The 57,224-nt window shown below is 63.8% G+C and carries 51 protein-coding genes and 1 pseudogene (2 of these 52 only partly in view); 26 read left to right on the top strand and 26 right to left on the bottom strand.

Annotated features, from left to right (window positions below; all coding sequences use genetic code 11):
- From C5L14_RS02605 to C5L14_RS02625, 5 genes are all read right to left on the bottom strand, one after another.
- Positions 1–915, bottom strand: partial view of an alpha-mannosidase gene (locus C5L14_RS02605; RefSeq protein WP_105860445.1) — the start only. 2,106 nt of this gene lie to the left of the window's left edge; 915 of the gene's 3,021 nt are visible here — the first part of the coding sequence; its start codon is at positions 913–915; its stop codon lies off the left edge, out of view.
- A 33-nt stretch (positions 916–948) separates the two neighbouring features.
- On the bottom strand, positions 949–1,791 hold the full coding sequence (locus tag C5L14_RS02610; RefSeq protein WP_105860446.1) for a carbohydrate ABC transporter permease: 843 nt from the start codon (positions 1,789–1,791) through the stop codon (positions 949–951).
- Positions 1,788–2,699 (bottom strand): carbohydrate ABC transporter permease, encoded by a 912-nt coding sequence (locus tag C5L14_RS02615; RefSeq protein WP_245443230.1) that lies wholly within the window; start codon positions 2,697–2,699, stop codon positions 1,788–1,790. The genes C5L14_RS02610 and C5L14_RS02615 overlap by 4 nt, the downstream gene beginning before the upstream one ends.
- Positions 2,700–2,937: 238 nt before the next feature.
- Entirely contained in the window at positions 2,938–4,239 is a 1,302-nt protein-coding gene (locus tag C5L14_RS02620; RefSeq protein WP_105860448.1) for an extracellular solute-binding protein, read from the bottom strand.
- Positions 4,240–4,467: 228 nt separating this feature from the next.
- Positions 4,468–5,268, bottom strand: coding sequence for a DUF3313 domain-containing protein (locus C5L14_RS02625; protein WP_245443232.1), 801 nt, complete (start codon positions 5,266–5,268; stop codon positions 4,468–4,470).
- 258 nt (positions 5,269–5,526) lie between these two features.
- Between C5L14_RS02625 and C5L14_RS02630 the strand changes: the two genes are divergently transcribed.
- A complete protein-coding gene (locus tag C5L14_RS02630) occupies positions 5,527–6,105 on the top strand; it encodes a TetR/AcrR family transcriptional regulator (protein WP_210203196.1) in 579 nt (192 codons plus the stop codon).
- Positions 6,106–6,277: 172 nt separating this feature from the next.
- Complete coding sequence (locus tag C5L14_RS02635; RefSeq protein ID WP_105860451.1) at positions 6,278–8,602, top strand: Tex family protein; 2,325 nt, start codon at positions 6,278–6,280, stop codon at positions 8,600–8,602.
- A gap of 47 nt (positions 8,603–8,649) precedes the next feature.
- Here the strand turns inward: C5L14_RS02635 and C5L14_RS02640 are convergent, their stop codons facing one another.
- Complete coding sequence (locus tag C5L14_RS02640) at positions 8,650–9,555, bottom strand: LysR substrate-binding domain-containing protein (RefSeq protein WP_105860452.1); 906 nt, start codon at positions 9,553–9,555, stop codon at positions 8,650–8,652.
- 202 nt (positions 9,556–9,757) lie between these two features.
- Between C5L14_RS02640 and gcvT the strand changes: the two genes are divergently transcribed.
- From gcvT to C5L14_RS02660, 4 genes are all read left to right on the top strand, one after another.
- Positions 9,758–10,915: a glycine cleavage system aminomethyltransferase GcvT gene (gene gcvT / locus C5L14_RS02645; protein WP_105860453.1), complete on the top strand. Its 1,158-nt coding sequence runs from the start codon at positions 9,758–9,760 to the stop codon at positions 10,913–10,915.
- Positions 10,916–10,925: 10 nt separating this feature from the next.
- A complete protein-coding gene (gene gcvH, locus C5L14_RS02650) occupies positions 10,926–11,288 on the top strand; it encodes a glycine cleavage system protein GcvH (RefSeq protein ID WP_105860454.1) in 363 nt (120 codons plus the stop codon).
- Between the two features lie 110 nt (positions 11,289–11,398).
- Positions 11,399–14,245, top strand: coding sequence for an aminomethyl-transferring glycine dehydrogenase (gene gcvP / locus C5L14_RS02655; protein WP_105860455.1), 2,847 nt, complete (start codon positions 11,399–11,401; stop codon positions 14,243–14,245).
- A gap of 64 nt (positions 14,246–14,309) precedes the next feature.
- Complete coding sequence (locus C5L14_RS02660; protein ID WP_105860456.1) at positions 14,310–15,716, top strand: L-serine ammonia-lyase; 1,407 nt, start codon at positions 14,310–14,312, stop codon at positions 15,714–15,716.
- 116 nt (positions 15,717–15,832) lie between these two features.
- Here C5L14_RS02660 and C5L14_RS02665 read toward each other — a convergent pair whose 3' ends face one another.
- Entirely contained in the window at positions 15,833–16,213 is a 381-nt protein-coding gene (locus C5L14_RS02665) for a tautomerase family protein (protein WP_105860457.1), read from the bottom strand.
- A gap of 92 nt (positions 16,214–16,305) precedes the next feature.
- On the opposite strand from C5L14_RS02665, the gene C5L14_RS02670 reads away from it, so the two are divergent.
- The 3 genes from C5L14_RS02670 to C5L14_RS02680 all read left to right on the top strand — a co-directional run bounded on the left by C5L14_RS02670 (position 16,306) and on the right by C5L14_RS02680 (position 19,251).
- Entirely contained in the window at positions 16,306–17,163 is an 858-nt protein-coding gene (locus C5L14_RS02670) for a LysR family transcriptional regulator (protein ID WP_105860670.1), read from the top strand.
- A gap of 194 nt (positions 17,164–17,357) precedes the next feature.
- Entirely contained in the window at positions 17,358–18,065 is a 708-nt protein-coding gene (locus C5L14_RS02675) for a GntR family transcriptional regulator (protein WP_105860458.1), read from the top strand.
- 223 nt (positions 18,066–18,288) lie between these two features.
- Positions 18,289–19,251, top strand: coding sequence for a dihydrodipicolinate synthase family protein (locus C5L14_RS02680; protein ID WP_105860459.1), 963 nt, complete (start codon positions 18,289–18,291; stop codon positions 19,249–19,251).
- A 198-nt stretch (positions 19,252–19,449) separates the two neighbouring features.
- On the opposite strand, the gene C5L14_RS02685 is transcribed toward C5L14_RS02680, so the two are convergent.
- The gene (locus C5L14_RS02685) at positions 19,450–20,487 is read right to left on the bottom strand and encodes an Ldh family oxidoreductase (RefSeq protein ID WP_105860460.1); all 1,038 of its coding nucleotides are present in this window, start codon (positions 20,485–20,487) and stop codon (positions 19,450–19,452) included.
- A gap of 204 nt (positions 20,488–20,691) precedes the next feature.
- Here C5L14_RS02685 and glnQ point away from each other — a divergent pair.
- From glnQ to chrA, 6 genes and pseudogenes are all read left to right on the top strand, one after another.
- Positions 20,692–20,999: pseudogene (glnQ, locus tag C5L14_RS02690) on the top strand (glutamine ABC transporter ATP-binding protein GlnQ); the annotation flags it as partial.
- Positions 20,996–22,240: an NAD(P)/FAD-dependent oxidoreductase gene (locus C5L14_RS02695; RefSeq protein WP_105860461.1), complete on the top strand. Its 1,245-nt coding sequence runs from the start codon at positions 20,996–20,998 to the stop codon at positions 22,238–22,240. The pseudogene glnQ and the gene C5L14_RS02695, both read left to right, overlap by 4 nt.
- A gap of 15 nt (positions 22,241–22,255) precedes the next feature.
- The gene (locus C5L14_RS02700) at positions 22,256–23,257 is read left to right on the top strand and encodes a 4-hydroxyproline epimerase (RefSeq protein WP_105860462.1); all 1,002 of its coding nucleotides are present in this window, start codon (positions 22,256–22,258) and stop codon (positions 23,255–23,257) included.
- Positions 23,258–23,274: 17 nt separating this feature from the next.
- Entirely contained in the window at positions 23,275–24,966 is a 1,692-nt protein-coding gene (locus C5L14_RS02705; protein ID WP_105860463.1) for an aconitase X, read from the top strand.
- Positions 24,967–24,977: 11 nt separating this feature from the next.
- Positions 24,978–26,006 (top strand): trans-3-hydroxy-L-proline dehydratase, encoded by a 1,029-nt coding sequence (locus C5L14_RS02710; RefSeq protein WP_105860464.1) that lies wholly within the window; start codon positions 24,978–24,980, stop codon positions 26,004–26,006.
- Between the two features lie 103 nt (positions 26,007–26,109).
- Complete coding sequence (gene chrA / locus C5L14_RS02715) at positions 26,110–27,417, top strand: chromate efflux transporter (RefSeq protein ID WP_105860465.1); 1,308 nt, start codon at positions 26,110–26,112, stop codon at positions 27,415–27,417.
- Positions 27,418–27,533: 116 nt separating this feature from the next.
- On the opposite strand, the gene C5L14_RS02720 is transcribed toward chrA, so the two are convergent.
- The 7 genes from C5L14_RS02720 to C5L14_RS02750 form a co-directional block, all read right to left on the bottom strand.
- Positions 27,534–27,779: a hypothetical protein gene (locus C5L14_RS02720; RefSeq protein WP_146126814.1), complete on the bottom strand. Its 246-nt coding sequence runs from the start codon at positions 27,777–27,779 to the stop codon at positions 27,534–27,536.
- 597 nt (positions 27,780–28,376) lie between these two features.
- Positions 28,377–28,838: a MucR family transcriptional regulator gene (locus C5L14_RS02725; RefSeq protein ID WP_105860467.1), complete on the bottom strand. Its 462-nt coding sequence runs from the start codon at positions 28,836–28,838 to the stop codon at positions 28,377–28,379.
- Between the two features lie 388 nt (positions 28,839–29,226).
- Positions 29,227–29,697: a hypothetical protein gene (locus C5L14_RS02730; RefSeq protein ID WP_105860468.1), complete on the bottom strand. Its 471-nt coding sequence runs from the start codon at positions 29,695–29,697 to the stop codon at positions 29,227–29,229.
- Positions 29,698–30,058: 361 nt separating this feature from the next.
- Entirely contained in the window at positions 30,059–31,075 is a 1,017-nt protein-coding gene (locus C5L14_RS02735) for a hypothetical protein (protein WP_105860469.1), read from the bottom strand.
- A gap of 311 nt (positions 31,076–31,386) precedes the next feature.
- A complete protein-coding gene (locus tag C5L14_RS02740; RefSeq protein ID WP_105860470.1) occupies positions 31,387–31,596 on the bottom strand; it encodes a cold-shock protein in 210 nt (69 codons plus the stop codon).
- Positions 31,597–31,892: 296 nt separating this feature from the next.
- Positions 31,893–32,966 (bottom strand): tartrate dehydrogenase, encoded by a 1,074-nt coding sequence (locus C5L14_RS02745; protein ID WP_105860471.1) that lies wholly within the window; start codon positions 32,964–32,966, stop codon positions 31,893–31,895.
- A gap of 245 nt (positions 32,967–33,211) precedes the next feature.
- Positions 33,212–34,114 (bottom strand): LysR family transcriptional regulator, encoded by a 903-nt coding sequence (locus tag C5L14_RS02750; RefSeq protein ID WP_105860472.1) that lies wholly within the window; start codon positions 34,112–34,114, stop codon positions 33,212–33,214.
- A 155-nt stretch (positions 34,115–34,269) separates the two neighbouring features.
- Between C5L14_RS02750 and C5L14_RS02755 the strand changes: the two genes are divergently transcribed.
- Positions 34,270–35,118, top strand: coding sequence for an alpha/beta fold hydrolase (locus C5L14_RS02755; RefSeq protein ID WP_105860671.1), 849 nt, complete (start codon positions 34,270–34,272; stop codon positions 35,116–35,118).
- A gap of 201 nt (positions 35,119–35,319) precedes the next feature.
- Entirely contained in the window at positions 35,320–35,778 is a 459-nt protein-coding gene (locus tag C5L14_RS29885; protein WP_146126815.1) for a hypothetical protein, read from the top strand.
- 148 nt (positions 35,779–35,926) lie between these two features.
- On the opposite strand, the gene C5L14_RS02760 is transcribed toward C5L14_RS29885, so the two are convergent.
- The 4 genes from C5L14_RS02760 to C5L14_RS02775 form a co-directional block, all read right to left on the bottom strand.
- Positions 35,927–36,649, bottom strand: coding sequence for a metallophosphoesterase family protein (locus C5L14_RS02760; RefSeq protein WP_105860473.1), 723 nt, complete (start codon positions 36,647–36,649; stop codon positions 35,927–35,929).
- Entirely contained in the window at positions 36,642–37,475 is an 834-nt protein-coding gene (locus tag C5L14_RS02765) for a hypothetical protein (protein ID WP_428832593.1), read from the bottom strand. The genes C5L14_RS02760 and C5L14_RS02765 overlap by 8 nt, the downstream gene beginning before the upstream one ends.
- Positions 37,476–37,757: 282 nt before the next feature.
- Positions 37,758–38,231 carry a VOC family protein gene (locus C5L14_RS02770; RefSeq protein WP_105860673.1) on the bottom strand — a complete coding sequence of 158 codons (474 nt, stop codon included), beginning with the start codon at positions 38,229–38,231 and terminating at the stop codon, positions 37,758–37,760.
- A 239-nt stretch (positions 38,232–38,470) separates the two neighbouring features.
- Positions 38,471–39,388 carry a LysR substrate-binding domain-containing protein gene (locus C5L14_RS02775; RefSeq protein WP_105860474.1) on the bottom strand — a complete coding sequence of 306 codons (918 nt, stop codon included), beginning with the start codon at positions 39,386–39,388 and terminating at the stop codon, positions 38,471–38,473.
- 154 nt (positions 39,389–39,542) lie between these two features.
- Between C5L14_RS02775 and C5L14_RS02780 the strand changes: the two genes are divergently transcribed.
- The 3 genes from C5L14_RS02780 to C5L14_RS02790 all read left to right on the top strand — a co-directional run bounded on the left by C5L14_RS02780 (position 39,543) and on the right by C5L14_RS02790 (position 42,872).
- Positions 39,543–40,796, top strand: coding sequence for an aromatic ring-hydroxylating oxygenase subunit alpha (locus C5L14_RS02780; RefSeq protein ID WP_105860475.1), 1,254 nt, complete (start codon positions 39,543–39,545; stop codon positions 40,794–40,796).
- Entirely contained in the window at positions 40,786–41,865 is a 1,080-nt protein-coding gene (locus tag C5L14_RS02785) for a hybrid-cluster NAD(P)-dependent oxidoreductase (protein WP_105860476.1), read from the top strand. Before C5L14_RS02780 ends, C5L14_RS02785 begins: the two co-directional genes overlap by 11 nt.
- Positions 41,866–42,245: 380 nt before the next feature.
- Positions 42,246–42,872 carry a TetR/AcrR family transcriptional regulator gene (locus tag C5L14_RS02790; RefSeq protein WP_105860477.1) on the top strand — a complete coding sequence of 209 codons (627 nt, stop codon included), beginning with the start codon at positions 42,246–42,248 and terminating at the stop codon, positions 42,870–42,872.
- Between the two features lie 31 nt (positions 42,873–42,903).
- Here C5L14_RS02790 and C5L14_RS02795 read toward each other — a convergent pair whose 3' ends face one another.
- On the bottom strand, positions 42,904–43,506 hold the full coding sequence (locus C5L14_RS02795; RefSeq protein ID WP_105860478.1) for a dimethylsulfoniopropionate lyase: 603 nt from the start codon (positions 43,504–43,506) through the stop codon (positions 42,904–42,906).
- 14 nt (positions 43,507–43,520) lie between these two features.
- The gene (locus C5L14_RS02800; RefSeq protein WP_105860479.1) at positions 43,521–45,557 is read right to left on the bottom strand and encodes an NADH:flavin oxidoreductase; all 2,037 of its coding nucleotides are present in this window, start codon (positions 45,555–45,557) and stop codon (positions 43,521–43,523) included.
- Between the two features lie 238 nt (positions 45,558–45,795).
- Between C5L14_RS02800 and C5L14_RS02805 the strand changes: the two genes are divergently transcribed.
- From C5L14_RS02805 to C5L14_RS02830, 6 genes are all read left to right on the top strand, one after another.
- Complete coding sequence (locus C5L14_RS02805) at positions 45,796–46,590, top strand: pyrroline-5-carboxylate reductase family protein (RefSeq protein WP_105860480.1); 795 nt, start codon at positions 45,796–45,798, stop codon at positions 46,588–46,590.
- A 70-nt stretch (positions 46,591–46,660) separates the two neighbouring features.
- Positions 46,661–47,662 carry an ABC transporter substrate-binding protein gene (locus C5L14_RS02810; RefSeq protein ID WP_105860674.1) on the top strand — a complete coding sequence of 334 codons (1,002 nt, stop codon included), beginning with the start codon at positions 46,661–46,663 and terminating at the stop codon, positions 47,660–47,662.
- Positions 47,663–47,753: 91 nt separating this feature from the next.
- Positions 47,754–48,641, top strand: coding sequence for an ABC transporter permease (locus C5L14_RS02815; RefSeq protein WP_105860481.1), 888 nt, complete (start codon positions 47,754–47,756; stop codon positions 48,639–48,641).
- Entirely contained in the window at positions 48,634–49,674 is a 1,041-nt protein-coding gene (locus C5L14_RS02820; protein ID WP_105860482.1) for a quaternary amine ABC transporter ATP-binding protein, read from the top strand. The genes C5L14_RS02815 and C5L14_RS02820 overlap by 8 nt, the downstream gene beginning before the upstream one ends.
- 85 nt (positions 49,675–49,759) lie before the next feature.
- The gene (locus C5L14_RS02825) at positions 49,760–51,745 is read left to right on the top strand and encodes an FAD-dependent oxidoreductase (RefSeq protein ID WP_105860675.1); all 1,986 of its coding nucleotides are present in this window, start codon (positions 49,760–49,762) and stop codon (positions 51,743–51,745) included.
- 256 nt (positions 51,746–52,001) lie between these two features.
- The gene (locus C5L14_RS02830) at positions 52,002–52,838 is read left to right on the top strand and encodes an aspartyl/asparaginyl beta-hydroxylase domain-containing protein (RefSeq protein ID WP_105860483.1); all 837 of its coding nucleotides are present in this window, start codon (positions 52,002–52,004) and stop codon (positions 52,836–52,838) included.
- 54 nt (positions 52,839–52,892) lie between these two features.
- Here the strand turns inward: C5L14_RS02830 and C5L14_RS02835 are convergent, their stop codons facing one another.
- The 5 genes from C5L14_RS02835 to C5L14_RS02855 form a co-directional block, all read right to left on the bottom strand.
- Complete coding sequence (locus C5L14_RS02835) at positions 52,893–54,017, bottom strand: mandelate racemase/muconate lactonizing enzyme family protein (protein ID WP_105860676.1); 1,125 nt, start codon at positions 54,015–54,017, stop codon at positions 52,893–52,895.
- Positions 54,018–54,068: 51 nt separating this feature from the next.
- Positions 54,069–55,010, bottom strand: coding sequence for an alpha/beta hydrolase (locus C5L14_RS02840; RefSeq protein WP_105860677.1), 942 nt, complete (start codon positions 55,008–55,010; stop codon positions 54,069–54,071).
- 135 nt (positions 55,011–55,145) lie between these two features.
- A complete protein-coding gene (locus C5L14_RS02845) occupies positions 55,146–56,042 on the bottom strand; it encodes a glycine betaine ABC transporter substrate-binding protein (RefSeq protein ID WP_105860484.1) in 897 nt (298 codons plus the stop codon).
- A gap of 87 nt (positions 56,043–56,129) precedes the next feature.
- The gene (locus C5L14_RS02850; protein WP_245443197.1) at positions 56,130–57,035 is read right to left on the bottom strand and encodes a glycine betaine ABC transporter substrate-binding protein; all 906 of its coding nucleotides are present in this window, start codon (positions 57,033–57,035) and stop codon (positions 56,130–56,132) included.
- A 31-nt stretch (positions 57,036–57,066) separates the two neighbouring features.
- Positions 57,067–57,224 carry the end of an ABC transporter permease gene (locus tag C5L14_RS02855; RefSeq protein WP_281062556.1) on the bottom strand. It continues 607 nt past the right edge of the window, so only the last 158 of its 765 coding nucleotides appear in the window; the start codon falls outside the window, past its right edge; its stop codon occupies positions 57,067–57,069.

Below are 57,224 nucleotides of genomic sequence, written 5' to 3' on the forward strand. Positions count from 1 at the left end.
CGCCGGATCGTCCTCCTCGATCTGGGCGTAATAGGCGGCCGTGGACTGGTTGAAGACGAAGCTCGGGAATTGTTCCATCAGGCGCAGGGCGGTGTGGAAGGTGCGCCGGGCCTTGCGGCGGGTCTCGTCATAGGGCCAGAGCCAGGCGAGATCGATATGGGCGTGGCCGGTGATGCCGAGCTTGCCCTGCTGGGGGAAGCGGGCCTTGAGCGCGCGCAATTCGGCGACGAGGGCATCGTGGGCCGCGGCCACGCTGGCGCGGTGGTCCTGCCGCAGCCCGTCGGGGTTCGATTTCAGCGCCGGCAACTGCCAGATCGAGCGCTGCTGGGTATAGTCGCCCATGCGCGCAACATAGTCTGACGTGGCTGAGGGCCAGTCGAGGGCGGCGAAGCTGCGCTCCGCGGCGCCGACGAGATGAGGCACCACCTCATGTTCGCCCAGCAGCCGCGCCACTTCCGCCACCTGCTTGAGCAGCAGGCGCAGCCGGTGCACGGATGGCTCGATACGCGCCAGGCGCGCCGCGACCAGGCGGGGCTCGGGCACCGGCTCGCCGAAGGGCAGCCGCGCGACGCTGTCCGTCTCGATCGAGAAATGCCGCTCCGTCACCGGATATTCCTGGTGATAGGGATCGTGGCCGTAGCTCTTCTGACCCGCTTCGCCCTTCAAGGTGACCAAGCTCTCGCCGCCGAGATCGAGGATCAGACGGGTCTCCTCCAGCGGCCAGGATGGGGGCACTTCGGCCTTGGCGGCGAAATGCACGACACCTTCGCGGCGAGGCCAGTCGGCGCCGAGGGCGATCGGTTCGCCATTGAAGGTCCAGCCGTCAATGGCAACCTTCTCGCGCTCGCGCCAGAAGCCGAGTTCGAGCACGCGGACATTGAGGCGATCGATCCGCTGCTGGATCGTGAGTGACATCTTAAACTCCCAGGTAAAACAATATGTTACGGACTATCCTTTAACCGCCCCTGCCGTGAGCGCCCCCACCACCATGCGCTGCAGCGCCACGAAAGCGATGATGGCGGGAACCACCGCCACCAGGCAGGCTGCCGCCAGGACCTGGGTGGTGGAGGCATTGGACGTGCCGGCGAAATTGAAGATCGCAACCGAGATCGGCAGTTGCGGATCCTTGTTGAGCAGCAGGAAGGGGATAAGGAATTGCGACCAGTTGAGGATCATGATCAGGATGAAGGCCGAGGCGATGCCGGGCGTGATCAGCGGCAGGGTGATACGCCAGAAGATGCCGAACCGGCTGCAGCCATCGATGGCGGCCGCCTCCTCCAATTCCCGCGGAATGGCGTCGATGGCGCTCTTGAGCAGCCACGTGCACATGGGAATGCCAACGGCGATATAGACCATGATCACGCCGAAATGGCTGTTGAGCAGCCCGAGATCGCTCATATAGCGATAGAGCGGCACCAGGATGACCAGAGGCGAGACCATCTGGAAGGCGAGGATCGCCATCATCAGGGCCGAGCGGCCAGCGAACCAGAAGCGCGAAAAGGCATAGGCGGCAGGCGCCGCCACCGCGAGGCAGCCGAGCCCTCCGAGCGCCGAGAGCTTCAGACCGTTCCACAGGTAAACCAGGAAGGTGGGATCGCTCAGCACCTGCGCGAAGTTCGCGAGCGTCGGGCGCTTGGGGATGAAGCGGGCGGCGCCGAGAAAGACTTCCTGGCGCGAGCGCAGCGCCAGCGACAGCAGCCAGAGCAGCGGCGTCAGGAAGAAGGCGGCGATCAGCACGGCCAGTATATAGGTGGCGACATCGCCCCATTTCTCGCGGCGCTCGCCCCTCATGTGCGATCCTCCCAGCGCGGCAGGAAGGCGGCGTAGAAGAGAGCCAGCGCCAGGCTGATCGCCAGCATCAGCACGGACAGCATGCTGCCGCCGGCGAGGTCGTAATTGCGGAAGACGGTGTTGTAGGTGAAGAGCGAGAGCACTTCCGTCGCCCGGCCCGGCCCGCCGCCGGTGAGCGAGATGATGGCGTCGAAGGTGTTCAGCGTCTGGATGGTGATCAGGATCGAATTGACCAGGATGGCGCTGCGCATCATCGGCAGGGTGACGAAGCGGAATTTCTGCCAGGCATTGGCGCCGTCGACATTGGCCGCTTCATAGAGCGTGGGATCGATGCCCTTGAGCGCGGCATAGAACACGATCATCGAAAAGGCCGTGCCGCGCCAGACATTGGAGATGATGGCCGAGATCATGGCGGTGGCGGGATCCGACAGCCAGGCGACCGGTGCGACATGCATCAGGCGCAGCACGCTGTTGACGGCGCCGAAAGGCGCCTCCGAGAACAGCATCTGCCAGATCAGCCCGTTGGCGATGCCGGGAATGACCCAGGCGATCAGCACGATGGTGCGGATCACGGTCATGCCGGGAAGGCGCCGGCGCTCGCCGCGCACCACCACCAGCGCGATGCCGAAGCCGACCGCCTGCTGGCCGATCACGCTCGCCGCGCAGAAGACGAAGGTGGTGAGGAGGATATCGCCGAGCGCGGCATTGCCGAGCATGGCGTAGAGGGTATCGAGCGTGTAGCGCTCCTCGGCACTGAGCAGCGTCGCATTGGTCAGGGACAGGCGGAAGACGTCGATGATCGGGTAGAGATAGAAAGCGGCCAGCAGCAGCACGGCAGGCGCCAGCCAGGCGAAGGGATTGGTGTCGATGCGCCCGGCCAGGCCGAGCCCGCGCTGGCGGCGTGGCATGGCGGCGATGACTGCCCTGGTCGTCGACATGGCGTCTCTCTCTTGCGTTTACGGCGGCAGATTGCTTCAGAAGCCATCCTGAAGAAGCGCGATCTCCCTTCTCCCCCTATGGGAGAAGGTGCCCCGAAGGGGCGGATGAGGGGTTTCGGTGAGATCCTCAAAGTTGGGGATCTCACCTCATCCCCCTGCCGGGACCTTCTCCCGCGAGGGGAGAAGGTACGCGGAAGGCAGACGCGCCTCATTTCTGCCGGGCGTAGGCCGCCTGCACGGCGGCATTGGCGGCATCGAGAGCGGCCTCCGGAGTCTTGGTGCCGGCCAGCACATCGCCCATCATCACCTGGATCTGGTTGGAGATTTCGGCGTAGATCGGCACGCCGGGCCGGGCCTGGCCGTGGGCGAGCGCGGCCGCAAAGGCCTTGTTCGTCTCGGTCTTGAAGACCTCGAACTTGTCATATTGGGCCTTCGAGGTCGGCAATTGCTGCTGCAGAGCATTGCCGGGCCCCGAATAGACCTCCTTGGCGATCGCCGCGCACATGGCGATCTTGTCAGGATCGTCGGAGAAGGCTCCCACCGTCCAGCCGCCGGTACCGGTGGAGTTCTGGTCCGCCGTCGGCCCCGGTATCGGCGAGAAGGTCCACTGCGCGAAGGTCTCGGGCTCGAGGATGGATTTGAGCTGGCCATATTGCCAATTGCCGCCGATGAACAGGGCTGTCGTCCCGGCCGCTGCCGCGGCGTTCAGCTCGTCATAATTCATGATGGTGGTAACGCGCTTGGGCGCGGCGCCGGAATCAACAAGATCCTTGAAGTATTTGACGGCCTTCAGGAATTTCTCGCGGTTCTCGCCCTCGGCGAAGATCGGCTTGCCCTGATCGTCGACGAGCTTCCCGCCCTGGCTCCAGAAATTGGCGAGCCAGTCGAAGGTCGTGGCTTCCCAGCGCCCGGCGTTGAAGAGCAGACCTTCCATGCCCTTCTCCTTGGAGGCGAGCGCAGCCGCCTTCAGTTCATCCCAGGTCTTCGGAGCTTCCGGCACGATATCCTTGTTGCGGTAGAGCACGCGCAGATCGGTGTCCCACCACCAGGCATAGATCTTGCCGTCCTTGCCGGTGATGCCCTGCCGTACGAAGGGGAAGAGATCGTTGATCTCGTCCTTGGTGAAATAGGCATCGAGCGGCTTGAGCACGCCGGCGCCGATGAACAGAGCCAGCACGAAGGAATCCACCGCGGCGCAATCGGGGCCGCGGCCGGCCTTGGCCTGCTCGAGCATGCGGGCCTGCTCCTGCCCGATATTGTCGGACATGCGCTCAAGCTCGATCTTCCAGCCGGGATGGCGCTGGATGAATTCGCCGAACAGCTTCTTGTAGCCCTCCGCCCATTCGGGATGGGTGCTGTCGGGCCCGTCGCCCGTCAGGCGGAAAGTCAGGGATTTCGGCGCATCGGCCGGACCGATCCGGCTCTTGGTGACGAGGTCTTCGGCCTGTGACGAAGCGGCCGCGAAGGCAACGGCCGAGGCGAGCAGCGCGGTGACCAGACGCTTGCGCATCTTGTTTCTCCCTGGGGATGTTTCCTCGATCAGGCGGTGCGGTTCCGCCTCGTGATGGGCGCATTGACGCCGCCCGAATAAATCACATCGATTTTATTGAGGCAAGCTTCTTGGGTATGGAGAGAAAAGACGAAGGCAGCGACGCCGGCGCTATTCGGACGGCATGCCGGCCGGCGGACGGCCTGCCGAGGCAAGACCTTCCTATCCACGATACAAGCAGTAACCGATCTACCGCTGGGGGGCGGCTTGGTGGCGCTTGTCGGTCCATTCCGGCGGCGCCCCGAATTTTTCTGCGACGACGCCCAGGAGACCTGGCGCCCGGCCGAAGCCGTCGCAGGCCGGGTATTTCGGCTTGCCGCCCAGCCAAGACCGTATCCGCTGTCCGGATGGCAGCCGGATATCCAACGTGCGTGGCTCCTTTCCGGTAACGAGCATGCGAGAGAACTCGCTCCCGAACGTCGTCGCCAAGCCATAGGCATCACCGACTTCGGACATGCGCGGCTTGTTCGAGATCGAGTTGGCGCCGCGGGCCCAGAGCATCGCGGCGCGCTGGTTGCCCTTGCTGTCGACGGCCTCTGCCTCGACCGCCAGACCACCCAGGCCGAAGGGAAGCCGGGGAACGCTGACCGGCAGGGCAAAGCCACTGCCCAATGTCACGGCGGTTGCGAGCACCGCCACCGCCCTGTTGGTCGGTACGATGTCGGTGATCACAGTTCGAACCATCAGGTCAGCAGGAGCGCCCGGTGTAACGACCTGAAACTTGTCGCTCAGGGCGACGCAGATCTCGCGATCAAGCGCATTGGCAACCATCGCCCGATCGCTCTCCGTTTTCACCCGCGCGGAGGCCGACTGAGCCAGCGTGGTCGGCACGATGCCGACAGTCTTCACGGAAGCCAAAGCACTGGCATCGACATAATTCCTCGACCTCGACAGCAGTCCTTTTGGTTCGCTGAGCTTGTCATAGCTCGTCAACGTACCGGCAGATTTGAGAGGAACCGAAGCACATCCGGTGGACAGCACAGGCAGCATCAAACAGGCCGTCGTTACCCGTACTTGTATCAGGACATCGCGCAGACAGGCCGTCATAGCCGCGTGTGGATCGGTCGCCTTTTCGTCCGCCTTAGCGAATGTCACAAGGCCCATGCGGATTCGAAACACGGCCAGCCGCCGTGAAAGAGGAAAACTCGTCACGCCCAGCTCCAAATATAAGATACACTGGTGTATCTAGTTGTGGCATTATGGTGGAATTAAGATGCGAACATGCATCTTAATCAGACAGGGAACCTCATGCAGCAGCGACGTCGGGGAGCAGATCTCGAACGGGCAATTTTGGAAGCAGCGTGGTTCGAACTTGTCGAACGCGGCTATGCCGGGCTGACGATGGAGGCCGTGGCCGAAAGGGCCGGCACCAGCCGCCCGGTGCTCGGGCGCCGCTGGAACGGCAAAGCGCCGCTCGTCGTCGCGGCCATTCGGCAGCAAATGGCGAAAAACCCGATCATCGTACCCGATCGAGGCGATCTACGCACGGAGCTACTGGAATTCCTGGACAGGGCCTCGGAACGCACCTCCGCGATCGTCGCCACTTTCTCGCTGCTCTCGAGCGCATATTTCACCGAAACCACTTCCACGCCAAAGGAGCTGCGCGCTTCGCTCATCAAGGGTGGGCATGGGCAAATGCTTCCAACGATCCTCGAGCGTGCCGTGACGCGCGGCGAGGTCGATCGGGAAAAACTCGTCCCGCCCCTCGATTCCCTGCTGAGCGATCTTTTCGGGGGGCATATCCTCATGACCTTTTCGGCGCCGCCGCCCACCTTGTGGCAAGCTTGGGTCGACAGCGTGTTTCTCCCGCTCGTTCGAGCCAAGTAGAGCCGTCGTGCCATCGTTCATACAGCCTCTGGACGGTGCCCGGTGGAATTGAGGCCCCTTCCAACAGCAAGCGAAAGACAGGCTGTGGAGAAGCAAGGGCCTGTGCCCAGAGGCATGGCGGTCGCTCCCCGCCTTGCCTATGGTGCGCGACTCATCTTCGAACGAGGAGCGCATGAACGGCAAACAACACGCCACGGGCGCCAGTGCACGCCTGGCCTCGATCATCGCAGCCGAGATCAATGCCAAGCCACAGCAGGTGACGGCAGCCATCACCCTGCTCGACGAGGGTGCGACGGTGCCCTTCGTGGCCCGTTACCGCAAGGAAGTGACAGGCGGCCTCGATGACACGCAATTGCGCGATCTTGCCGAGCGCCTGGCCTATCTGCGCGAGCTCGAGGCCCGGCGCGAGACCATCCTCACCTCCATCCATGAGCAGGGCAAGCTCGACGACGATCTCGCGGCCAAGATCGCAGCCGCGGCCACCAAGGCGGAGCTGGAAGACATTTACCTGCCCTACAAGCCCAAGCGGCGAACCAAGGCCGAGATCGCCCGCGAACGCGGTCTGGGACCGCTTGCCGAAGCGATCCTCGCCGACAGGGCGGCGGTGCCGGCGGAGCTGGCGACGGCCTATCTCGGCGACGAGGTCCCCGACGCCAAGGCGGCCTTGGAAGGCGCGCGCGACATCCTGGTCGAGCGTTTCAGCGAAAATGCCGAGCTGGTAGGCCGGCTGCGCACCTATATGAAGCAGCATGCCTTCCTGCGCGCCCGTGTCATCGACGGCAAGCAGGCGGCCGGTGCGAAATTCTCCGATTATTTCGACCATGTCGAGCGCTGGTCGGGCGTGCCCAGCCATCGGGCGCTTGCCATGCTGCGCGGCCGCAACGAGGAGGTATTGTCGCTCGACATCGAGGTCGACGCCGACAACGCCTCCGCGGTCAAGCCGGTGGAGCATATGATCGCGCAGGCCTATGGGATTGCAGGGAGCCTGCCCGGCGACCGCTGGCTGATGGAGGTCGTCGGCTGGGCCTGGCGGGTCAAGCTCTCCCTGCATCTCTATATCGATCTGATGGGAGACCTGCGCGAACGGGCCGAAGAGGAGGCGATCCGGGTCTTCGCACGCAACCTCAAGGATCTACTGCTCGCAGCTCCTGCCGGTTCGCGTCCTACCATGGGCCTCGATCCCGGCATCCGCACGGGTGTGAAGGTCGCGGTGGTCGATGGCACCGGCAAGCTCCTGGCCACGTCCACCGTCTATCCCTTCCCGCCCAAGAACGATGCGCGTGGGGCCCAGGCGGAACTCTGCGCGCTCATCCGCCGCCACGGTGTCGAACTGATCGCCATCGGCAACGGCACCGGCAGCCGCGAGACGGAAAAGCTGGTGGTCGACATGCTCGCCGCCCTGCCCGCGCCCAAGCCGCTCAAAGTCATCGTCAGCGAGGCGGGCGCTTCGGTCTATTCGGCCTCGGCAACGGCCGCTACGGAATTTCCCGATCTCGACGTCTCGCTGCGCGGGGCGGTGTCGATCGCTCGGCGGCTGCAGGACCCGCTGGCCGAACTCGTCAAGATCGAGCCGAAGTCGATCGGCGTCGGGCAATATCAGCACGATGTCGACCAGTATCGGCTGGCGCGCTCGCTGGATGGCGTGGTGGAGGATGCGGTGAACGCGGTCGGCGTCGACCTCAATACCGCTTCGTCCTCGCTGCTCGCCCGCGTCTCCGGCCTTGGCGCCTCGCTCGCCGAGGGCATCGTGGCGCATCGCAATGCCAACGGCCCCTTCGCCAGCCGCAAGGATCTGCTCAAGGTTTCCCGTCTCGGCCCCCGCGCCTTCGAGCAATGTGCCGGCTTCCTGCGCATTCCCAATGGCGCCGAGCCGCTCGATGCCTCGGCCGTGCATCCCGAAGCCTACGGCGTGGCCAAGAAGATCGTCGCCGCCTGCGGGCGCGACGTGCGCGCGCTGATGGGCGACAGCGCCGCCCTCAGGAAGCTCGATCCGCAGGCTTTCGTGGACGAACGCTTCGGCCTGCCGACCGTGCGCGACATCATCGCGGAGCTCGACAAGCCCGGCCGTGATCCTCGGCCCGAATTCAGGACGGCGACCTTCGCCGACGGCATCGACGACATCAAGGACCTCCGGCCCGGCATGCTCCTGGAAGGCACGGTCACCAACGTCGCCGCCTTCGGCGCCTTCGTCGACATCGGCGTGCATCAGGATGGCCTAGTCCACGTCTCGCAACTGGCCGACCGCTTCGTGAAGGATGCCCATGAGGTGGTGAAGGCCGGCGACGTCGTGAAGGTGCGCGTCGTCGAGGTCGACATTCCCCGCAAGCGCATCGCCCTGTCGATGCGGCGGGACACCAACGCCGGGTCCGAAAAGCCCGCGAGACGTGACGACAAGGCCAGGCCGAACCCGCCTCGCCACAACCAGGCCCGGCCCGACAGGTCGGCCGCGCAGGGCGCCTTCGGAGCGGCCCTCGCCGAGGCGCTGAAGAAGCGTTGAAGCATCCGCTTGGCGGGAACGCCGGCGCGCTGCCCCTCCGGCTGCTCTCATTCCGAGAGGGGCAAGGCTCGTGGCCGGGCGCCGCCCCGCCCAAGTTCGGTATCGGCGAAGCTCTCGGCGATATAGTCCTCGAGGCGGATGATGGCCTCGCTCGAATTGCCGGCGAGCCGGTGCAGCCGCAATTCGAGATGGCCGAGCGGCGGGAAGCCGTCGCGCTCGCCGAGCATGCGCACGCCCGACGGGGCCGCGCTCTCCGCCATCACCGTGACGCCCAGCCCCGCCCGCACGGCGGCGGAAATGCCGTTATAGCTCGAACTCAGATAAGCGATCCGGCAGGGCCTGCCGAGCCCGTTCAGCGTCTGCAGGATGCGGTGCCTGTAGATGCAGGGCGGCGGTGCCACCACCAGGGGTAACGGGCTCTGGGTATGGCGTTCATGGTCGGCGCTCGTCATCCACACGAGCGGCTCGGTGAAGATCTGGCGGCCCTCCGTCAGGTCCGGCTCGTCATGTAGCGCGATCACGAGATCGAGCTCGCCATCGGCCTGCAGGCTGAGCAGGTTCTTGCTCAGGTCGCTCGTCACCTCCAGCATGACATTGGGATGGGACTGGGCGAACTTGCCCAGGAAGTCCGGCAGCAGCGAGGCCGTATATTCGTGGGGAGCGCCCAGCCGGATGCGCCCGGCGACCTTGGGCTGGCGCATGCTGGCGAGCGCCTCGTCGTTCAGCGCCAGGATACGCCGGGCGAACTGGGCGAGCAGCGTTCCTTCAGGAGTGAGCTGCAGCTTGTGCGCATCCCGCTGGAAGAGCTGCGCAGCCACGATCTCCTCGAGCCGGCGGACCTGAAGGCTCACTGCCGACTGGCTGCGGCCGACCAAGGCGCCGGCGCGGGTGAAGCTGCCGGAATCGATGGCCTTCAGGAAAGTCCGCAGGAGTTCCGTAGGAATATTCTGCACGGTTTCATCATGAGAAATTTCAATCCTATCATTTGAACTATGAATTTTTGAAATGTCAAACGATCTGTCATATCCGGCCTGTCCGGAGACGTCGGAACAGCCGCCGGCTCCGGAAGCCGCGCCGACGCATTGGGGTCCGTATTTTTGATATTCGGCCGGTTCGATATTTGGCCTAACAAGAACAACCACCGGGGACATGCCTATGGACGACCGGAATGAACTTGGCGGGACTGAACTTGGGAAAACACCGCTGACGGCGCTCAATACGGCGCTCGGCGGCAAGATGGTGGAATTTGCAGGCTACGAAATGCCCGTGCAGTTTCCCGAGGGCGTGGCCAAGGAGCATCTCCACACCCGCGCCAGGGCGGGGTTGTTCGATGTCGGCCATATGGGCCAGGTCATGCTGCGGGCGAAGTCCGGACGCTATGACGACGCCGCGCTGGCGCTGGAGCGGCTGGTACCTGTCGATGTGCTCGGGCTGAAGCCGGGGCGCCAGCGTTACGGGCTTTTCACCGATGCCGGGGGCGGCATCCTCGACGATCTGATGTTCGCCAACCGTGGCGACCATCTCTTCCTGGTGGTCAACGCGGCCTGCAAGAGCCAGGACATCGCTCATCTGCGCGCCCATCTGTCCGAAGACTGCGAGATCGAGGAAGTGACGGATCGCGGGCTCATTGCTCTCCAGGGGCCGTCCGCGGAGGCGGCGCTGGCCAAGCTCGCGCCGCAGGCGGCTGCCCTGGCCTTCATGGATGTGAAGGAGATGGTCATTCTCGGCGTCTCCTGCCTGGTTTCCCGCTCCGGCTATTCGGGCGAGGATGGCTATGAAATCTCGGTGCCCTCAGCACAGGCGGAAGAACTGACCAAGGCCCTGCTCGCCGACCCGGACGTGCACCCCATCGGTCTCGGCGCACGCGACAGCCTTCGGCTTGAAGCCGGGCTCTGCCTCTATGGCAACGACATCGACACCTCGACGACGCCGGTGGCGGCGGCCCTTGAATGGGCTGTGCAGAAGGTGCGGCGTACCGGCGGGGCCCGCGCGGGGGGCTTTCCGGGAGCCGAAGTGATCCTGCCCGAATTCGAACATGGGGCGTCGCGTCGACGCGTCGGGCTGGCCGCCGAAGGCCGCGCGCCGATCCGGGCCGGCGCGGAACTCTTCACCGACGAAACGGCGCCGGCGCCGATAGGCCGCGTCACGTCCGGCGGCTTCGGTCCCACCCTCGGCGCTCCCGTCGCCATGGGCTATGTTCCCACGGCCAGCGCCAAACCGGGCACGCGGCTTTTCGCCGAGGTGCGCGGCAAGCGCCTGCCGGTCGTCATCGCCACCCTTCCCTTCATCACCCCGCGCTACAAGCGCAGCTGAGAGGCCCACCATGACGAAATTCACCGAAGACCATGAATGGCTCGACATCGCCGACGGCGTCGCCACGGTCGGCATTACCGGCCATGCCGCCGAGCAGCTCGGCGACCTCGTCTTCGTCGAGCTGCCCGGGGTCGGCAAGCGCCTGTCGAAGGGGGATGTCGCGGCAACGGTCGAGTCCGTCAAGGCCGCCTCGGACGTCTATTGCCCGCTCGACGGCGAGATCGTCGAGGTGAACGAGGCCATCGTCAACGACCCGTCCCTCGTCAATTCCGATCCGCAGGCCGGCGGCTGGTTCTTCCGGCTCAAGCTCGCCAATGCCGGTGACGCGGCGGGCCTGATGGACGAGGCCGCCTACAAAGCCCATATCGGCTAAAGCGTTTTGTGATTTGACGCAATCGTCAAGGAACGCAAAGACACGTCGGAACAAGGAGTTAGAGCAAATAAGCGTTCGGTCTCGAACGCGCTTTGCTCTGAGAGGACACGATGTCTCATACCGAAACCACCTACGATCCCTATGATTTTGCCAATCGGCGCCATATCGGTCCCTCCCCGGCCGAAATGACGGAGATGCTGAAGGCCGTCGGCGCCGATAGCCTCGATGCGCTGATCGACGCCATCGTGCCGGCGGGCATCCGCCAGAAGGCGCCGCTTGCCTGGGGTCCGGCGCTGTCCGAGCATGGCGTGCTCAACCGCCTGCGCGAAGTCGCCGACAAGAACCGGATGATGATCTCGCTGATCGGCCAGGGCTATTACGGCACCGTCACGCCACCAGCGATCCAGCGCAACATCTTCGAGAATCCGGCCTGGTATACCGCCTATACGCCCTACCAGCCCGAGATCAGCCAGGGGCGCCTCGAGGCCCTGCTGAACTTCCAGACCATGATCTCGGATCTGACCGCCCTCGACGTCGCCAATGCTTCGCTGCTGGACGAGGGCACGGCCGCGGCCGAGGCGATGGCGCTGTGCCGGCGTTCCGCCAAGTCCAAGGCGAATGCCTTCTTCGTCGACCATCATTGCCATCCCCAGACCATCGCGGTGATCGAGACGCGCGCCGCCGCGCTCGGCTGGGACGTCGTGGTCGGCGATCCCTTCGCCGATCTCGATCCGGCCGGCGTGTTCGGCGCGATCTTCCAATATCCCGGCACCTATGGCCATGTGCATGATTTCACCGGCGTGATCGAGGCGCTGCACGACGCCGAGGCGCTGGCCTGCGTCGCCGCCGACCCGCTCGCCTTGACCATCCTCAAGGCGCCGGGGGAGATGGGCGCCGACATCGCCATCGGCTCGACCCAGCGTTTTGGCGTGCCGATGGGTTATGGCGGCCCGCATGCCGCCTATATGGCGGTGCGCGATGCACTCAAGCGCAGCATGCCAGGCCGCATCGTCGGCGTTTCCATCGATGCGCGCGGCAACCGCGCCTATCGCCTGTCGCTGCAGACCCGCGAACAGCATATCCGCCGCGAGAAGGCGACCTCGAACGTCTGCACCGCCCAGGCGCTGCTGGCGGTGATGGCCTCGATGTATGCGGTGTTCCACGGGCCGACTGGGCTCAGGGCCATCGCCGAGCGCGTCCACCGCAAGATGGTACGGCTGGTCAAGGGTTTGGAAAGCCAGGGCTACAAGATCGAACCAGCGACCTTTTTCGACACGGTGACGGTCGAGGTCGGCGCGGTCCAGGGCGCCATCCTGAAATCGGCAGAGGCCGAGGGCATCAATCTGCGCCGGGTCGGCACCAGCAAGATCGGCATCGCCTATGACGAGCGCACCCGCCGCGGCCATACCGAGGCGATCTGGCGCGCCTTCGGCATCGACCGCAAGGACGACGACCTCACGCATGAATACCGGCTTCCTGATGCCCTGGAGCGGACATCGGCCTATCTGACCCATCCGATCTTCCATTTGAACCGGGCCGAAGCGGAAATGACGCGCTATATGCGCCGTCTCGCCGATCGCGATCTCGCACTCGACCGCTCGATGATCCCGCTCGGCTCCTGCACGATGAAGCTGAACGCCACCGCCGAGATGGCGGCGTTGAGCTGGCCCGAATTTGCCGACGTGCATCCTTTCGCACCCGAAAACCAGACCCGGGGCTATGCCGAGGCAATCGCCGATCTCGAGGCCAAGCTCTGCCAGATCACCGGCTATGACGCCTTCTCGATGCAGCCCAATTCCGGCGCGCAGGGCGAATATGCCGGCCTTTTGACCATCCAGGCCTATCACCGGGCGCGCGGCGACAGTCATCGCGATGTCTGCCTGATCCCGACCTCGGCCCACGGCACCAATCCGGCCTCCGCGCAGATGGCCGGCATGAAGGTGGTGGTGGTCGGCGCGGCTGCCAATGGCGATATCGACCTCGCCGATTTCCGAGCCAAGGCGGAGGCCCATTCGGCCAATCTCGCGGCCTGCATGATCACTTATCCCTCGACCCATGGCGTGTTCGAGGAGACGGTGCGCGAGATCTGCGAGATCACGCATGCCCATGGCGGCCAGGTCTATCTGGACGGCGCCAACATGAATGCCATGGTCGGGCTCGCCCGCCCCGGCGATATCGGCTCCGACGTCAGCCATCTCAACCTGCACAAGACCTTCGCCATCCCGCATGGCGGCGGCGGCCCGGGCATGGGGCCGATCGGCGTCAAGGCCCATCTGGCGCCCTATCTGCCGACACTGCCGCAGTCTGGCGAGAAGGGCGCGGTGTCCTCGGCGCCCTATGGCTCGGCCTCGATCCTGCTGATCTCCTGGGCCTATTGCCTGATGATGGGCGGCGAGGGCCTGACCCAGGCGACCAAGGTGGCCATCCTCAATGCCAACTACATCGCCAGCCGCCTCTCGGCCTCCTATCCGATCCTCTATTCGGCCAAGGGCCGGGTTGCGCATGAGTGTATCCTCGACACCCGTGTCCTGAAGGACCGCGCCGGCGTGAGCGTCGACGACATCGCCAAGCGGCTGATCGACTGCGGCTTCCACGCCCCGACCATGAGCTGGCCGGTGGCGGGCACGCTGATGGTGGAGCCGACGGAGAGCGAACCCAAGGCCGAACTCGACCGCTTCATCGCGGCCATGCTCGGCATCGCGGCGGAAGCCGAGGCGATCGTGGCGGGTGAGCTCGACCCCGAGGACAACCCGCTCAAGCACGCCCCCCACACCGTGGAAGATCTGGTGGGCGAATGGAACCGCTCCTACAGCCGCGAGATCGCCTGCTACCCGGCCGGCGCCTTCCGGGTCGACAAATACTGGTCGCCGGTCAACCGGGTCGACAATGTCTATGGCGACCGCAACCTGGTCTGTTCCTGCCCGCCGCTCGAAAGCTATGTCGAGGCGGCCGAATAAGGGCTAATGACCACGCAGGATGCAGGCGGCCCTCGGGACCGCCTGCTTGAGTAGAGAGCCAGGCATGTTTCTGTCGATTTTCGACATCTTCAAGATCGGGATCGGCCCCTCCTCGTCCCACACCATGGGGCCGATGGTGGCGGCGGCTCGCTTCCTGGACGAATTGAGGACCCTGGCGGGGTGCGAGCCCGCCATGTCGGAGCTGCGGCTCAAGGTCAGCCTGCATGGCTCGCTGGCCTTTACCGGCCATGGCCATGCCACGGACCGTGCCGTCATCCTCGGGCTGATGGGCTTCCTGCCCGCCACCATCGACCCGGACCTGGCGCAGGAAAAGGAGGCCGAACTCCGCCAGGCGGGCATGATCAGGCTCCCTGGCCTGCCGCCGCTCGCCTTTACCCCCGACACCGACCTCGTTTTCGACTATGGCCCGCCGCTGCCCGGCCACGCAAATGGCCTCGTCATGACGGCCATGACTGTGGAGGGCACGGCGCTTCTCAGCCGGACCTATTATTCGATCGGCGGCGGCTTCGTGCTGTCGGCCGAGGAGCTCGAAGCCCAGCGCAGCAGGGATGCATCCCCGTCCGACGAACCGGGTGCGCTCGGCTTTCCCTATCCCTTCAGCACCGCCGCCGAAATGCTGGCGATGGGGGCTTCCTCCAATCTCAGCATCGCCGAGATGAAGCGGGCCAATGAGCATCTCGTCTATGGTGACACGCTCGACGACAGGCTCGATACGATCTGGGCAGCCATGGAGGGCTGCATCGACCGCGGCTTGCGGCAGGACGGCATCCTGCCGGGCGGCCTGTCGGTGCGGCGCCGTGCGCGCATCATTCACCAGCAGCTTCTGGCCGAACAGGGCCGCAATCTCGAACAGCCCCATGTCGTCAACGATTGGATCTCGATCTATGCCATGGCGGTCAACGAGGAGAACGCCGCCGGCGGACGCGTCGTCACCTCGCCCACCAACGGGGCAGCCGGGGTGGTACCGGCCGTGATCCGCTATTATCGCGACCATTGCCGCGGCTCGACCCACGAGGGCATCCGCGATTTCCTGCTGGTCGCCGCCGCCATCGGCGGCATCATTAAATATAACGCCTCGATTTCGGGCGCTGAAGTCGGGTGCCAGGGCGAGGTCGGATCGGCGTCGGCCATGGCGGCGGCCGGGCTTTGCGCCGCACTCGGCGGCTCCAACGAGCAGGTCGAGAACGCGGCCGAAATCGCGCTGGAGCATCACCTGGGCATGACCTGCGATCCGGCCAAGGGCCTGGTGCAGGTCCCCTGCATCGAGCGCAACGGGCTCGGCGCGATCAAGGCGGTGAGCGCCGCCAGCCTCGCCCTGCGCGGTGACGGCAAGCATTTCATGCCGCTCGACAATTGCATCGAGACGATGCGCCAGACCGGCATCGACATGAACCTCAAATACAAGGAGACCTCGACCGGCGGGCTTGCCGTGAACCTTCCGGAATGCTGAGAGCCGACGGGACGAGGTGCGATCGGAACGAGGCGTCGCTCGCCATGCGCCACTCCGCCGCCGTCGTGGGCTTGCGGCTTTCTCCATCCTGACGGCAAGAGCTTTCGCCGGTCGCCTCAGCCATATTGCGCCAGACCGTGGCCGAGGGACCAGTTCACCTTGGGGACCTCGACAAGGCTGACGAAGACGTCTTCGGGCCGGATGCCGGGACTTTCGGCAAGGCGCTCCGCGATCCGGCGGAACAGCGCCCTTTTCTGCGCCTCGCTGCGCGTATTGCTGACGGTGAGCTGGATCAGCACGAGGTCGTCGCTGCGGGCAATGTCGAGATAGCGCGAGCCGTAGCGGAAATTGTCGGCGTCGTGCTCGCTGATGGTCATGAACTGGTCGTCCTCGGGCACATCGAAAGTCTCGCGCATGGCCTGGTAGAGGCCATCGAAGATCGCCTGGCGATAGGCTTGCGGCTTTCCGGCACGCATCGCGATGTGTGTGAGCGGCATGGAGTTTCTCCTCTATGGTCCGAACCGAGCCTAGATGCCGCTCCTTCATTTTGATATTCTATGAATATGGATATCAGTAATAAGCAATGGAAATGATGGAGCGACCGCTCGATCTCGATGCCGTCAGGGCTTTTGTACATATCGCCGACCTCGACAGCTTCACGCGCGCTGCCGAGGCCCTGCAGACGACGCAGGCCGCCGTCAGCCTGAAGTTGAAGCGGCTGGAAGAAAGGCTCGGCTGCCGCCTCGTCGAGCGTACCCCCCGCTATGTGCAGCTTTCGCCCCAGGGCGCTGCCTTTCTCGAACCGGCCAGAGAACTCCTGGCGGGACACGAGCGGGCGCTCGCCGTCTTTGCGACCACGCGCCAGCGCCTTACCATCGGCCTCAGCGATCATGTCGCCGGGCCTGACCTGCCGGCGCTGATCTCCCGCATGAACGCCCAGGATCCGCAACTCCTGATCGAGATCCGCATCGCTTCCTCGGGAGACCTTTTGCAGAGTTTCGACCGGCGCGAGCTCGACACCGTGATCGTGCGCCTGCATGCCGGGCGAAGCGACGGCGAGGTGATCGCCGAGGAAAGATTCGGCTGGTTCGCCGCACCCGACTGGCAGAAGCGTTCGGATGAGCCGCTGCCTTTGGCGACCATGGCCGAGCCCTGCGGCGTACGCGCGATGGCAGGCCGGCTGCTCGATGAAGCCGGCCTGCCATGGCGCGAGAGCTTCGTCGGCGGCGGGGTCGCGGCGGTGACGGCAGCCGTGATGGCCGGGCTCGGTGTCGCTGCCCTGGCACCGCGCATGCTGCCTTTCGGGGCCGTCGAGGTCGGCGCGAGGCTCGGCTTGCCTGAATTGCCGCGCCTGCCGGTGCTGCTGCATAGCCGGGTTAGGCAGGAGCGGCCGCGCCAGGCACTCGCCGCACTCGCGGCCGCTTTCCGCGGAGCGGTGCGAGGATAAGCGCTCAGATCTGATAATTTTGATTAGAAAAGATCTGCAATATATTGAAATTTAATCATTATTATTACTTATTGCGGGGCGCGCCCAACAGCCGCTACCTCTGCCGGCCCAGGCGCGGCATCGCCTTTCACCCCGAAACGGTTGATCGTCTCAACGGCCGCCTTTATCCCTCTTGTCGACAAGAGGATTCTAAAATGAAGAAGAAAGTGGCGGGCAGCTCATCCACGGAGCGCAAACGCGGTTCCGGCGTCAAGATGGTGTATGACCTCCTGCGCGATGAAATCCTCGATCTGGTGCTGCCGCCGGGAAGCCCGATCGACGAGGTCCAGTTGGCGGAACGGTTCAAGATGTCCCGCACGCCGATCCGCGAGGCCCTGGTGCGGCTGGCGGGCGAAGGCCTGATAGACACCCTTCCCAATCGCTCGACCATGGTGTCGAGTATCGACTTCCTCAACATGTCGCCTTTCTTCGACGCCTTGGTGCTGATGTACCGGGTGACGACCCGGCTGGCCGCCGAGCATCACCGCCAGCAGGACCTGGAGGCGATCCATGCCCGCCAGGCTGAATTCGCCGAGGCGGTGCAGGCTCAGGATGCCCTGGCGATGATCGCCACCAATGCCGCCTTTCATTCGGCCATCGCCGAGGCCGGCCGCAATCCCTATTTTGCCGGCCTGTTCAACCGGCTGCTCGACGAGGGCCGGCGCTTCCTGCGCCTCTATTACCAATCCTATGACGACCGCCTGCCCCAGCGCTTCGTCGACGAGCACGAAGACATGATCAACGCGATCGTGGCGCGTGACGCCGATCTCGCCGAACGGCTGGCCAAGGTCCACGCTGAGCAGATTGTCGAACAGATCCGAAAACTTCTGGTACGCGACCGCCGTCTCGACATCACGCTTTGAAACATTTCCGACGATTTCGAGGCTTGCCAGGAAACGGAAATGTCGATTTGAAACAATATGTTATGGCGAGGACCGCTTCCGTCTCGCCATTCCGGTATCACGGCGTGCCTATTTCTTGTCGACAAATAATATACAAACGCGTATGAAGGTGTCGAAGGCACGCTACCGGCGCCCCGTGACAGTGCGATCGAGCCAATCCGACAGACCAACAGAGGAGCCCGAGATGAAGGCCAAGATTTTCTCCGGTGTCATTCCCGCGCTGATGACCCCGTGCAAGGCAGACCGCAGCCCGGATTTCGAGGCTCTCGTGCGCAAGGGCAAGCAACTCATCGGCCAGGGCATGTCGGCCGTGGTCTATTGCGGCTCGATGGGTGACTGGCCGCTTCTGACCGACGCCCAGCGCATGGAAGGCGTCGAGCGCCTGGTCGAGGCCGGCGTTCCGGTGATCGTCGGCACCGGCGCGGTCAACACCGCGTCGGCCGTGGCGCATGCCGCCCATGCCCAGAAGGTCGGCGCCCAGGGCCTGATGGTGATCCCGCGCGTATTGTCACGCGGCCCGGTGGTCGCGGCCCAGAAGGAACATTTCAGGGCCATCCTCACCGCCGCGCCCGACCTGCCGGCCGTGATCTACAACAGCCCCTATTATGGCTTTGCCACCCGCGCCGACCTGTTCTTCGCCCTCCGGGCCGAGCATCCCAACCTGGTCGGCTTCAAGGAATTCGGCGGCCCGGCCGACATGCGCTATGCGGCCGAGAACATCACCAGCCGTGACGACGGCGTCTCGCTGATGATCGGCGTCGACACCGCCGTGTTCCACGGCTTCGTCAATTGCGGCGCCACCGGGGCGATCACCGGTATCGGCAACGTCCTGCCCAAGGAAGTGATCCATCTGTGCAAGCTGTCGCAGGCCGCCGCGGCCGGTGACGTCGATGCTCGCCAGCGCGCCCAGGAATTGGAGCAGGCCCTGGCCGTGCTGTCCTCCTTCGACGAAGGGCCGGACCTCGTCCTCTTCTTCAAGCACCTGATGGTGTTGAAGGGCGACAAGGAATACGCCCTCAACTTCAACGAGACCGATGTGCTGTCCGACAGCCAGCGTGGCTATGCCGAGACCCAGCTCAAGCTGTTCGATACCTGGTATGCCCAATGGAGCCGCCTCCCGGGCGCCGTGCAGCAATGCGCCGCCTGACGGCCTTGTGAGACTGCTTAACTGAAAGGGCCCTCCTGATCCGGAGGGCCTTTGCATTTCTAGGGGTTAGACAGATATGCTGACGCGACTGAAGATGCGTGTTCCTGGGACCGCCAGCATCCTGCTGGCTCTTGGAAACGCCGCGCTTGCCGGGACAAAGAGCCAGCAGGATGCTGGCGGTCCCAGGAAGAATCTGCCTCAATCCACCGCGTCGACACCGAGGGCCAGCAATCGGTCGAGCTGCGCGACCTCGGCGGCGCTGAGCGCAACGCCTTCCGCCTGCGACTTGGCGCGCGCCGCAAAACGGCGCTGGGATGGCAGCCTGGCGCCCTGCCCGACGATGGTCTCGAACAGGATCTCGGCACGGGCGAAAGGGTCGCCCGAACGTCCGGCAGCGAACTTCTCGGGTGAGAAGGCAAGGACCAACTCGCCATGAGCCGGCGCCAGGGTCGTCGTGCCCAGGGCTTCCAGCGCTTCGGGGCTGGTGAGATCCCCGATCATGATGCCGGCCAGGAGTTCGATCATCGTGCCGATCGCCGAACCCTTATGGCCACCGAAGGGCAGCATGGCACCGGCGAGCGCAGCCGAAGGATCCGTCGTCGGCCGTCCATCGGCGTCGATCGCCCAGCCCTCGGGCAACGGCTTGCCGGCCCGTCGGTGCAGTTCGATCTCGCCGCGTGCCGCCACGGAAGTGGCGAAGTCGAACACATAGGGCGGCTTGCCCCGGCGCGGCCAGCCGAAGCCGAAGGGGTTGGTGCCGAGCAAAGGCTTGTTGCCGCCGGTGGGCGCCACGGCCGAATAGCTGGGACACATCACGAGGGCGGCCAGGCCCTGCTCCGTTACGGCTTCCACTTCGGGCCAGAGCGCCGAGAAATGGGTGCAGTCATTGATCACCAGCGCGGCAAGCCCATAAGTGCGGGCGCGTTCGACCAGCAGGGGCAGGCCGAGCTCGAAGGCCGGATTGGCGAAGCCGCCCTTCGCATTGACCTTGACGATGGCCGAGGCATTCTGGGGCGGCACTTCCGGCTCGGCATCGGGGCGGACCTTGCCGGCCTTCACCGTGCGCAACGCACCCTCGATGCGATAGATGCCATGCGATTTGCAGGCGTCGCGCTCACCGGCGACGATCACGCGCGTCACGGCCCCGGCCTGGGCCGCGTTGAAGCCCGCCTTGCGGAAGATCGCCTCTACCCGCTCGCTCAATTCCCCCGTCGTCAAAAGACGGCTGTCTGTCATGGCATGCCCTTCCCGATCATTCGCGTGGCTGTTCAATATCACGGCTTGATGATTAAAATACAATGTGTATACATAAAATCGACAAGCGCATTCCGAAATTAGCGCGCAACCCAGCGACGGTGTTGGAAGGAATGGCATATGGGCTTCACTCCCGCAGGCAAGCATCTTGTCGCAGGTGACTGGGTCGAAGGTGAGGGTTTTCTCGGAGGGCGGCAGCAGCGCGTGGCGATCGCCCCTGCCCTTGCGAAGTCGCGCGAATATATGCTGTTTGACGGGGTGATGTCCGCGCTCGACCCGATGCTCGTCGGCGACGTGCTCGATACGCTCAAGATGCTGGCCAAGAGGGCATGACGATGATCCGCGTCACCCATGAAATGGGGTTCGCCCGCGACGTCTCGAACCGGCCGGCCTTTTTCCACCAGGCCGTGATGGCGGAAATCGGCAGGCCGGACCAGCTCTCCGGCGCGCCGTGCAACCCTGAAACCCCGAAATTCCCGGCGAGCCTGCGATGACCGCCGATCTCGACGTCATCGTCATCGGCGCCGGCGTGGTGGGCCTGTCCTGCGCCATTGCCGCCAAGGAGCGCGGTCTGTCGGTCGCGGTGCTGGACCGGGAAGGCCCGGCCGCCGGCGCTTCGGCCGGCAATGCGGGGGCCTTCGCCTTCACCGATATCCTGCCGCTCGCTTCGCCCGGCATCCTGAAGAAGGCGCCGAAATGGCTGCTGGATCCGCTCGGGCCCCTGACCGTGCCGCCGGCCTATGCGCTGAAGATCGCCCCCTGGATGTTCCGCTTCTGGCGGGCCTGCTCGGCCGCGCGCGTCGCCCATTCGACTGCCGCCCAGACCGCCCTGATGGATCTGTCCAAGGCGGAGCTCGAGCCTTTTCTGGCTCGGACCGGCACGCTGGCGATGCTGCGCAAGGAGGGCAATCTTCAGGTCTATGAGGGCAAGGCGGAACTGGATGCCTCGCTGCCCGGCTGGGCTGCGCGGCAGGCCCACGGCATCGAGTTCCATCATCTCGATGCCGCCGGCATGGCCGAGATCCAGCCCGGGCTGGCACCGCGCTTCACCCATGGCACCTTCACGCCCGGCTGGTACTCCATCGCCGACCCCAGGCTCTATACCCTGGCCTTGGCCGACCATCTGCGCGCCCATGGCGGGCTGGTCGAGCGGATGGAGGTCAAGGCACTGCGGCCCCTCGAAAGCGGCGTCGAGATCATCGGCGCCGACGGCGGCGTGCGGCGGGCCGCCAAGGTGGTGCTCGCGGCGGGCGCCTTCTCGCACCGGATCGCCCGGACCATCGGCGAGGCGATCCCGCTGGAAACCGAGCGCGGCTACAACACCACCCTGCCGCCTGGCGCCTTCGATCTGCGCACGCAGATCACCTTCGGCGGCCATGGCTTCGTGGTCACGCGCCTCTCCACCGGCATCCGCGTCGGCGGTGCCGTGGAACTCGGCGGCCTGGAGCTCAAGCCGAATTTCCGCCGGTCGGAAGCCATGCTGAAGAAGGCGCAGGCCTTCCTGCCCGCCCTCAAGCCGGAAGGCGGCGTGCAGTGGATGGGCTTCCGTCCCTCCCTGCCCGACAGCCTGCCTGCCATCGGCCAGGCGCGCGCCACGCAGCGGGTGATCCATGCCTTCGGCCACGGCCATCTCGGCCTGACCCAGTCGGCCGGGACGGCGCGGATCGTCGCCGATCTCCTGACCGGCCATAAGCCCGCCATCGATATCGCTTCTTTCTCGCCTCAGCGTTTCTGACGAAAAGGTCCTGCCATGGCCAACCATACGTTCTCATGCATTGACGGCCACACTTGCGGCAATCCCGTCCGCCTGGTCTCGGGCGGCGGCCCGCGCCTGGAAGGCGCGACCATGCTGGAAAAGCGCGCCCATTTCCTGCGCGAATTCGACTGGATCCGCACCGGCCTTATGTATGAGCCTCGCGGCCACGACATGATGTCGGGTTCGATCCTCTATCCGCCGACCAGGCCCGATTGCGACGTCGCCGTGCTGTTCATCGAGACCTCAGGCTGCCTGCCGATGTGCGGCCACGGCACCATCGGCACCATCACCATGGGCATCGAGCACGGGCTGATCACGCCGCGCGAACCCGGCAGGCTCTCGATCGACGCCCCCGCCGGCAAGGTCGACATCACCTATCGCCAGGAAGGCCGCTTCGTCGAGGAAGTGCGCCTTACCAACGTGCCCGGTTTCCTCCATGCCGAGGGATTGACGGCCGAGGTCGAGGGCCTGGGTGAGATCGTGGTCGATGTCGCCTATGGCGGCAATTTCTACGCCATCGTCGAGCCGCAGAAGAATTTTCGGGACATGGCCGACCATACCGCCGGCGAACTGGTGGGCTGGAGCCCGAAGCTGCGGGCCGCGCTGAACGCCAAATATGAGTTCGTCCATCCCGAGCACCCGGAGATCCGGGGCCTCAGCCACATCCAGTGGACGGGCAAGCCCACGCAGGAAGGCGCGCATGCCCGCAATGCGGTGTTCTACGGCGAGAAGGCGATTGATCGTTCGCCCTGCGGCACCGGCACTTCCGCCCGCATGGCGCAGCTCGCCGCCAAGGGCAAGCTCAAGGTCGGCGACGAATTCGTGCATGAATCGATCATCGGGTCGCTGTTCAAGGGCCGGGTCGAAGCGGCGACCCGGGTCGCCGGCCGTGACGCGATCATCCCCTCCATCGCGGGCTGGGCACGCATGACCGGCATCAACACCATCTTCATCGACGACCGCGACCCCTTCGCGCATGGTTTCGTGGTCAAGTGAGCCGGCTTCATGGGGAAATGGACGCCTCTTTTTCCGCGCATGCCGTCCTCGCGGGCAGGGCCAGCGGGCCGGTGCTCGCCAGTAACGAAGCCCTGAGCTTCTGGGGCGGAGTCGATCCGGCCAACGGCCGCGTCATCGACGTGCACCATCCGCTGCACGGCGCCTGCCTGACGGGCGCCATCCTGACGATGCCTTCCAGCAGAGGCTCCTGCTCCGGTTCGGGCGTGCTGCTGGATCTGGCCCTGAGCGGACGGGCGCCGGCGGCCCTGATATTCTCGCAGGCAGAGGACGTGCTGACCCTGGGCGCCCTGATCGCCGCCGAACTGTTCGGCAAGCGACTGCCTGTGCTGCGCCTGGCGCCGGACGCTTTCGCGGCCTTGGCACGGGCGAAGTCGGCGCGGATCAGCGAAACAGCCATCGAGGCCGACGGATTCTCGTTGCCTCTGGCGCCTCCCGCCACCGCCCTTCTCGGCCTCACCGGGGCCGACCGCGCCATGCTCGATGGGCGGGATGGACCGGCGGTGCAGCAGGCCATGCGCATCATCTGCGCCATGGCGGCCCAGCAGGGCGCACAAAGGCTGGTTGACATCAGCCAGGGCCATATCGACGGCTGCATCTATGCAGGGCCTGCCAACCTGACCTTCGCCGCGAAAATGGCGGAGATGGGCGCGCGCGTTCGTGTGCCCACCACCATGAACGCCATTTCGATCGACCATGCCCATTGGCGGGAACAGGGCGTGCCGCCCTCTTTCGGCGCCCCCGCCGCACGCCTCGCCGACGCCTATGTCAGCATGGGCTGCCAGCCGACTTTCACCTGTTCGCCCTACCTGCTCGACAGCGCTCCCGCTGCCGGCGCAGCGATCGCCTGGGCCGAGTCCAATGCCGTGATCTTTGCCAATAGCGTGCTCGGCGCGCGGACGGCCAAGCATCCCGACTTCCTCGACCTCTGCATCGCCATAACGGGACGGGCTCCGCTGTCGGGCGTCTATCTCGATCAACACCGCAGGGCCCGTCGCATCATCGACATCGAGCTTCCCGACGAGGTGGACGATGCTTTCTGGCCGCTGATCGGCTATCTCGCCGGCCGCACCGCGCCCCAGCGCATTCCGCTCCTGCGCGGACTCGCCAAGGCCGGGCCCTCGCGTGACGATCTCAAGGCGCTCTGCGCGGCCTTCGGCACCACCTCGGCCGCACCGATGCTGCATGTGGAGGGCGTCACGCCGGAGGCAGGGAATGCCGCAGCCGATGACGCCGATCACGCCGTCATTACCCGCACCGACATGGCGGCGGCCTGGCAGCGCCTCAATGACGGCCCGGAACAAGTGGAGCTTGTCGCTATCGGCAGTCCGCATGCCTCACTCGGCGAATGCCGCACTCTGGCCGACGCACTCGGCGGGCGCCGGCGTCTCGCGGATGTCGCCGTCATCGTCACCGCCGGACAGCAGGTCATCCGCGAAGCACAAGGCGACGGTACCCTCGCCCGCCTGCAGGAAAGCGGCGTGCAGGTGTTGCCGGACCTGTGCTGGTGCTCGATTTCCGAACCGGTCTTCCCCGCCCGGACCCGTGCCGTGATGACCAATTCGGGCAAATACGCTCATTACGGCCCCGGCCTGTCCGGCCGTGTCGTGCGCCTGGGCAGCCTTGCCGATTGCGTGACGGCGGCATTGACCGGGCATGCCCCGCATCGCCTACCGCACTGGCTTTCCTGAGGAACCTTCCCATGCGCAGCACGAAGACCATTCACGTGATTTCGGCCCATGCCGAGGGCGAGGTCGGCGACGTCATCGTCGGCGGCGTCACGCCGCCGCCCGGCGAAACCATCTGGGAACAGAGCCGCTGGATCGCCCGCGACCAGACCCTGCGCAATTTCGTGCTGAACGAGCCGCGCGGCGGCGTGTTCCGCCATGTCAATTTGCTGGTGCCGCCCAAGCATCCCGAGGCGGATGCCGCCTTCATCATCATGGAGCCGGAGGACACCCCGCCGATGTCCGGCTCGAACTCGATCTGCGTTTCCACCGTGCTCCTGGACAGCGGCATCCTGCCGATGCACGAGCCGGTGACGGAGATCACCCTGGAGGCTCCCGGCGGGCTCGTCCGCGTCCGCGCGGAGTGCCGGAACGGCAAAGCCGAGCGTATTTTCGTACGCAATCTCGCGAGCTTCGCAGACAAGCTTGATGCAAAGCTCGAAGTGGAGGGGTTGGGGACGCTCACCGTCGACACCGCCTATGGCGGCGACAGTTTCGTCATCGTCGACGCCGCCGCATTGGGCTTTTCGCTCAAGGCCGACGAGGCCCATGATATCGCCACGCTGGGCGTCAAGATCACCAACGCCGCCAATGCAGCGCTCGGCTTCCATCATCCCGAGAACCCCGACTGGAGGCATTTCTCCTTCTGCCTGTTCGCCGGCACCGTCGAACGCACGGCCGAGGGCTTGCGTGCCGGGGCCGCGGTGGCGATCCAGCCCGGCAAGGTCGACCGTTCGCCGACGGGCACGGCCCTGTCGGCCCGCATGGCCGTGCTGCACGCCCGTGGGCAGATGACGCTGGAAGACAGCCTCACGGCGGTGTCGGTCATCGGTTCGACTTTCACGGGCCGCATCGTCGGCACCACGCAGGTCGGGGGCCGGTCGGCGGTGTTGCCCGAGATCTCGGGTCGGGCCTGGATCACCGGCACCCACCAGCACATGCTCGATCCGTCCGACCCCTGGCCCGGCGGCTACCGGCTGAGCGATACCTGGGGCGCGCGCTGACCGGCGCGCCCACGCAAGCCGTCAGCGCCGTCATTGACCCGAAACCTGCCGCCTCTATCATCGGGAATCGACAGCGGTTTTCGAAGAGGCGGGCATTGTGGCAATGGCGGTCGACGGACGACCAGATCCTCTCGGGCAGCCCCATGCGCTTCCACAGTCCTCCGCAGCCGGCAAGGAGCAAGGCCCGCCAGCCAAGGAAGGAGGTCCAGCCGGCGGTTCGCCGGTCGAGGTCTTCAGCGTCTTCCTCAAGCTCGGCCTGACCTCCTTTGGCGGGCCGATCGCCCATCTCGGCTATTTCCGCGACGAATTGGTGGTGCGGCGCCGGTGGATCAACGAGGCCGGCTATGCCGATCTCGTGGCGCTCTGCCAGTTCCTGCCGGGCCCCGCCTCGAGCCAGGTCGGCTTCTGTCTCGGACTCCTGCGGGGCGGAGGTCTGCTTGGCGGGCTTGCAGCCTGGCTGGCCTTTACCCTGCCGTCGGCCGCCCTCCTGATTGCCTTCGCGCTCGGCGCCTCGACCCTTACCGGCCCCGTGGCGACTGGCGTGCTCCACGGCCTGAAGCTGGTTGCGGTAGCGGTTGTCGCCCAGGCGATCTGGGGCATGGCCAGGACCCTCACGCCCGACAGGGAACGCGCCGCCATTGCCCTGGCGGCCGTCATCCTCACCGCCCTCACGGCAGGCTCGTTCGGCCAGATCGCCGCCATCGCGATCGGGGCGCTCGCCGGGATCTGGCTCTGCCGTATCGAAAAAAGCGCCGCGATCGGCCGCCTCGGCGTTGCGGTATCGCGGCGCAAGGGCGCCATCGCCCTGGCCCTGTTCGCGGCATTTCTCCTCATTCCTGCCGTTCTCGTGGGCGCGACCGGCCCGGATACGGCTCTTTCACGCGCAATCGCTCTGTTCGACGCCTTCTACCGCTCCGGAGCGCTGGTCTTTGGCGGCGGCCATGTCGTCCTGCCGCTGCTACAGGCGGAGGTGGTAGCGCCCGGCTGGGTCGGCAACGAGGCTTTCCTCGCCGGCTATGGCCTGGCCCAGGCTGTGCCGGGGCCGCTTTTCACCTTCGCCGCCTATCTCGGCGCCGTCATGGCGCCCGCGCCCAACGGCATTGCCGGCGCTCTGCTCGCGCTGATCGCCGTCTTCGCGCCGGGCCTCCTGCTGGTCTATGGCATGCTGCCCTTTTGGGACAGGTTGCGGCTGCGCCCCACGGCACAGGCTGCCATGCGTGGCGCCAACGCCGCCGTCGTCGGCATTCTTGCCGCGGCCCTCTATAGCCCCGTCTGGACCAGCGCCGTGCTCTCGCCGCGGGACTTTGCGCTCGCGCTCGCCGGCTTCCTGCTGCTGACGGTGTGGAAAACCCCGCCTTGGATCGTCGTCGCCTTGCTGTCCGGCGCAGGTGCGTTGCTCACCCTGGTCTGATCCAATGACGTGGAGGTCAAACATCGCAGTCGCCGGCATCCGAGCGCACGACATCACGCTCGCTTCCAGCCGCTTCCCCTGAGATCCGTTGTCATTGCATGCGGCGGTGGAGGCGGCTACTCGTCGCCGGCGTCATCGGCCCTGCGGCGGTCGATCACCGCCTGCACCTGGGTGAAGTCGGACGGGGCCATCGACAGCCCTTCGATCTTGTCGCTGCCGAGTTGATTGACGGTCGCACGCAGCTCTCTCACCGGCACGACCTGCACGTCGCCGCCGCGCAGCATGATCGCCACTGTCCCCGGCTCGACCAGATCGCTGGCGACAATGCCGAGGCCGTCCAACAAGATTACTTCACCGGTCACGCATCACTCTCCCCTCGAGCAAAACGCGTTCAGGTGTGAACGCCAATTTACCCTGAGTCTTTGTTTCGACGCGTCTTTGCGATTCCGGGTGCCTCCGTCCAATCGCAAAACGCTCTGGGCAACGCCCCTTATCGAGCCGCCGGCACGAACAGGGGAAGTCCGCAAGATACCAGACATTTACAAGGTTGCCCCGCTCGGCCTCTCCATGCGCCTACCATAAGGGGATCGGGAGAGTGTACCAACCTTTTAAAGACCGTCGCGTCGTGCAAGCCAGTCACGCGACAACGTCATCGCAGGGAGAGCCCTGCTGCAAAACCGGCGGAGGATGGGCGGCCTATCTTGCTCCGGTGCCTCTGCGATTGAAAGAACGCACCGGTGGCGCGCCGAAACAAAGGGCCGGTGCCGAAGTGCTTTTTTACGAGCCACGCCTTGCGCCATCCCCTTGTTTCAACACATTTCTCAATCGAAAAGCCAGCCGGCTTTTCTGGAAAACCCCCTATAGCGCTTTGCGATCGGACGAAGTCACGCTGAATCGCAAAGACGCGTCATAACAATGAGTTAGAGAAATAAAGCGTTCATGCTGGAACGCGCTTTGCTCTAGGCATTGCTCTTCTTGGCCTTGCCGCGCGCAGCGCGGACCGGGGTTTTCTCCTTGGTCTGGCGACCTTGCTGACCCAGACCGAGTTCCTTCGCCAGCCGTGAGCGATGGGCCGAGTAATTCGGGGCCACCATGGGATAATCGGCGGGCAACCCCCATTTTTCCCGGTATTGCTCCGGCGTCATGTCATAGGCGCTGCGCAGATGCCGGCTCAGCGACTTGAACTTGCGACCATCTTCAAGACAGATGATGAAGTCGGGCGTGATGGACTTCTTGATCGGCACCGCCGGCGCTGCCGCGGCGACGGGTTCGACCGGCTTTCCAGTGTTCAGATCGCTCAGTCGTCCATGTACCGATCGTATGAGTTCGGAAAGGGAGGAGGAGGAGACCTGATTATTTGCCACATAGGCAGAGACGATATCGACCGTCAGGTCGACCAGCTTCGTGTCAGCTTCAAGCACGTTGAGCCACTTTCATTGTTGTGTTCATTTCAAGGTGAGTGAAGTTTTCTTAGTGACCGCAGCGTTGTGGACCCTATTGCTACGGTGAGTCCGGAACTCTCAAGCAAATTATGATCCATGTAAAGCCAGCTTTAGAAAGTCTTGAGGCCTATCCTCAGGCAACATCGACAGTTCTGGCAATTCGATGGGCTGGGCTGACGGCCGCCCTAGATAAGACTGTCGATATGCTTAAGAAAGAGGCAGCCGTTCCCTTTGCCGGGCATACGGGCTCTGTCGGCGGCAGTCGGCAGCGATGGCGGATACGAGCTTCGCGATGCGATAACCGTCGGACCTCGGCCTCCGCCTCAGGCGGGGCGCGAATTCTCAGGCACGGCGAGGCAGGCCGGCGTCAGCGCTGGCAGCGCCAATAGCGATGCCCGTCCCTGGTATAGTAGATGCGATGGCACCCGACGGCACTTGTCGGCTTGCGGGCAGCCTGCCGACGGGCTTCGCTGGGCGGCGCCGGAGGCGGCGCGGGCGGCGTTTCGGGGGCTTCCGCCACTTCAGCGGGAGCCGAACCGATCGGCAGCAGTTCCTGCAAAGCCCGCAGACGCACCCCTACGACCTTTGCGATCTGACGGGCATCCTCCTCCTCGCAGGCAAGCTTGGTGAGCTGGGTAAGGGCGGACATCTGACCGATCACCAACGCGGCCTGCGCCGGCGCGACCGGCAGGGCCCCCCGCTCGATGCGCATGAAGTCCATATTCGCAGAGACCAATGCACGCTTGATGTCGCTGCAGTTGGCACCATCGGCCAGGGCCGGCGCGATGCCAAAGCAGGCGATCAGGCCAGCGCAAGACAAGGCGAAAGCAATCCTCATTGGTCAACTCTCCAGATCGGAGAGCGATATTGACGACTTTCTCAGAACCGTTCAATCGGCGGGCCACCATAACGGCAGTATTCCTGGCAATTATGAGCCTGGGCCAAGCCTTCGCTGCGGCAGATCACGCCTGCGCGGCCTCCCCGAGCAAAGCGCTGGTTAGAAAAGCCATGTTTGGCGGAGCGACGGTAGCGGCGCCCGGCTGGAGCAAGGTGCGATTTCGGCGAAATGCACCTCCCTCTCCAAAGCTTGGCTGCGACCCGTTTGTCCAGCCGAGAAGTTCAGTCGGGTTCCTGGAAGCTCGCCGGGCAGCACCGAGTTCCTTGGGTGCTATCGCGCTCGTCTCACGCGACAGCCACACTTATTCGCTGCCCTCGCAGATCGGGGTCGGCCGTGGCGGCGGCGCGGGATGGTCGAGCTTGTATTGCGCCAAGACCGGCTCGAGCGTTTGTCTCGACCAATATTTGGGCGCGCCGATCTCCTTTAGACAGGAAGCGTTCCAATAGAGCCCGACCCTGGCAGGCGACTGGCCGGCCGCCACGGCTCGGGCGACATTGCCGACATCGGCGGCTTCCGGATAGAGATAGAGTGTGGTCGGATCGTCCTTCACCATGGACAGGATCTGCCTCACGTCCCCAAGAGACCAGCTCGTGCAGCCATTGCTGCGCCCGCCGGCATAGTCCACCAGCTTGCCGAACGGAACGTAGCCATCCTGGTTCGCATAGGGGCTGCTCGGAGCTTTGCGCAAGCACACGCCTTTCAGGGCGACGGCGGCATGGCCGCCGATTGCGCGCTGGCGGGCATTGGCTGTCTCGCCTATGCCGTCGAACTGCACGAAGGATCGCAGGAACGCCGCATCCTGGTTCGCCGCCACGCGATAATAGCCCTTGAACGAGGTCTTGGTTTCGGCAGTCACATAGGAACCGCCGGTCGTCAGTTCCGAATCCTGGGCATTGCCGAAATGCCTGGCGCAGCGCCGCCCATTGGCGAAATCCGCCACGCCTCTGAGATTGCGGCCGCCGCCATGCCCGGCCGAGATGGCCCGGAAGGAATGCTGGGATTCGCAGATGATGTAGAAACGTCCACCCGAACTGCCGGGATCGTTGGGGCGCGTCGCATCCATGGCGAAATAGCAAGGATTGCTCACGATTCCCTGGCTCGCTTTCTGGATATAAAGCGCGCGCGCCCTTTGCAGGACCGGCAAGGCGATCTGGCCCGGCCCCTCCCCGACATAGGGCATCAGCCAGGCGGGAATGCCGGCAGCCTGCCCTGCGGCCAAAGCCCCGCCCGAGCCGGCGCCGATCACGGCGACAGCGAGGGACAGGCAGGCGATGCCTACGCCCCTTGCCAGCCCGGATTGCAGCCGTGCCGAGATCATCGTCCTGAAGTGTAACCCGAAAGCCGCTACCGGGTCGTCCATCCTGCGGGTGCGAGGGGTCGCCTGGGCCGTGTGCGCCAATCGAGCCATCGTGAGTTCTTTCCCTCTTCTCGCCGAGCCGGCTCGCGAAGAAGACGCAGCACCAGGTGATGCGAAGACCAGGCAAGCATGGCCGTAATCGGCATGGGCAACGCTAGCGTGCAAGCGTTACGTTTCCTTTACCCGCTTTGCATGTCGGCAGAGGACGGCAAATTGATGGAGAGCCTGCATTGCGGTGCGAGGAAGCAGAACTTCCCTGGTAAGGCCAGGCCTCAGCAAAGCTTCAGCGTGTCCGCCTTCGAACTTCCCGTCCGGTTGTCGACGACCAGTTCGAAGCTCACCTTTTGCCCTTCTCGCAGCTCACCGAGGCCAGCGCGCGTCACGGCGGTAATGTGAACGAAGATATCCCGACTGCCATTGTCCGGTGCGATGAAGCCGTAGCCCTTGATGGGATCGAACCACTTGACAGTACCAGTGCTCATGCCGAGCCTCCTCCCAGAGGCTTCAATCCCGGCTTTCGGAACCGCTTCGTTCGGATCGCCGCGCACAATGTCCCCGGCAAGGTGCCGGCAGACTATTCCCCGTGGTACAGGCAAGCGGCTGTCCGTCTCCGCTCCATTCAGAAAGAGCCCGACGCTTCGAACGCCGGGCAAGGTTGTTTCTTAGGACCGTGTCACCCGCCAGTTCCTCCTAAGGCAGGCACTGGCGGTATCTCCACTGTCGCATAAGCTCGTGATTTCGCCGTGACTGTAAAGAACGGCCGATCGCGGCGGATGGTTCAGACATTGGACGAATGGATCGCATCGACGACCGCCTCGGTGACGTCCCTGGTGGTGGCCGTTCCACCGACATCGGGCGTCAGAATGCCGGCTCCCGTCACCCGCTCCACCGCCCGCATCAGCCTGGCGGAGGCCTCCGCCTCCCCGAGATGGTCGAGCATCTGGGCGGCCGTCCAGAACGTCGCCACGGGATTGGCGATGCCCTTGCCCGCAATGTCGAAAGCCGAGCCGTGGATCGGCTCGAACATCGAGGGAAAGCGCCGCTCCGGATCGATATTGCCCGTCGGCGCCACCCCGAGGCTGCCGGCAAGCGCGCCGGCGAGATCGGAGAGAATATCGGCATGCAGATTGGTGGCGACGATCGTGTCGAGGCTCCGGGGATTGAGCGTCATGCGCACCGTCATGGCGTCGACCAGCATCTTGTCCCAGGTCACGTCCGGAAATTCCCCGGCGACCTCGGCGGCGATCTCGTCCCACATCACCATGCCGTGGCGCTGCGCATTCGACTTGGTAACGACTGTCAGGAACTTGCGCGGACGCGATTGGGCCAGCCTGAAGGCATAGCGCATGATGCGGGTGACGCCGACGCGGGTGAAGATCGCGACCTCCGTGCCGACCTCCTCGGGAAGCCCCCGATGGGCGCGGCCGCCATGCCCGGAATATTCTCCCTCGGAATTTTCGCGTACGATGACCCAGTCGAGATCACCCGGCTCGCAATGGCGCAGGGGCGAGGTGATACCCGGCAGGATCTTGGTCGGCCGGACATTGGCATATTGGTCGAAGCCCTGGCAGATCGGCAGGCGCAGCCCCCAGAGCGTGATGTGGTCGGGGACATCGGGCGCACCGACCGCGCCGAAATAGATCGCATCGAATTTCTTGAGCCGGGACAGCCCGTCGGCCGGCATCATGACGCCGTGCTTCTTGTAATAGTCTGAGCCCCAGTCGAAATTCTCGATATTGAACTTCAGCCCGCCATCCCGCTTGGAGAGCGCCGCCAGCACCGTGGCACCGGCTGCGATGACTTCGGGACCGATGCCGTCGGCAGGAATGGCTGCGATGGAATATTCGCGCATCGTCTGTGCTCCGATAAAAAAAGTGGGTTTCGGATGGGTCGGGCGACATCGGCGGAGCCGTTGGTGTTGACGATGTCCGGGGTTGGGAGCGGAACGGGCGGTGCCAGTGTATCCTGGAGACCCTGAACCGCAATCCGGCGCGGTATGAAGAATCCGCCTGAGGCCCGCAATTTGATGGATCCATCAAGAATTGCCAAGATGCATTGCGAAGACGCTTGGGACCAGGCGTCGGATCGGCGGTGCTCCTAGCCCTTCCACAAGGCAGGGGCATGGACACCGATATGGTCCCAGAGGCGATTGGCGACGGGGCCATGCGGGCGATCGCGTCGCCGGGCGGCGACCAGTTCGGTTTCGACACCCGGAAAAGCATTTCCGGCGATGGAGAGAAGGCGCCCTTCGCGCAATTCCCGTTCGATCATGAAACGCGGCAAGTGTCCCCAGGCCATGCCCCGCATGATGACCTCTTTCTTCATCGCGTGATCCGACACCGTGCATTGCGGTGCGCCTTCCATGACATAGAAGTTCGCCTTCGTCGCCGACCGGGCGGTATCGCGGATGATGCATTGGGTGAGGCCGCGCATTTGGTCCGGCGAGATCCGGCGGGTGAGCGCGAACGGCAAGAAGCCCGGAGCAACCACCGGCACGAACGATACCGTGCCCAGATCGATCCATTCCAAGCGAGGATCGGCCTTCTCGACCCAATGCAGGATCAGGTCGGCCTCATCCTCCAAAAGCCGCTCCGAAGGGCCGCCGATCGTCTCGAAATGGAGGTCCAGCCTTGTCTGCGGGCATTGTGAGAAGAAGCCGCCCAGCAGCTGCAGGCCTTCTTGCAGGGGGCAGGTGTCGCCGAGGATGACGCGCAGATGCGTCTCCTCGCCGATTGCGAGTTGCTGTGCGTGCACGCGCAGCGCCTCCATCTCGCCGAGCAGGGACTGAGCCTTGCGATGGAACGAACGGCCGGCCTCGGTCAGGGATACGCGATAGCCGCTCCGGTCGAACAGGAGAACGCCGAGATTGGCTTCCAGCTTGGCGATCGCCGCAAATATCGCGGCATGCGAGCGGTTGAGCACGGTGGCAGCAGGCTGGAAGCCGCCTTCGCGGACCACGGCATCGAAGCACTGGATTTCCTGAAGCGTGAAAGCATACATTGTCATCTATAATTACAAAGAATTAAAAATCTTTTCAATTTTTGTCGAAATTGATCAGGCCTAGTTTCGCAGCATGCCATCGAGGAGCACGGCTTGCCTCCCTCGATCCCGGCCGTGACGCCGGAGACAGCAAAAACAGGAAAAGGAGCATGCCCATGGCCAACGCCAGCGCCCGTCCCGCCACGCCGGACCTCGAAGAAACGGCAGGCCTGTCGTTCCTGACCACCGGAGACGGCGTCAGGATTGCCTACACGATAGACGGCCCGGACGATCGCCCAGCGCTCGTCCTGTCCAATTCCATCGGCACGACCTTGCATATGTGGGATCTGCAAATCCCAGAGCTGTCGAAACATTTCCGTGTCGTTCGCTATGATTTCCGGGGTCACGGCGCCTCGGACGTGCCGCCCGGCGCCTATTCCGACGGCCGTCTCGGGCGCGACGTGCTGGAATTGATGGATTGGCTGGGGATCGAGCGCGCCCACTTCCTGGGCCTGTCGCTGGGCGGCTTCGTCGGCCAGTGGCTCGCCATTCATGCTCCGGAACGCGTCGAGCGCCTGATCCTGAGCAACACAGCCGCTTACCTTGGACCTGCGGCCTATTTCGACAAGGCTATCGCCGCCGTTCTTGCCGCGCCAGACATGACGGAGACGGCGGAAACATTCCTCGGCAACTGGTTTCCGAAGGCCATGGTCGAGGCGAATGGGCCGGCCATCCAAGCCTTCCGGAAGATGCTGCTGAATACGTCGCGCCAGGGCCTTGCCGGCAACTGGGCGGCCGTGCGCGACGCCGACCTGCGCCGGACCATCGCCCTGGTCGCTGCCCCCACCCTGGTCATCGCCGGCGAGTTCGACACGGTCACCTCGCTTGGCAAGAGCCAGGAGATTGCGGCCACTATTCCCGGCGCCCGGCTGAAGGTGCTGCCGGCCGTCCATCTCAGCAATATCGAATTTCCGCAGGAATTCATGGCAGAAGTGCTGTCATTCCTGCAGGCGGCTCCGGCCTGATCACTCATGCGGGCGCCTCCGCTCCGGCCAAGCGCCGTGCAGAACGCTAAAGGATTTATTCATTCTCAGGCCATGAATTGTTGCCCAAACGAAGAAGTAATTCGTGATTTATTTCTCTAAAACCCAAAATATCAAACAAATCATTTGACAATTCAATAATACCTCTCTTCTATATATTAGCCTTCAACAATTAGGTGTCATATGTCGAGTCCAAGCACACTTCAATATGGCGTTAATTATGGCATTCAATCTTCCAGCAACAGTCAATATCTATCGTGGGAAGGAGCGGTCATCTCCCCCCATGCATATTCTGCGATCCTTTATGATGATCTCAAGGATATATGGTTCGATTCAACGGGAACGACATCTGGAGAAATTCTGACCGGCGCCGAAGTGTATCTTCGGTTGATCGTTGTTGTACATTTATGGCTTCAAGGCATTCCCGGCCAAGCCGCTGAATGGGGCAATATCAAATCCACCGTTCCTGGATGTACTTTCCAGTTATTTACCGACTTGAACGGGACTACAGGCAACGTCATCAGTACCGGACAAACGATCTATATATACAATCCGCAATTCACCTCATATCTCGCCCCCTCTTCAACCTCACCCTATGTGACGTTGGGAAGTGCTGCAGCCTGGACTGCTGTCAGCACCTAAAGCACTTCTCGAAAAAAGTGAGGGGCTTTTCGATTGAGAAAACGCGCCAAAACAGCAGACAGAGAGGAAGTACGATCCAGGAAAGCGTACTTTCTCTGACGTCAAGGCTGCGCCTGCATGATCCTGCGACAAAGAACTGTCCGAAGGCTCAGATCTCCAGCAAAGCGTAAGGCCGGCCTGTCGGCTTTTCGATATGAGCCGCCACATTGTAGACGGGCGCGCCTTTCGGCGTCCTGCCCTGATAGGCCCCGCGATGGGCATGGCCGTGAACCACCGCGCTGACCTCGAAGCGATCGATGGTTTCGGCAAGGCGCGAGGAGCCCAGGAAGGGATAGATCTCGGGCGGCTCTCCGGCGACCGTCTCGACAATGGGCGCATAGTGCAGCACCACCACCGCCCGATCGGCGCGAACCTGCCGCATGGCGTTCTCCAGGCGCATCGCCTGATCGATGCCCTCGGCCACCATGGCCTTGATCGCGGGTTCGCCGAACGAACTCAGCATGAACCGCCCGAAGCCACCGGCAAAACCCTTCACGCCGACGAAGCCGACGCCTTCGATCTCGACATGCCGGCCGTCGAGCAGATGCACCTTCGCCGCCTCGAGAATGGCGACCAGCCTGTCTTCCTCGCCCCCCTCATAGTCGTGATTGCCAAGCACGGCGACGACCGGAATGCTGCAGGCGGCAAGGTCAGCGGCAAGATGTTCGGCCTGTTTCGGCTTGCCGAGATCGGTGAGGTCCCCGGCCAGAACCAGCACGTCGGCCGTTCCCGAAATCTCCTTGAAAAGATCGCGATAGGATTCTTCCGGCGTATCCTTGACATGCAGGTCGGCCAGCGCCGCCACCTTGATGGTCTTTGGCTTGTCACTCATCGCTGCTGTGTCCCTTGGAAGCACGGCGGTCCCCTTCCCCGCCCACATCGGCGAACCCCCATTCCTTGACGTCGATCTCGAAGTCCACGCGCGAATACATGCGACCTCGGCAGATCTTCATCTGAGGCGGCGGCAATTGCCGCTGTGCGTCAAGCCGCTCGAGCAGTTCCGTCAGCAGCCAGGCGGGGACGGCGTCGCGTTCTGATGGATAGATCCAGCGGAAATTGAGCAGATGCATCAGGAGCACCTCCCAATGCACCTCCATATGTGCAAGCAGACGATGCCAGTCGATCTGCGCATGCGTCTTGAGGATGAGATGGACCACGTCGGCACCGTCATAGCGATGGCGCATCTGTACGAAACATTTGGACCAGATGAGATCGGTCGGCCCGACGATGCCGACCTTGCAATCATAGAGGTGGATCTGGCGCCCCTGCTCGAACCAGTCGTCGCCCACCGGCATCGTCCCATTCGGGGAGGCAAAGATGACGTCGAAGAACTTCTTGTCCTTGAGAACCTTGCCGAGCCAGCGATCATCCTCGATCTCGACGGCATAGTTCTCGGCCTGGAAATAGGCTAGCAGGCGCTGGGCATCGCCCGCCTTGCAGAAAATATCCAGATCCTTGGTCAGGCGGGTGATGCCTGTGTAGGCGCTCACGGCAAAAGTGCCGGCCAGCAGAAACGGAACATCGCAGGCACATAAATCCCGAATGGCCTGTTGCACGAAGCTTTCGGCCTCGTCGTCATGCAGCAAGGGTTCGGCCATGACCTGCATCAAGGTCGAGCGCTTTGCCTTGGCTGCCTGTTTCTTGTGATGTGTTGCCATCCGCATCCCTTTGCCTGCCGGACAGGTTGATCGTCCTGTTGGAACGGATGTTGAAGGGCTTGGTTCCGAAAGCGATCCTCTCCTTGCAAGCCCGCGATCACCTCGGCCTGGTTGCAGGTGCCGCCTCGGCGACTTCCTCCGCGCTTCGGCCGCCATAATACAATGCCTCCGCACGCGATGAACGGGAGCATCGCAATGGCCCTGCCCGAAAAGGATATGAGGGCGCCGCGCGTCGAATTATCGGCGGATGTCTTCCAGAAACGCCCTGAGAGGGGCAGCTCGTCAGCCTCGACGAGCCGCCTCGATCGCCGCGACGTCGATCTTTCTCATCTTCATCATCGCTTCGAAGGCGCGTTTTGCTTCGGCGCCGCCGGCAGCTATCGCCTCGGTCAACACGCGGGGCGTGATCTGCCAGGAAATGCCCCATTTGTCCTTGCACCAGCCGCAGGCGCTTTCCTGGCCGCCATTGCCGACGATGGCATTCCAGTAGCGATCCGTCTCCTCCTGATCGTCCGTGGCGATCTGGAAGGAAAAGGCCTCGCTGTGCTTGAATGCGGGCCCGCCATTCAGGCCGAGACAAGGGATGCCGGCGACGGTGAATTCGACCGTCAGCACATCGCCCTCCTTACCGGACGGATAGTCGCCGGGCGCGCGGTGGACGGCATGCACCTTGCTGTCCGGAAAGGTCTCGGCATAGAAGCGGGCCGCGGCCTCCGCGTCCTTGTCGTACCACACGCAGATCGTGTTCTTCGCAATCGCCATTGCCTGTCCTTTCGCGTTCGAAGCCGCCGCGCCCCGGCTTTTCATGGATTCGGGGCGGTCTGCAGCCAGCTTGGGCACCGCGCCCTGAGCATAGAATGCATTCCTTCCGCTCAACGTTCCGACGGCAAGGCCCGAAAAGTCAATCGGACGCATCGCTTCCACCGGCTGGGCCGAGAAGACAGTCGACGCCAGTCATAGGACCTGACCTCACGCCGCGGCTCGGCAGAGTAACGTCAGGAAGGATCGGGAATGCTGGCTTCGCGCTTCAGCCAGTCTATCAGCAGGTCGACGGCCTTCTTCCTTGCCTTGCGCCGGGGCGCAATGAAGAAATAGGCGTTTTGCGTGACGATGGCTTGCCTGGTGAGCCTGACCAGCCGGTTCTGGGTGAGCAGGTCCTCGACCAGCCGGCGCCAGCCGAGTGCGATGCCGTGGCCGTTCAAGGCGGCATAGATAGCCTCGGTATAGAAGCTGCAATGCATGCCCGAGCTCTTGCTCGGCATCGGGACGGAGAATGCCGCAAACCACTCCGCCCAATCGGTCCAGGTGGGATCGGCCGTGTCATTGGTGATCAGGGGATGGCGCGTGAGCTGGGCAAGATGCTCGATCTCACCGATCTCCTGCGCGTAATCGGCGCTGCAGATGGGAAAGATCTCGTCGTGAAAGAGAAATTCGGCGTCCCCATCCGGCCAGATACCGGTTCCGAAGCGAATGGCGAGATCGACGTCCTCGCCATCGACCTTGACCGCATTGTCCTGCGTGATGATGCGCAACCTGATAGTGGGGTGTGCCTTCGAAAACGAGGAGATCCGGGGGAGAAGCCAGAAATGGGAGAAGGCAATCGTCGCCGCAATGGCCAGATCCTCCTCCGCCTCCTCCCTCGACCACTCCGAAATCGTCTCGGCGATGAGGTTGAAGGCCGTCGTGGCCGTGGACGAAAGCTGCTTGCCCTTCTCCGTCAATTCGACCCGTCGATGCAGGCGCCGGAACAGGGGAAAGCCGAACGTTTCCTCCAGGAGATGAATCTGGCGGCTGATCGCTGCCTGGGTGACGCCCAGTTCCGCGGCCGCCCTGGTGAAGCCGCCCAGGCGCGCCACCGCCTCGAAGACAGTGAGCGCTGTGAGCGGGGGAAGCTTTCGCCGCAGATTGGTCATGGCCCCGGGGAACTCCCGCCTTCAGACGGCAACGCCAACTCGGCGACAATAGGAGATAAGCATTACATTGAGTTATGGCAGACGTAAACATTTGTGCCGTTGAGAGGGCGGTTTCATGCGCGCAATATGAAGCCGAATCTGGTGATGAAAACTCATGCTCAATTCATTCTCATCTGCGATCTCGCCTCTGCTGGACCAGCGCATGCCGGGCCATGCCCTCCCTGCCGGCCTCTACACCCGCGAGGACGTCTTCAAGGCGGATCTCGACGTGTTCTTTCGCCGGCACTGGATCTATGTCGGACTGGAATGCGACGTTCCCGAGCCGGGCGACGCCCATGTGATCGATCTCGGCAGTTCGAGCATCATCCTGCTGCGTGACGACGACAACCAGATCCGGGTGCTGCACAATGTCTGCCGCCATCGCGGCGCCCGCCTGCTGGACAGCGGTACCTCCATCGTCTCCAAGCTCGTTTGCCCCTATCATCAGTGGACCTACGAACTCTCCGGCGAACTCGCCTATGCCCCGCATATGGGCACGGGCTTCGACAAGACCTGCAAGAGCCTCAAGCCGGTCCATTTCCGCTCGATCGGCGGGCTGATCTATGTCTGCCTGTCGGACAATCCCCCCGAAGACATCGGCACGCTCGAGACCGTGATGCGGGAACGCCTGGCGCCCTACGACATTGCCAACAGCAAGGTCGCCTTCCAGAGCGAGATCATCGAGAAAGGCAATTGGAAGCTCACCATCGAGAACAATCGGGAATGCTACCACTGCTCGTCGAACCATCCCGAGCTCTGCGTCTCCTTCATCGATCTGGATTTCGGCTTCGATCCGGCCAGCCTGAGCCCCGAGGACCGGGAGGAGGCCGAGCGGCATCAGGCCCTCTACGAGGCGCGCACCAAGGCCTGGGAGGCTGAGGGATTTCCTTCGGCGGCCGTCGAGCAACTCGTCGACTGCGCCACCAATTTCCGGACCCAGCGCCTCATCATCGCGGGAGCCGGCGAGTCCCAGACACCGGACGCCACCGCCGCCTCGTCCAAGCTGCTCGGCTCGATGACGCGCAAGGATCTCGGCGACGTCCATCTATGGGGCCACAATTGCTGGCATCATTTCATGGGCGACCATGCCGTGTGCACGATGATCATCCCTCTCAGCGCCGACGAAACCCTCGTGCGCACGAAATGGCTGGTGCATAAGGATGCCGTCGAGGGTCGCGACTACGATCTCGACAAGCTCACCAGCGTGTGGATCGCCACCAACGAACAGGACGCGCAACTGGTCGCGCGGTCCTATTCGGGTGTCCTCGACCCGGCCTATGAGCCCGGCCCGTACTCCCCCTTCACCGAGGGCCAGCTCGACAATTTCGCCACCTGGTACATCGACCGGATGCGCGCCAATGGCTACTGACAGCGCGCTGCAGACAGGTGCCGGCAACACCCCTGCCCCGCATGCTGAAGCATTCGACCAGCTCCTTTGCGTCGACGTCCATGACGAAACGCATGACGTGAAGAGCTTCACCTTCCTGTCGCCTGACGGCAAGACCTTCGATTTCGAGGCGGGCCAGCATTTGTCGCTGGAACTGGAGATCGATGGCCTGCCGGAAAGCCGCTGCTACAGCATGTCTTCCTCGCCGGCGAGGCGGAAGGCCATCACCGTCACGGTGAAGCGAACGGAAGGCGGCCGCGTCTCGAACTGGCTGCACGACAATCTGGTTCCCGGAATGATGGTCAAGGCCTTGGGGCCGCTCGGCGCCTTCGTCCGCCCCGCGGCCATGCCGGCCAAGCTTGCCTTGCTGTCGGGCGGCTCGGGCATCACGCCGCTGATGTCGATCGTCCGGGACATCGCCGATTCGGCGCAGGCCGCGGACGTGGTCTTCGTCCATGCCGCGAGGACTCCTCGCGATCTCGTCTTCCGCGACGAGCTTGGCGTGCTGGCGAACCGATTGAAGGGCCTGCGGCTGATCCTGCTTCCCGAAGAGGTCACCGGGGAGCCATCCTGGCCGGGATTGACCGGGCGGCTATCCAAGGCGTTCCTGTCGCTGGCCATCCCGGATCTCGCCGAGCGCGTCATCATGTGCTGCGGCCCAGCGCCTTTCATGCGGGCCGTCCGCTCCTTCAGTGCCGAATTGGGCAGCCCGGCTCACAATTATTTCGAGGAGAGCTTCGACGGTGTCGGCGTCGAGGAACCGTCTGCCGAAGTCCTGCCACAAGCAAAACTCTTCAAGGTCGAGTTTGCCAAACAGTCACGCACCATCGAGGTTGCCGGCGAGCAGACGGTGCTGTCGTCGGCGAAGAAGGCAGGCGTTCGCCTTCCCTCGTCCTGCGCCAATGGCCTTTGCGGCACCTGCAAGTCCAAACTCGTCAGCGGCAGCGTCGACATGCAGCACAATGGCGGCATACGCCAGCGCGAGGTCGATGCGGGCTTCTTCCTGCCCTGCTGTTCCAAACCGCTGAGCGACCTGGTGATCGACAGATAAGCCTTGCCGGCACGCACCTCCGGGATGGCAGGCATTCCCGTCGATAAGAGCTAACATAGGGTGGAGGGTCGATCTTCAGATCGACCACCCTTGTCCTCACGCTCGACATTTTCAAGATAGTCGATCTGGAGATCGACCCTTCGCGCTATCTGCGCCCTTGACCGCAGAGTCAGTGCTTATAGACAGGGATGCCTGCGATCCCAGAAGCATTTCCGATCCAAGTTGGTATATTGGTTGATCTCCTTCCCATTCAGAAGCATGGGAAAGGCGGATCAGCACCTGTACAATTATGTCTACTAAATCGACATGATTGACACTATGCTCGACATCCATGTGCATTTCGCTCGATCGCCGATTTGCCGTTTGATGGAGGGCGCTTCATGGAGCAGGTTTTGGGAGAAACGGGCTGGCGAGGCTCGGCCGAGGTCTGGCTGGAAGCTGCCTATGAGCTTCTGCTCGAATCCGGGGTCAGCACGGTCAAGATCCTGCCCCTGGCCAAGAAACTCGGCCTGTCCCGCACCAGCTTCTATTGGTTCTTCAAGGACCGGGAGGAACTTCTCGGTGCCCTGATCGCGCGCTGGCGCGACAAGAACACCGGCAATCTGGTCAAGCAGGCCCAGGCCTATGCCGAATCGATCGCCGAAGCGATGCTCAACGTCAATGATTGCTGGATCGACAAAACGCTGTTCGATGCCCAGTTCGAATTCGCCGTGCGCAGCTGGGCTCTGGAATCGCCGGAGATCCTCACCGAAGTGAGAACCGCCGATCAGATCCGCCTCGACGCCCTTGCGCAGATGTTCACGCGCTTCGGCTATACCGCCATCACCGCCGATGTGCGGGCGCGGACGACCTATCTCACCCAGATCGGCTATATCTCGATGCAGACGCAGGAAGACGTCGCCCTTCGCATGAAGCGCATTCCCGAATATGTCGAGATCTTCACGGGCGTGAGGCCCGAACAGCGCGAGCTCGATCGCTTCCACGCCAGGCACGGCTTCAAGGGGTAGGCTGTCTCCCGGCCTGATCGGCGAAGCTTCCTCAGGGCTGTGTATCCGCCCGCAACGCCCAGAAGGCGAATAGCGGCGTTTCGAGCGAGCGCATCGCATGCCTGATGCCGGGCTTGTTGTAGAACGAGCCGCCCACCCCGGGCGCAAACCAGTCCCCCTCCCCCTGGCGGAACTCGCCGTCGGACAGCACCAGATAGACCTCTTCGGGGGCATGGTCGTGATCGGGATAGCGCACCTTCGGCGCCATCAGCGACACGCCGAGCCAGACGTCACCGCGCTCCTCCAGGCCCCCGGGGCCTAGAAGCATCGCATTGGCATGCCCGTCCGCGAAATTGGCGCTGGCCGTGCCATCATTGTTCGGGCGCCGGCGCCATTGCAGGAATGGCTCCACCGCCTTGAAGCTATCAAGCAGCCGAGCGAGCGTGGCATGTCCCGTATCGATCCGAAGGGCCTGATCGAGATGCCCGCACGCCGGCAGGCGAACGCCGGCGCCCGATCTTGCCTTCTTCGCCTCTTCCAGCGCCGTGAAGATCTCGCCGATGGATCGACGTGCATCCGGGTCCTGCGCGAATTGACCGAAAGCCTCCCGGGCTGCGTCGACGAAATTCTGAAGGGTCGTGCTTCGCTGCGTCATCGAGAGCCTCGCGATCAAAGATCCTTGGCCAGCCTGAGGCCATCATAGATGGCCGCATGGGTATTGCGAGCGGCAACCGCGTCGCCGATGCGGAAGAGCTGAAACTTGCCCTCCCCGTTGCGGACGACGGATTGGGGCTGGCCGGCGATCAGCTGGTCGTAGGACATCTCCCCGAGATTGCTCGAGGACGGCTTCAATTCGAAATAGAGGTCGTCGAGCGGAATCGTGCCGTGATTGACGACAATCTGGTCGAAGCTGCGCTGCCTCATGATACCGCCATAGTCGCTGCCGATATGGGCGACCAGCTGGTTGCCGGCTTTCTCGACGGCATGGAGGCGGTAGGTGACGGTGAAGGCGACATCCAGTTTCTGCAGCGCGCGCATATAGGGCACGAGGTTCATCGCCATCACCTCCGGCGCGAAGGAACGGTCCGGCGTCATGATCTCGACCTTCGCACCGGCCTGCGCCAGGATCTCGGCCGCCTGCAACCCGGCATGGTCTCCGGCATCGTCGAAGATGAGCACGTTGGAGCCGGGTTTGACGTCGCCGGAAATGATATCCCAGGCGGAGACGACGAGCTCATTGCCGGTGGACAGCACCTCGGTATGTGGCAGGCCGCCGGTGGCGACGATCACCACGTCGGGCTTCTCGGCCTCGATGCTGCCGGTATCCGCCCAGGTGTTGAAATGGAAGGTCACGCCCAGCTTCTCGCACTGGCCCATGCGCCAGTCGATAATGCTGATCATTTCCTTGCGCCGCGGGCTCTGGGCGGTGAGCCTGACCTGCCCGCCCGGCTTGCCGGCAGCCTCGAAGACGACAACCCGGTGCCCCCGCTCGCCAGCGACGCGCGCCGCCTCCAGGCCCGCCGGGCCAGCGCCGATGATGGCCACTGTCTTGCGAACCTCAGCCGGTTGCAGGATATGCGGCATGGTCAACTCACGGCCGGTGGCCGGATTGTGAATGCAATAGGCCGCCCCGCCCTGATAGATACGGTCGAGGCAGTAATTGGCGCCCACGCAGGGACGGATGTCGTCCTCGCGCTTTTCGATGATCTTGCGTACCAGGTGCGGGTCCGTCATGTGGGCGCGGGTCATCCCGATCATGTCGACCTTGCCGGCGGCGATGGCGTGACGCGCCGTGGCGACATCCGGAATCTTGGCGGCGTGAAAGGTGGGAAACTGCGTGGCGGCTCGGATTTCACCCGCGAAATCCAGGTGCGGCGAGTTCGCCATGCCCTGGATCGGGATGACGTCGGTCAGCCCGGCATCGGTGTCGATATGCCCGCGGATGACATTGAGAAAATCGATCAGGCCGCTCTCCTTGAGGCGGCGTGAGATCTCCAGGCCGTCTTCCCTGGTCGTGCCGCCCTTGAGCTGCTCGTCGGCCGTGTAACGCACGCCGACAATGAAGTCGGGCCCGACACGCTCGCGGATGGCCTTCAGCACGTCGAAGCCGAAGCGCAGGCGGTTTTCGAGCGATCCGCCATAGGGGCCGTCCAGCTCGTTGGTGAGCGGCGACCAGAACTGGTCGATCAGATGGCCATAGGCTTCCAACTCGATGCCGTCCATGCCGCCGGCCTTCATGCGCTCGGCCGCATCGGCGAAATCCTTGATGATGCGCTCGATGTCCCAGTCTTCCAGTTTCTTGGGAAAGGCGCGGTGGGAAGCTTCCCTGTGGTGGGAAGGCGCCACCACCGGCAGCCAATCTCCCTTGTCCCAGCGCGTGCGGCGGCCAAGATGCGTGAGCTGGATCATCACCGCCGCGCCATGCTCGTGGACGGCGTCGGTCAGGTCCTTGAGCCAGGGCACGATCTCGTCCCTGTAGGCGAGCAGATTGTTGAAGACCGGCGGGCTGTCCTTCGAAATGGCCGCGGATCCGGCCGTCATGGTCATGGCGACCCCGCCCTTGGCCCGCTCCACGTGATAGGCCCGATAGCGCTCCTTCGGCATGCCGTCCTCCGGATAGGCCGGCTCATGGGAGGTCACGATGATGCGGTTGCGGAGCTTGAGATGCTTGAGCTGAAAGGGCTGCAGCAGGGGATCGTTCGACATGGCTCGGGGTCCAGCATTGCATGTGCATCAAAAGGCTAGGCAGAATGTACATATGTGTCAATCGACCTCTAACGGTCTCGTCATGTTTTTTGACAATGGTGTACATTTTTATTGCTTCTAAACGAGGGACTATGGCAGCATGGCTCCCGTCCATGGACGACGGCGCTTTCCGGCGGGAAGTTTGCGGTCGCTTCATCGCCAAGCATGGTTGCCGGCTTGATCACATGAGCAATTCACGATGAGCGGATCCCTGAAAATCGGCGTGATCGGCGCGAATGGCTGGCTTGGCGGCGCCATCGTCCAAGCCCTGCTGGATGCCGGCATTGTCTCGCCCGAGCATTTGGTCCTGTCCCTGCGCAGCGGCGAGCCCACGCGCTTTCCCGCCGCGCGCTGGACCCGAGACAATCAGGATCTTGCCGACAGCGTCGATCTCCTCATCGTCAGCGTGCGCCCCGCGGACTGGCCGGCGCTGGGCGTCCGGGCTGCAGGCAAGCTCGTCATCTCCGTGATGGCCGGCATTGGCCTGGAACGGTTGATCGCCGGTCTCGGCTCCGAGCGCGTTGTACGCGCGCTGCCCAACGCCGCTGCCGAAGTGCGGGCCTCCTTCACTCCCTGGATCGCCACCCCCGCCCTATCGGCCGAGGAGCGCCGGCTCGTCGGCCGGATCTTCGAGGCCTGCGGCACGAGCGCCCAGCTCGAGAGCGAGCGCGAGCTGGACTACCTGACCGGCCTTGCCGGTTCGGGACCCGCCTTTCCGGCGCTGCTGGCGACGGCGATGATGCGCCACGCCACGGCGCACGGCATCGACGCCGAAGTGGCCCGGCAGGCTGTCACCCATCTTCTCGTCGGCACCGGACGCTTGTTCGAGAAGAACGGCGATGACCCGGCAAACACCGTCGAGGTCTTTCTCGACTACCGAGGCACCACCGCCGCCGCCATCGGGGCGATGCGCGCCAACGGCTTCGACGAAGCGGTTGGCGCAGGCCTCGCCGCAGCCTTCCACAAATCCATCAGCATGGGCCTTTCGGCCTAGCTGCAAGGGGCACGGTGACGGCGGCGCACCGACAGCCTGACAAAGCCGCCTGAAGCAGAGGGAAATGACCGTGAAGAAACTATTGTTGACGAGTTGCCTTGCCCTTGGCCTGGCCGGGCCGACGTCTCTGGCTCAGGCAGCCGAGTGCGGTTCGGTGTCCGTTGCCAGCATGAACTGGCAGAGCGCCGAGGTGCTGTCCAACATCGACAAGTTCATCCTCAACAACGGCTATGGCTGCGCCGCCGAGATCACGGTGGGCGACACCGTGCCGACGATCACCTCCATGGCCGAGAAGGGAGAGCCCGACATCGCGCCGGAGGCCTGGATCGATCTCCTGCCGGACGTGGTCAAGCGCGGCATGGACGAGGGCAAGCTGGTGACGGCTGCGACCTCGCTGCCTGACGGCGGCGTGCAGGGCTGGTGGATTCCCAAATACCTCGCCGATGCCCACCCGGACATCAAGACGATCGGCGATGCCCTCAAGCATCCCGAGCTCTTCCCCGATCCCGAGGACTCCAGCAAGGGTGCCATCTTCAACGGCCCGCAAGGTTGGGGCGGCACCGTGGTGACGGCGCAGCTCTATAAAGCGATCAATGCCGAGAAGGCCGGCTTCAGGCTGGTCGACACCGGTTCGGCGGCCGGCCTCGACGGCTCGATCGCCAAGGCCTATGAGCGCAAGAAAGGCTGGTTGGGCTATTACTGGGCGCCGACCGCCCTGCTCGGCAAATACGAAATGGTCCGCCTCGATCCCGGCTATCCCCGCGACGAAGCGGAGTGGAAGCGCTGCAACACTGTGGCCGATTGCGCCGATCCCAAGCCCAATGCCTGGGTTCCCGACAAGGTCTACACGCTGGTCTCCAAGAAGTTCTCCGAACGCGTCGCTCCCGAGGTCATGGACTATCTGAAGAAGCGCGCCTGGCACAACGAGACCGTCAACAAGGTGATGGCCTGGATGACCGACAACCAGGCCAATGGCGAGGACGGCGCCAAGCACTTCCTGAAGGAAAATCCCGACATCTGGACGCAATGGGTCTCGCCGGCGGCCGCCGAGAAGATCAAGGCCGCGCTCTGACAACAAGAGGCGGCGCGCTTCGGGCGCGCCGCCTTCGTGACGCCCATAGCAAAAACAACAGGGCGCCGTGGCGGCAAAGAGGGGTCATCCGATGGAGTGGTTCTACAAATTTCCGCATATGAACGATGACAGCCTTCGCGATCTGAAAAAGGCCATCGACGAGGGATTTCGCACTTTCACCCGTACCTATGGCGATGCCATCGAGAGCTTCTTCTCGCCGCTTCAGTATTTCCTGATGCAGGCCGAACGCTTCATGACGCAGACGCCGTGGCCGATCATCACCCTGATCATCCTGGCCATCGCCTGGTTCGCCAGCCGGAGCTGGAAGGTGGTGCTCGCCTGCCTCGTGACCCTCATGGCGATCGGCTATTTCGGCATGTGGGACGACACCATGCGCACGATCTCGATGATCTTCGTGGCAACCGTGCTTTCCATCGTGATCGGCATTCCCATTGGAATTCTGATGTCTCTCAATGACCGGCTGCAGAGAACGGTCAATCCCCTGCTCGACGTGATGCAGACCATGCCGAGCTTCGTCTACCTCATCCCGGTGGTCATGCTGCTGGGGATCGGCCGCGTGCCCGGCCTGATCGCCGTGGTCATCTATGCCATCCCGCCCATCATCCGCCTTACCAACCTCGGCATCCGCCTGGTCGACAAGGACGTTCTCGAAGCGGCCGATGCCTTCGGATCGTCCGGCTGGCAGAAACTCAAGAACGTCCAGCTCCCCCTCGCCTTGCCCACCATCATGGCCGGCATCAACCAGACGATCATGATGGCGCTCGCCATGGTGGTCGTCGCCTCGATGATCGGCGTCCAGGGGCTGGGCCAGCCGGTGCTGAAGGCCATTGCCAACCAGTATTTCACCCTTGGCATCTTCAACGGCCTCGCGATCGTTGGCATCGCCGTCATCTTCGACCGGGTCAGCCAGGCCTATGGCCGGCGCCTTCAGAAGCACCGGGAGACGGTTCATGGCTGAGGGCACGAACCAGTACGGCATCGAGATCCGTAACCTTTCCAAGATCTTCGGCCCGAATGCCAAGGCGATGGTTGAGCTCGTTCGGCAGGGCGCGACCAAGGCCGAGCTCAACGAACGGCATCGTCATATCCTCGGCTTGCGCAACATCAACATCAGCATGCCGGCCGGCGGCATCCAGGTGATCATGGGCCTCTCCGGCTCTGGCAAGTCCACGCTCATCCGGCACATCAACCGCCTCGTCGATCCGACGGACGGCGAGGTGCTGGTGGGCGGTGAGGACGTCGTCAAGATGAACCAGCGCGAATTGCGCGAGTTCCGCCGCCACAAGACGGCCATGGTCTTCCAGAAGTTCGCGCTGCTGCCGCACCGGACCATCCTGGAGAACACGGTTTACGGCCTCGAAATACAGGGCGTGCCGCGCGCCCGGCAGGTTGAGGAAGCGATGCGCTGGATCGGGCGGGTCGGCCTCAGCGGCTTCGAGGCGCACTATCCCAACCAGCTGTCGGGTGGCATGCAGCAGCGCGTCGGCCTTGCCCGCGCACTGACCAACGACGCCCCGATCCTGCTGATGGACGAGGCCTTTTCCGCACTCGATCCCCTCATCCGCATGGACATGCAATCCGTGCTGCTCGACCTGCAGCAGGAGATCAAGAAGACGATCGTGTTCATCACGCATGACCTCGACGAAGCGCTGCGGCTGGGCGACCGCATCGCCATCCTGCGCGACGGCGAGGTGATCCAGCAGGGCACGAGCCAGGATATCGTGCTCAATCCCGCCGACGACTACATCGAGAACTTCGTCAAGGAAGTGAATCGCGGTCGCGTCATCCAGGTGGACGCGATCATGTCCCCCCTCGCCGAGGGTTATGAGACGAACGGCATGACGGTATCGTCGGGCTCCACCCTGGAAGGCGCCATCCGGCTGCTCGCCCACCAGCCGCATGACGACGTCGCCGTGCTCGACCCGGCGGGCAAGCCCATCGGCGTGGTGAATCTCAGGCAGCTCGCGGCCGCCGTCGTGCCTTCGCACTGACGGGCGGCAGCGAAGGCAAGCAATCCGAGGGGCCGGGCCAAGCCACAGCCCCTCGCACGTTCCTCCCACCTGCCGGATGGCCGCTGTGTCCAAGCAGTTTCCCCGCCTGTTCTCTCCCCTCACGATCGGCAAACGCACACTGCGGAACCGGATCGTCTTCGGTGCCCACACCGCGAACATGGCCGTCAATGGGCTGCCGACGGAACGCCATGCCGCCTATTATGCCGAACGCGCCAAGGGGGGCGCCGGCATGATCGTCGTGGAGCCGATGCCCGTGCATCCTGCGGCCATCCTCACCCGCGGCAACTTCCGGACCTGCGACGACAGCGTCATCGCCCCGTTCCAGAAAGTCGTCAGCGCCATCAAGGACAATGGTGCCGTCGCCATCCAGCAGCTCTATCACGTCGGCGCCCATGGCGATTCCGACAATTCCTTCCACCCCCATTGGTCCCCCTCGGGCCAGCCGAGCTACCATGACAGCGACGGCTCGCACGCCATGAGCGAGGCCGAGATCTGGGAGACGATCGAGAGTTTCGTGGAGGCTGCGCGCCGGTGCCGGGCCGCCGGCTTCGACGGCGTGGAGGTCTGGGCTGCCTATCTCGGCCTGGTCGACCAGTTCTGGACGCCTTGGACCAACCGCCGCGAGGACCAGTGGGGCGGTACCTTGGAGAACCGCACCCGCCTGTCGAGGGAAATCCTCACCCGCATCCGCAAATCATGCGGCGAAGACTTCATCATCGGCCTGGCCATCAGTGACGAGCCCGATTACAGCGTCGCGCTCAGCCGTGACGCCCTCGCCGAAATCGTCGGCCTGCACGACCGGCAGGGCCTGATCGACTACGTCACCTGCGGTTCCGGCGGCTATCTCGACTTCCACAAGCTGATGCCGACCTTTCTCTATCCCGAAAAGCTCGGAGCGGATCTGGCGGCCAGGATCAAGGCCGTCACCACGCATGCGGTCGTCATTGCCGAAAGCCATATCCGCACTCCCGAAAATGCCGAGACGGTCCTGAGCGAAGGCTCGGCTGATCTCATCTCCATCGTGCGTGGCCAGATCGCCGATCCGCATCTGGCCCGTAAGGCCGGCGAAGACCGCGCCGACGACATCAGGGGCTGCATCTCCTGCAACCAGATGTGCTGGGGGCGCCGCTCGCGCGACTACTGGATCAGTTGCCTGATCAATCCCTCCGTCGGGCGGGAGTCCGTATGGGGTGGCGACCGTTTCGAGCCGGCCGCCGCGCCACGAAATGTCCTGGTGGTGGGCGGTGGACCGGCAGGCCTGGAAGCAGCCCGCGTCGCCGCCGAACGTGGGCACAAGGTAATGCTGGCCGAGGCGTCCAGCCGGCTCGGCGGCAATTTCCTGCTCGCCGGCCTGCAGCCCCGCCGCGCCCAGATCCTCGATCTTCTCGCCTGGTATGAACGCCAGTTGCACAAGCTGGGCGTCGACGTCCGCCTGAACTGCTACATGGAGGCCGACGAGGTGGCGACGATGGCACCGGATGCCGTCATCCTCGCCACCGGCTCCCTGCCGCCCGACACCGGTTTCCAGAAAGCCCTGCCGGCGGTCGAAACACTTCCCGGTATCGAAAAGGGCAATGTCTTTTCGATCGAGGCCGTCATGGGCCGCCAGGCCCGTCTCGGCAGGCGCGTGCTGCTGCTCGACGAAGGCGGCGGCTGGCGCGGTGGCGGAACCGCCTGGAAGCTGGCGGAGGAAGGCCACGAGGTCACCATCCTCACGCCGGATGCCTTTGTCGGCAAGGAGCTGCAGCGCACCACCGCCGACGTTCCCCTGCGGCGAACCCTCAGGAGGCTCGGCGTCACCTGGCAGGTCGAGGTCAGCGTCGCCGAATGGCATGGCCAGGGCGCCACGATCATCGACCACACCAGCGGCGAAAAGTCGTTTATTGCGGCCGATAGCCTGGTGCTGGCCATGACCAATATCGCGGCGAACTGGCTTGCAATGGACCTGACGGCCCGGGGCGTGCCCTATGTCGAGATCGGCGATTGCGCGGCGCCGCGCCAGGCGCCCTACGCCTTCTTCGATGGCCGAAAAGCCGCTCTCGGCCTTTGACCGGACGCCGAAAGGCATTGGGCCAGGCAAACCAGCTGCTTCAGCCCCATTTCTTCCGAAATCTCCTGGAATTGTTCTCTGCCGCTGCTTATCGAACCTTCAGGTCCGCTGGCGGTTCTTAAGCCGAGCGATGACGCGGCTGCTCAAAGCTTTCCCCGCCGGCCCTGAGCTGCCCTTTGCGGGACAACGGCCGTCTGAAGGCCCCGAAAGGGTGGCTCGCGGCAAGACACAGCAGCATTTTCGAAAGACGAGCAAGATGGCCATATCCGATCCGTCGATTCCAAGAAAGGCAGCTGCCGGCCCCAGTCAGAAATTCGGGACCGAGGGGCTGGCCGACATGGCCCGGCCGAGCCGGATCACGCATTTTTTCATGGCGGTTGTTTCCTGGGCCGAACGCCTCAATCTCAGATATGCAAAGCTCGGTAATCCTCCCGTCTACGAGAATTCCGCTTTTCCCTGGGCTCTGGAGATCGAGAGAGAATGGTTGGCGATCCGCAAGGAGCTGGACGAGGTTCTCCTGCGCCAGAGCGAGCTTCCCTCGTTCCACGAGATCTCGACCGACGTGAAGAGCATCTCGAGCGATGACCGCTGGAAAACCTTCTTCCTGCTTGGATTTGGTGTGAGGTCGGAACACAATATCGCAGCCTGCCCGCAGACTTGGCGCATCGTGAACAAGATACCGGGCCTGACGACGGCAATGTTCTCGATCTTCCAGCCGGGCAAGCATCTGCCGCCGCATCGCGGGCCCTATAATGGCGTGCTGCGCCTGCATCTGGGGCTGATCGTGCCCGAGCCGAACCATAAGCTTGCCATTCGCGTGGGCGAGCAGGTCTGTCACTGGCGCGAAGGCAAAGTGCTTATTTTCGACGATGCCTTCGAACACGAAGCCTGGAACGATACCGACGAGACACGAGTGGTTCTGTTCGTCGATTTCGTCAAGCCGCTGAAATTCCCGGCACGCTTTGTCAATTGGTGCCTGATGAACCTCGCCCTCTTCACGCCCTTCATCAAGGAAGGGCTGGACAATCACAAAGCCTGGGAAAAGAAATTCTATGCGGAAGCCGAAATGCTCCGCAACCAGCCAAGGCATTGAAATCGCCCGGTTCGTGGGTCAGTGCAGGCTATTTCTTTGATTCCGGCCGAGGTCTCACGCCGCCTCAGCAAATCGCCTCTCGCCATCCCCGACCAGATCCGCGTCGAGCTCGAAGCCGAGGCCGGCGCCCTGGAGAGCCTCGATCCAACCCTGCTTGGGATCGAGGTCAGGCGACGCCACGATATCCTTCTGCACCAGCTGCCACATGATCTGGTTGCCATCGTCGAGATTGGGGATGGCCAGCGCGATATGGTGCTCGGCACAGGTGGTGATGCCGGTGGTGAAGGAACTGTGGATGCAGATCTTCAGCCCCGCCGCCTCGGCGACCGCCGCCGCCTTCAGCATGGGCTGGATGCCGCCGATCTCGCGCGGCCCGATGCAGATCATGTCGGCCGCGCGCTGGCGGCAGATCTCATAGACGTCGTAGAGCGTGAACGCCGCCTGGTCGGCGACGATCGGAATCCCGACGGCCTGACGCACATGGGCCATGGCCGGAATGCTCCAGCTCACCGTCGGCTGCTCGATGAACTCGATCTCGAATTTATCCAGCTTGCGGCACATGTTGATCGCATCATGCACGCTCCAGCCTTCATTGGCATCGAGCCGCAGGCGCGCATCGCCGATCTCGCGGCGCACCGCCGCCGTGATTTCGAGGTCGAGCTTCTCGCCCCGCCCGACCTTCAAATAGAAGACGCGTTCGCCGCGCGCCCGGCCGGCGGCCGCATCACGCGCGAGTTCCTCGGTGGTCTCCCCCTGCAGGAAATAGAAATAACCGACGGCCTGGCGGTGAGCTCCGCCCAGAAGACGATGAACCGGCAGGCCGGCAAGCTTTCCCTGGAGGTCCCACATCGCCATGTCTACGCCCGAGAACATCTGGTTGGCCGCGCGCATGATATTGGCGCCGTGGCCGAGATAGTCCTGGTGGAAGATGCGCGCGATCAGCGGTGCGACGTCATAGGGCGACTGGCCGACCAAATGACTCGTCAGCCGCCTGAGGATCGCTGCCGTTCCCGCCTGGTCCGGCGCCACGGTGCATTCGCCGATCCCCACCATGCCGTTGTCGGCCTCGATCTCGATCAGATTGACGGCGAAACTCTCCCTGATGCCGTAAGACCAATGATAGGGCAGCTTGAGGGGCAGCACCAGCGGCCGGATGCGCACCTGCGAGATCTTGACCATGTCGCCCATTCCTTCCTGATATCGATGCGGGTGGCGTTGCCGGTGCCCGGCCTATGCGCGGGCGCCGGCGGCAAGCGTCGAAAGGGCCTGGGTGATGCGGCCCATCGCCGCTTTCGCGCGGGATGCCGTGTTGCGAGCCCTCAGAAAGCTGTGCGGCAGGCCTTCTTCCTCATGCCAAGATGCCTGGACACCTTCGGCGCGCAGCCGGCTGCAATAGACCTCCCCATCGGAGGAAAGCGGATCGCATTGCGCCGTGAAGACAGACGTCGGCGGCAGGTGGCCGAAGCTGGGGCTGGCAAGCGGGGTGAAGCGCGGATCGCTGCTGCAATCGATGCCGCCGGTGCGCACGTCGCGATAATAGAGGACGTCGCGGGTGGTCAGCAGGGGCGCCTCGGCATGAATGAGATAAGAGCCCTTGTCGATATCGCTCCCCAGGAGGGGGTAGATCAGCACCTGCCCGATCGGCCGTTGCCCTTGGCGCCCGGCATGATCCGCCAGGCAGGCGGCAAGATTGCCGCCGGCAGAATCGCCCGCCAGCACAATGGGGCGATCGAAACCGGCCGTCACCCAGCCATAGGCGGCAATGGCATCCTCCAGCGCCGCCGTTCCCCCATGTTCGGGAGCCAGGCGATAATCGACCGAGACGACCGTCAATCCCGTCGCCGCGCAGAACTCGGCGCAGACATCGTCATGGCTTTCGAGACCGCCGAGCACGAAGCCGCCTCCGTGGAAATAGAGGATCGTCGCACGATGGTCGCCGCGCCCTGCCGAATAGATGCGGATCGGAATGGCGTGGCCCGGCGTCTCGACAGCCGTGGTCTCGACGACGATGCCGGGAGGCCGGTCCGTATGAAAAGCTCGGGCCATCCGGTCATAGACCTCCCGGTTGCGCGCGATCGGCCAGTCGACGGCCTCGGGCGGATAGAAAGCATTCGTCCGATTGATGAAATCCCAGGTTTCGGCGTCGATCAGTCGAGTATAGTCCGGCGTCATCATCGGGTACCGCAGGCAGGCATGAGGTGAGGTCTCGTCGGCAGTTCGGTCGTCATTGCGAGCGCAGCCAAGCAAGGCGTAGGGCGCAAACACAGCCTCGGAAGCGGTGGATTGCTTCGCTGCACTTCGCAACACTCAAAGCAATCCCGCCTTTTTCAGATAGTCCTTGGCCACGTCCTCGATCGCTTTCTTGTGGACGTCGACCTCGCCATTCAGTTCCTGCATGGTGGTATCGTCGAGCTTGGCCGAAAGCGACTCGAGCGTGGCTTTCAGGTCCGGATGGGCGTCGAGCGTGGCTTGGCGGACGACCGGGGCGAGCGCGTAGTTCGGGAAGAAGCCCTTGTCGTCCTTGAGCAGGGTCAGCTTCATGGCGGCGATGCGCCCATCGGTGGCCCCGACCGTGGCGACGTCGATGTCGCCGGCGGCAAGGGCGTTGTAGACGAGCCCGATCTCCATCGGCCGCAGATTGGCGCGGCCGGCCTTGAAGCCGTATTTCTTCTCGAGGCCGATCAGGCCGTCCTCGCGCTTGGGAAACTCCGCCGTGGCGCCGAGCAGGACCGGCTTGCCGTCCTTGTAGGCGGCAGCGAGATCAGAAAAGGTCTTGAGCCCGTCCGTCTTGGCATTGCCGGGCCGGATCGCCAGCGCATAGGTGTTGTTGGCTTTGGAGGGGGCCAGCCAGACCAGCCCCTTGGCGCCATCCAGTTCCTTGACCCTGGCATAGGTGGCCTCGGGCGAGAGCGGTTCCGTCACCTTGTTGAAGGTCACCAGCGAGGTACCCGTATATTCCCAGTAGAGATCGACCTGTCCGTTCTCCAGCGCGGCGCGCACGATGTTGGTGCCCATGCCGTCCTTCTTGTTGATGGTATAGCCCTTGCTTTCCAGCAACTGCCGGGTCATCTCGGCCAGCAGGAACTGTTCGGTGAAATCCTTGCCGCCGACGGTGAGCGTGGCGGCAAAGGCCGTGGTCGACAACACGAAGGACGCCGCCATGCACAGGGCGGCAATCGCTCGCTTCGGCAGAATGCTGATCATGGTCTCTCTCCTGCCGGCCGCCTCCGGACGGCGCTGGCGCGAAAATTCGGGAAGAATGGGCCAGCCCCGTCCGGGCGGCCCATAGGCTCACTTCAGGCCGTTCTGCTTGAGGAAATCGGCCGCGACGACTTCGACCGTCTTCTTGTCGACGTCGACCTCGCCGTTCAGCTTCTGCATGGTGGCATCGTCGAGCTTCGCCGAGAGCGCCTCGAGGGTCGGCTTCAGGTCGGGATGAGCATCGAGCACGGTCTTTCGTACCACCGGTGTGAGGGCGTAATTGGGAAAGAAGCCCTTGTCGTCGGCGAGCACGCGCAGCCCCAGCGCCGCGATCTGGCCGTCGGTCGCCTGAGCGGAAATGACGTCGAGGTCCTTGTTGGCCAGGGCGCGATAGGCCAGGCCCAGATCCATCGGCTTGACGTTGGCGCGGCCGGCCTCGAAGTCATAGGTTTTCTGCAGGCCGAGCAACCCGTCCTGGCGCTTGGGGAATTCGGCCGTGGTACCCATCATCAACGCCGTTCCGGCCTTGTAGGCGGCGGCCATGTCTGAGATCGTCTTCAGCCCGTCGGTCTTCGGATTGTCCTTGCGCACCACCATGGCGTAGGTGTTGTTGGCCTTCGATGGCGCCAGCCAGACCAGCCCCTTCTCGCCGTCGAGCTGCTTGACCCGGTCGTAGGTTTCCTGCGGCGAAAGCTTGTCGGTCACCTTGTTGAAGGTGACGAGGGAGGTGCCGGTATATTCCCAATAGAGATCGACTTCGCCATTCTCCAGGGCGGCGCGGACGATCTTGGTGCCCATGCCGTTCTTCTTGTCGATCGTGTAGCCCTTGCTGGTCAAAAGCTGCGTCGTCATCTCGGCGATGATCTGCTGCTCGGTGAAATCCTTGCCGCCAACCGTCAGATTGGCCGCAAGGGCGACGCCGCCGGCCGCTGCCAGTACGACAGCCGAAAATACGCCCGAACACACGCTCCTGCTCAGTTTCTTCAGCATTGTCATCGTCTTTCCCTCTGTTGCTTGTTGCCGCCGTTCAGCGCAGCGGATTGATGCCTCGCGGGACGAGGTAGTATTGCAGGCGGCCGACCAGGAAATCGGTCAGCACGGCCAGGATTGCGGTGGGAATGGCGCCGGCGAGCATCATCGGCAGCTCGTCGAGGGCGATTCCGGTGAAGATCAGCTCGCCGAGGC

The organism is Labrys okinawensis (genome assembly GCF_002982075.1).
Taxonomy (GTDB): Bacteria; Pseudomonadota; Alphaproteobacteria; order Rhizobiales; family Labraceae; genus Labrys; species Labrys okinawensis_A.

Bases quoted from the DNA above. Each gene is read 5' to 3' on its own strand.
- C5L14_RS02755 (WP_105860671.1), top strand. From the start codon at position 34,270: ATGGCCAACGCCAGCGCCCGTCCCGCCACGCCGGACCTCGAAGAAACG.
- chrA (WP_105860465.1), top strand. From the start codon at position 26,110: ATGGCGGTCGACGGACGACCAGATCCTCTCGGGCAGCCCCATGCGCTT.
- C5L14_RS02660 (WP_105860456.1), top strand. From the start codon at position 14,310: ATGTTTCTGTCGATTTTCGACATCTTCAAGATCGGGATCGGCCCCTCC.
- C5L14_RS02705 (WP_105860463.1), top strand. From the start codon at position 23,275: ATGGACGCCTCTTTTTCCGCGCATGCCGTCCTCGCGGGCAGGGCCAGC.
- C5L14_RS02620 (WP_105860448.1), bottom strand. From the start codon at position 4,239: ATGCGCAAGCGTCTGGTCACCGCGCTGCTCGCCTCGGCCGTTGCCTTC.
- C5L14_RS02775 (WP_105860474.1), bottom strand. From the start codon at position 39,388: ATGACCAATCTGCGGCGAAAGCTTCCCCCGCTCACAGCGCTCACTGTC.
- C5L14_RS02835 (WP_105860676.1), bottom strand. From the start codon at position 54,017: ATGGTCAAGATCTCGCAGGTGCGCATCCGGCCGCTGGTGCTGCCCCTC.
- C5L14_RS02735 (WP_105860469.1), bottom strand. From the start codon at position 31,075: ATGATCTCGGCACGGCTGCAATCCGGGCTGGCAAGGGGCGTAGGCATC.
- C5L14_RS02675 (WP_105860458.1), top strand. From the start codon at position 17,358: ATGAAGAAGAAAGTGGCGGGCAGCTCATCCACGGAGCGCAAACGCGGT.
- C5L14_RS02840 (WP_105860677.1), bottom strand. From the start codon at position 55,010: ATGACGCCGGACTATACTCGACTGATCGACGCCGAAACCTGGGATTTC.
- gcvH (WP_105860454.1), top strand. From the start codon at position 10,926: ATGACGAAATTCACCGAAGACCATGAATGGCTCGACATCGCCGACGGC.
- C5L14_RS02820 (WP_105860482.1), top strand. From the start codon at position 48,634: ATGGCTGAGGGCACGAACCAGTACGGCATCGAGATCCGTAACCTTTCC.
- C5L14_RS02700 (WP_105860462.1), top strand. From the start codon at position 22,256: ATGGCCAACCATACGTTCTCATGCATTGACGGCCACACTTGCGGCAAT.
- C5L14_RS02760 (WP_105860473.1), bottom strand. From the start codon at position 36,649: ATGAGTGACAAGCCAAAGACCATCAAGGTGGCGGCGCTGGCCGACCTG.
- C5L14_RS02665 (WP_105860457.1), bottom strand. From the start codon at position 16,213: ATGCCGCTCACACACATCGCGATGCGTGCCGGAAAGCCGCAAGCCTAT.
- C5L14_RS02830 (WP_105860483.1), top strand. From the start codon at position 52,002: ATGGCCATATCCGATCCGTCGATTCCAAGAAAGGCAGCTGCCGGCCCC.
- C5L14_RS02805 (WP_105860480.1), top strand. From the start codon at position 45,796: ATGAGCGGATCCCTGAAAATCGGCGTGATCGGCGCGAATGGCTGGCTT.
- C5L14_RS02790 (WP_105860477.1), top strand. From the start codon at position 42,246: ATGGAGCAGGTTTTGGGAGAAACGGGCTGGCGAGGCTCGGCCGAGGTC.
- C5L14_RS02850 (WP_245443197.1), bottom strand. From the start codon at position 57,035: ATGACAATGCTGAAGAAACTGAGCAGGAGCGTGTGTTCGGGCGTATTT.
- C5L14_RS02800 (WP_105860479.1), bottom strand. From the start codon at position 45,557: ATGTCGAACGATCCCCTGCTGCAGCCCTTTCAGCTCAAGCATCTCAAG.
- C5L14_RS02740 (WP_105860470.1), bottom strand. From the start codon at position 31,596: ATGAGCACTGGTACTGTCAAGTGGTTCGATCCCATCAAGGGCTACGGC.
- C5L14_RS02785 (WP_105860476.1), top strand. From the start codon at position 40,786: ATGGCTACTGACAGCGCGCTGCAGACAGGTGCCGGCAACACCCCTGCC.
- C5L14_RS02815 (WP_105860481.1), top strand. From the start codon at position 47,754: ATGGAGTGGTTCTACAAATTTCCGCATATGAACGATGACAGCCTTCGC.
- gcvP (WP_105860455.1), top strand. From the start codon at position 11,399: ATGTCTCATACCGAAACCACCTACGATCCCTATGATTTTGCCAATCGG.
- C5L14_RS02845 (WP_105860484.1), bottom strand. From the start codon at position 56,042: ATGATCAGCATTCTGCCGAAGCGAGCGATTGCCGCCCTGTGCATGGCG.
- C5L14_RS02615 (WP_245443230.1), bottom strand. From the start codon at position 2,699: ATGCCACGCCGCCAGCGCGGGCTCGGCCTGGCCGGGCGCATCGACACC.
- C5L14_RS29885 (WP_146126815.1), top strand. From the start codon at position 35,320: ATGTCGAGTCCAAGCACACTTCAATATGGCGTTAATTATGGCATTCAA.
- C5L14_RS02745 (WP_105860471.1), bottom strand. From the start codon at position 32,966: ATGCGCGAATATTCCATCGCAGCCATTCCTGCCGACGGCATCGGTCCC.
- C5L14_RS02630 (WP_210203196.1), top strand. From the start codon at position 5,527: ATGCAGCAGCGACGTCGGGGAGCAGATCTCGAACGGGCAATTTTGGAA.
- C5L14_RS02730 (WP_105860468.1), bottom strand. From the start codon at position 29,697: ATGAGGATTGCTTTCGCCTTGTCTTGCGCTGGCCTGATCGCCTGCTTT.
- C5L14_RS02680 (WP_105860459.1), top strand. From the start codon at position 18,289: ATGAAGGCCAAGATTTTCTCCGGTGTCATTCCCGCGCTGATGACCCCG.
- C5L14_RS02795 (WP_105860478.1), bottom strand. From the start codon at position 43,506: ATGACGCAGCGAAGCACGACCCTTCAGAATTTCGTCGACGCAGCCCGG.
- C5L14_RS02610 (WP_105860446.1), bottom strand. From the start codon at position 1,791: ATGAGGGGCGAGCGCCGCGAGAAATGGGGCGATGTCGCCACCTATATA.
- C5L14_RS02685 (WP_105860460.1), bottom strand. From the start codon at position 20,487: ATGACAGACAGCCGTCTTTTGACGACGGGGGAATTGAGCGAGCGGGTA.
- C5L14_RS02695 (WP_105860461.1), top strand. From the start codon at position 20,996: ATGACCGCCGATCTCGACGTCATCGTCATCGGCGCCGGCGTGGTGGGC.
- C5L14_RS02780 (WP_105860475.1), top strand. From the start codon at position 39,543: ATGCTCAATTCATTCTCATCTGCGATCTCGCCTCTGCTGGACCAGCGC.
- C5L14_RS02750 (WP_105860472.1), bottom strand. From the start codon at position 34,114: ATGTATGCTTTCACGCTTCAGGAAATCCAGTGCTTCGATGCCGTGGTC.
- C5L14_RS02765 (WP_428832593.1), bottom strand. From the start codon at position 37,475: ATGGCAACACATCACAAGAAACAGGCAGCCAAGGCAAAGCGCTCGACC.
- C5L14_RS02625 (WP_245443232.1), bottom strand. From the start codon at position 5,268: ATGCTGCCTGTGCTGTCCACCGGATGTGCTTCGGTTCCTCTCAAATCT.
- C5L14_RS02635 (WP_105860451.1), top strand. From the start codon at position 6,278: ATGAACGGCAAACAACACGCCACGGGCGCCAGTGCACGCCTGGCCTCG.
- C5L14_RS02670 (WP_105860670.1), top strand. From the start codon at position 16,306: ATGATGGAGCGACCGCTCGATCTCGATGCCGTCAGGGCTTTTGTACAT.
- C5L14_RS02710 (WP_105860464.1), top strand. From the start codon at position 24,978: ATGCGCAGCACGAAGACCATTCACGTGATTTCGGCCCATGCCGAGGGC.
- gcvT (WP_105860453.1), top strand. From the start codon at position 9,758: ATGGACGACCGGAATGAACTTGGCGGGACTGAACTTGGGAAAACACCG.